General features: G+C 61.5%; 46 protein-coding genes, 2 tRNA genes and 2 pseudogenes (2 of these 50 only partly in view). 10 read left to right on the top strand and 40 right to left on the bottom strand.

Features of this window, described 5'->3' with window-relative positions:
• The 6 genes from prsK to ACTG4K_RS16730 all read right to left on the bottom strand — a co-directional run.
• A protein-coding gene (gene prsK / locus ACTG4K_RS16755; RefSeq protein ID WP_439115352.1) for an XrtA/PEP-CTERM system histidine kinase PrsK crosses the window boundary here: on the bottom strand, positions 1 to 1,824 show its 5' portion. The gene continues 285 nt to the left of window position 1, outside the view; only the first 1,824 of its 2,109 coding nucleotides appear in the window; its start codon is at positions 1,822 to 1,824; its stop codon lies off the left edge, out of view.
• A 33-nt stretch (positions 1,825 to 1,857) separates the two neighbouring features.
• Entirely contained in the window at positions 1,858 to 3,252 is a 1,395-nt protein-coding gene (locus ACTG4K_RS16750; protein ID WP_439115351.1) for a TIGR03013 family XrtA/PEP-CTERM system glycosyltransferase, read from the bottom strand.
• 113 nt (positions 3,253 to 3,365) lie between these two features.
• Positions 3,366 to 3,524: a hypothetical protein gene (locus tag ACTG4K_RS16745; RefSeq protein ID WP_439115350.1), complete on the bottom strand. Its 159-nt coding sequence runs from the start codon at positions 3,522 to 3,524 to the stop codon at positions 3,366 to 3,368.
• A gap of 677 nt (positions 3,525 to 4,201) precedes the next feature.
• Complete coding sequence (locus ACTG4K_RS16740) at positions 4,202 to 4,393, bottom strand: hypothetical protein (RefSeq protein WP_439115349.1); 192 nt, start codon at positions 4,391 to 4,393, stop codon at positions 4,202 to 4,204.
• A 2-nt stretch (positions 4,394 to 4,395) separates the two neighbouring features.
• Complete coding sequence (locus ACTG4K_RS16735; RefSeq protein WP_439115348.1) at positions 4,396 to 5,601, bottom strand: pyridoxal-dependent decarboxylase, exosortase A system-associated; 1,206 nt, start codon at positions 5,599 to 5,601, stop codon at positions 4,396 to 4,398.
• Entirely contained in the window at positions 5,588 to 7,237 is a 1,650-nt protein-coding gene (locus tag ACTG4K_RS16730; protein WP_439115347.1) for an acyl-CoA ligase (AMP-forming), exosortase A system-associated, read from the bottom strand. The genes ACTG4K_RS16735 and ACTG4K_RS16730 overlap by 14 nt, the downstream gene beginning before the upstream one ends.
• 110 nt (positions 7,238 to 7,347) lie before the next feature.
• On the opposite strand from ACTG4K_RS16730, the gene ACTG4K_RS16725 reads away from it, so the two are divergent.
• The 3 genes from ACTG4K_RS16725 to ACTG4K_RS16715 are packed head-to-tail and all read left to right on the top strand — an operon-like array spanning position 7,348 to position 9,421.
• Positions 7,348 to 7,608 carry an acyl carrier protein gene (locus tag ACTG4K_RS16725; protein ID WP_439115346.1) on the top strand — a complete coding sequence of 87 codons (261 nt, stop codon included), beginning with the start codon at positions 7,348 to 7,350 and terminating at the stop codon, positions 7,606 to 7,608.
• A complete protein-coding gene (locus tag ACTG4K_RS16720) occupies positions 7,605 to 8,477 on the top strand; it encodes a hydrolase 2, exosortase A system-associated (protein ID WP_439115345.1) in 873 nt (290 codons plus the stop codon). The genes ACTG4K_RS16725 and ACTG4K_RS16720 overlap by 4 nt, the downstream gene beginning before the upstream one ends.
• Complete coding sequence (locus ACTG4K_RS16715) at positions 8,474 to 9,421, top strand: hydrolase 1, exosortase A system-associated (protein ID WP_439115344.1); 948 nt, start codon at positions 8,474 to 8,476, stop codon at positions 9,419 to 9,421. Before ACTG4K_RS16720 ends, ACTG4K_RS16715 begins: the two co-directional genes overlap by 4 nt.
• Here the strand turns inward: ACTG4K_RS16715 and ACTG4K_RS16710 are convergent, their stop codons facing one another.
• The 3 genes from ACTG4K_RS16710 to ACTG4K_RS16700 form a co-directional block, all read right to left on the bottom strand.
• Positions 9,422 to 10,126, bottom strand: a complete 705-nt coding sequence (locus ACTG4K_RS16710) for a PEP-CTERM sorting domain-containing protein (protein ID WP_439115343.1) — start codon at positions 10,124 to 10,126, stop codon at positions 9,422 to 9,424.
• A gap of 210 nt (positions 10,127 to 10,336) precedes the next feature.
• On the bottom strand, positions 10,337 to 11,371 hold the full coding sequence (locus ACTG4K_RS16705) for a GNAT family N-acetyltransferase (RefSeq protein WP_439115342.1): 1,035 nt from the start codon (positions 11,369 to 11,371) through the stop codon (positions 10,337 to 10,339).
• A 38-nt stretch (positions 11,372 to 11,409) separates the two neighbouring features.
• Entirely contained in the window at positions 11,410 to 12,732 is a 1,323-nt protein-coding gene (locus ACTG4K_RS16700; protein ID WP_439115341.1) for a UDP-glucose dehydrogenase family protein, read from the bottom strand.
• A gap of 259 nt (positions 12,733 to 12,991) precedes the next feature.
• Between ACTG4K_RS16700 and ACTG4K_RS16695 the strand changes: the two genes are divergently transcribed.
• The 4 genes from ACTG4K_RS16695 to ACTG4K_RS16680 are packed head-to-tail and all read left to right on the top strand — an operon-like array spanning position 12,992 to position 17,600.
• On the top strand, positions 12,992 to 13,876 hold the full coding sequence (locus tag ACTG4K_RS16695) for a glycosyltransferase family 2 protein (protein WP_439115340.1): 885 nt from the start codon (positions 12,992 to 12,994) through the stop codon (positions 13,874 to 13,876).
• A gap of 42 nt (positions 13,877 to 13,918) precedes the next feature.
• Complete coding sequence (locus tag ACTG4K_RS16690; RefSeq protein WP_439115339.1) at positions 13,919 to 15,364, top strand: polysaccharide pyruvyl transferase family protein; 1,446 nt, start codon at positions 13,919 to 13,921, stop codon at positions 15,362 to 15,364.
• Positions 15,365 to 15,375: 11 nt separating this feature from the next.
• The gene (locus tag ACTG4K_RS16685) at positions 15,376 to 16,203 is read left to right on the top strand and encodes a hypothetical protein (RefSeq protein ID WP_439115338.1); all 828 of its coding nucleotides are present in this window, start codon (positions 15,376 to 15,378) and stop codon (positions 16,201 to 16,203) included.
• A gap of 50 nt (positions 16,204 to 16,253) precedes the next feature.
• A complete protein-coding gene (locus ACTG4K_RS16680) occupies positions 16,254 to 17,600 on the top strand; it encodes a DUF4910 domain-containing protein (RefSeq protein ID WP_439115337.1) in 1,347 nt (448 codons plus the stop codon).
• Positions 17,601 to 17,602: 2 nt separating this feature from the next.
• Here the strand turns inward: ACTG4K_RS16680 and ACTG4K_RS16675 are convergent, their stop codons facing one another.
• The 4 genes from ACTG4K_RS16675 to ACTG4K_RS16660 form a co-directional block, all read right to left on the bottom strand.
• Complete coding sequence (locus ACTG4K_RS16675; protein WP_439115336.1) at positions 17,603 to 18,253, bottom strand: PIG-L deacetylase family protein; 651 nt, start codon at positions 18,251 to 18,253, stop codon at positions 17,603 to 17,605.
• Positions 18,250 to 19,029: a sugar phosphate nucleotidyltransferase gene (locus ACTG4K_RS16670; protein ID WP_439115335.1), complete on the bottom strand. Its 780-nt coding sequence runs from the start codon at positions 19,027 to 19,029 to the stop codon at positions 18,250 to 18,252. The genes ACTG4K_RS16675 and ACTG4K_RS16670 overlap by 4 nt, the downstream gene beginning before the upstream one ends.
• Before the next feature lie 70 nt (positions 19,030 to 19,099).
• Positions 19,100 to 20,143 (bottom strand): NAD-dependent epimerase/dehydratase family protein, encoded by a 1,044-nt coding sequence (locus tag ACTG4K_RS16665; protein WP_439115334.1) that lies wholly within the window; start codon positions 20,141 to 20,143, stop codon positions 19,100 to 19,102.
• Between the two features lie 74 nt (positions 20,144 to 20,217).
• Positions 20,218 to 21,522 carry a methyltransferase domain-containing protein gene (locus ACTG4K_RS16660; protein WP_439115333.1) on the bottom strand — a complete coding sequence of 435 codons (1,305 nt, stop codon included), beginning with the start codon at positions 21,520 to 21,522 and terminating at the stop codon, positions 20,218 to 20,220.
• A 671-nt stretch (positions 21,523 to 22,193) separates the two neighbouring features.
• On the opposite strand from ACTG4K_RS16660, the gene ACTG4K_RS16655 reads away from it, so the two are divergent.
• Entirely contained in the window at positions 22,194 to 23,288 is a 1,095-nt protein-coding gene (locus ACTG4K_RS16655; RefSeq protein ID WP_439115332.1) for a hypothetical protein, read from the top strand.
• Positions 23,289 to 23,742: 454 nt separating this feature from the next.
• Complete coding sequence (locus tag ACTG4K_RS16650; protein ID WP_439115331.1) at positions 23,743 to 26,163, top strand: hypothetical protein; 2,421 nt, start codon at positions 23,743 to 23,745, stop codon at positions 26,161 to 26,163.
• 191 nt (positions 26,164 to 26,354) lie between these two features.
• Here ACTG4K_RS16650 and ACTG4K_RS16645 read toward each other — a convergent pair whose 3' ends face one another.
• The 22 genes and pseudogenes from ACTG4K_RS16645 to ACTG4K_RS16540 all read right to left on the bottom strand — a co-directional run bounded on the left by ACTG4K_RS16645 (position 26,355) and on the right by ACTG4K_RS16540 (position 52,955).
• Positions 26,355 to 27,923, bottom strand: a complete 1,569-nt coding sequence (locus ACTG4K_RS16645) for a sulfatase-like hydrolase/transferase (RefSeq protein WP_439115330.1) — start codon at positions 27,921 to 27,923, stop codon at positions 26,355 to 26,357.
• 14 nt (positions 27,924 to 27,937) lie between these two features.
• Entirely contained in the window at positions 27,938 to 29,143 is a 1,206-nt protein-coding gene (locus tag ACTG4K_RS16640; RefSeq protein ID WP_439115379.1) for a glycosyltransferase, read from the bottom strand.
• A gap of 279 nt (positions 29,144 to 29,422) precedes the next feature.
• Positions 29,423 to 30,031 (bottom strand): annotated as a pseudogene (locus tag ACTG4K_RS16635) (polysaccharide deacetylase family protein); the annotation flags it as partial.
• Positions 30,032 to 30,172: 141 nt separating this feature from the next.
• Positions 30,173 to 31,483, bottom strand: a complete 1,311-nt coding sequence (locus ACTG4K_RS16630) for a putative O-glycosylation ligase, exosortase A system-associated (protein WP_439115329.1) — start codon at positions 31,481 to 31,483, stop codon at positions 30,173 to 30,175.
• On the bottom strand, positions 31,483 to 31,650 hold the full coding sequence (locus tag ACTG4K_RS16625) for a hypothetical protein (protein ID WP_439115328.1): 168 nt from the start codon (positions 31,648 to 31,650) through the stop codon (positions 31,483 to 31,485). The genes ACTG4K_RS16630 and ACTG4K_RS16625 overlap by 1 nt, the downstream gene beginning before the upstream one ends.
• On the bottom strand, positions 31,647 to 32,816 hold the full coding sequence (locus ACTG4K_RS16620) for a glycosyltransferase family 4 protein (protein ID WP_439115327.1): 1,170 nt from the start codon (positions 32,814 to 32,816) through the stop codon (positions 31,647 to 31,649). The genes ACTG4K_RS16625 and ACTG4K_RS16620 overlap by 4 nt, the downstream gene beginning before the upstream one ends.
• Positions 32,817 to 32,863: 47 nt before the next feature.
• Positions 32,864 to 33,829, bottom strand: coding sequence for a polysaccharide deacetylase family protein (locus ACTG4K_RS16615; RefSeq protein ID WP_439115326.1), 966 nt, complete (start codon positions 33,827 to 33,829; stop codon positions 32,864 to 32,866).
• Between the two features lie 65 nt (positions 33,830 to 33,894).
• The gene (wecC, locus tag ACTG4K_RS16610) at positions 33,895 to 35,115 is read right to left on the bottom strand and encodes a UDP-N-acetyl-D-mannosamine dehydrogenase (RefSeq protein WP_439115325.1); all 1,221 of its coding nucleotides are present in this window, start codon (positions 35,113 to 35,115) and stop codon (positions 33,895 to 33,897) included.
• A complete protein-coding gene (gene wecB, locus ACTG4K_RS16605) occupies positions 35,116 to 36,255 on the bottom strand; it encodes a non-hydrolyzing UDP-N-acetylglucosamine 2-epimerase (protein ID WP_439115324.1) in 1,140 nt (379 codons plus the stop codon). It abuts the gene before it with no gap.
• Entirely contained in the window at positions 36,252 to 37,466 is a 1,215-nt protein-coding gene (locus ACTG4K_RS16600) for a TIGR04063 family PEP-CTERM/XrtA system glycosyltransferase (RefSeq protein WP_439115378.1), read from the bottom strand. Before ACTG4K_RS16600 ends, wecB begins: the two co-directional genes overlap by 4 nt.
• Before the next feature lie 132 nt (positions 37,467 to 37,598).
• Positions 37,599 to 39,059, bottom strand: coding sequence for a lipopolysaccharide biosynthesis protein (locus tag ACTG4K_RS16595; protein WP_439115323.1), 1,461 nt, complete (start codon positions 39,057 to 39,059; stop codon positions 37,599 to 37,601).
• A 31-nt stretch (positions 39,060 to 39,090) separates the two neighbouring features.
• Positions 39,091 to 40,248 carry a TIGR03088 family PEP-CTERM/XrtA system glycosyltransferase gene (locus ACTG4K_RS16590; protein WP_439115322.1) on the bottom strand — a complete coding sequence of 386 codons (1,158 nt, stop codon included), beginning with the start codon at positions 40,246 to 40,248 and terminating at the stop codon, positions 39,091 to 39,093.
• Positions 40,245 to 42,191 carry an XrtA/PEP-CTERM system amidotransferase gene (locus ACTG4K_RS16585; protein ID WP_439115321.1) on the bottom strand — a complete coding sequence of 649 codons (1,947 nt, stop codon included), beginning with the start codon at positions 42,189 to 42,191 and terminating at the stop codon, positions 40,245 to 40,247. Before ACTG4K_RS16585 ends, ACTG4K_RS16590 begins: the two co-directional genes overlap by 4 nt.
• A 2-nt stretch (positions 42,192 to 42,193) precedes the next feature.
• The gene (gene xrtA / locus ACTG4K_RS16580) at positions 42,194 to 43,807 is read right to left on the bottom strand and encodes an exosortase A (protein WP_439115320.1); all 1,614 of its coding nucleotides are present in this window, start codon (positions 43,805 to 43,807) and stop codon (positions 42,194 to 42,196) included.
• Complete coding sequence (locus ACTG4K_RS16575; protein WP_439115319.1) at positions 43,800 to 45,023, bottom strand: TIGR03087 family PEP-CTERM/XrtA system glycosyltransferase; 1,224 nt, start codon at positions 45,021 to 45,023, stop codon at positions 43,800 to 43,802. Before ACTG4K_RS16575 ends, xrtA begins: the two co-directional genes overlap by 8 nt.
• Positions 45,024 to 45,042: 19 nt before the next feature.
• Positions 45,043 to 46,095: a FemAB family XrtA/PEP-CTERM system-associated protein gene (locus ACTG4K_RS16570; protein ID WP_439115318.1), complete on the bottom strand. Its 1,053-nt coding sequence runs from the start codon at positions 46,093 to 46,095 to the stop codon at positions 45,043 to 45,045.
• A complete protein-coding gene (locus ACTG4K_RS16565; protein WP_439115377.1) occupies positions 46,088 to 46,954 on the bottom strand; it encodes an XrtA system polysaccharide deacetylase in 867 nt (288 codons plus the stop codon). The genes ACTG4K_RS16570 and ACTG4K_RS16565 overlap by 8 nt, the downstream gene beginning before the upstream one ends.
• Before the next feature lie 42 nt (positions 46,955 to 46,996).
• The gene (locus ACTG4K_RS16560; RefSeq protein ID WP_439115317.1) at positions 46,997 to 48,148 is read right to left on the bottom strand and encodes an XrtA/PEP-CTERM system-associated ATPase; all 1,152 of its coding nucleotides are present in this window, start codon (positions 48,146 to 48,148) and stop codon (positions 46,997 to 46,999) included.
• A 3-nt stretch (positions 48,149 to 48,151) separates the two neighbouring features.
• Positions 48,152 to 49,705 carry a TIGR03016 family PEP-CTERM system-associated outer membrane protein gene (locus tag ACTG4K_RS16555; RefSeq protein WP_439115316.1) on the bottom strand — a complete coding sequence of 518 codons (1,554 nt, stop codon included), beginning with the start codon at positions 49,703 to 49,705 and terminating at the stop codon, positions 48,152 to 48,154.
• Between the two features lie 23 nt (positions 49,706 to 49,728).
• Entirely contained in the window at positions 49,729 to 50,664 is a 936-nt protein-coding gene (locus ACTG4K_RS16550) for an XrtA-associated tyrosine autokinase (RefSeq protein WP_439115315.1), read from the bottom strand.
• 9 nt (positions 50,665 to 50,673) lie between these two features.
• Complete coding sequence (locus tag ACTG4K_RS16545; RefSeq protein ID WP_439115314.1) at positions 50,674 to 52,206, bottom strand: XrtA system polysaccharide chain length determinant; 1,533 nt, start codon at positions 52,204 to 52,206, stop codon at positions 50,674 to 50,676.
• Between the two features lie 110 nt (positions 52,207 to 52,316).
• Positions 52,317 to 52,955 (bottom strand): XrtA/PEP-CTERM system exopolysaccharide export protein, encoded by a 639-nt coding sequence (locus tag ACTG4K_RS16540; RefSeq protein WP_439115313.1) that lies wholly within the window; start codon positions 52,953 to 52,955, stop codon positions 52,317 to 52,319.
• A 261-nt stretch (positions 52,956 to 53,216) separates the two neighbouring features.
• Here ACTG4K_RS16540 and ACTG4K_RS16535 point away from each other — a divergent pair, with 261 nt between their 5' ends.
• A complete protein-coding gene (locus ACTG4K_RS16535) occupies positions 53,217 to 54,413 on the top strand; it encodes an amino acid aminotransferase (RefSeq protein ID WP_439115312.1) in 1,197 nt (398 codons plus the stop codon).
• 208 nt (positions 54,414 to 54,621) lie between these two features.
• On the opposite strand, the pseudogene ACTG4K_RS16530 reads toward ACTG4K_RS16535, so the two are convergent.
• From ACTG4K_RS16530 to ACTG4K_RS16510, 5 genes and pseudogenes are all read right to left on the bottom strand, one after another.
• A pseudogene (locus tag ACTG4K_RS16530) lies at positions 54,622 to 55,342 on the bottom strand (group II intron maturase-specific domain-containing protein); the annotation flags it as partial.
• Positions 55,343 to 55,720: 378 nt separating this feature from the next.
• A tRNA-Lys gene (locus ACTG4K_RS16525) sits at positions 55,721 to 55,796 on the bottom strand.
• 83 nt (positions 55,797 to 55,879) lie between these two features.
• Positions 55,880 to 55,955, bottom strand: a tRNA-Lys gene (locus ACTG4K_RS16520).
• 92 nt (positions 55,956 to 56,047) lie between these two features.
• On the bottom strand, positions 56,048 to 56,860 hold the full coding sequence (locus ACTG4K_RS16515; protein ID WP_439115311.1) for a tRNA threonylcarbamoyladenosine dehydratase: 813 nt from the start codon (positions 56,858 to 56,860) through the stop codon (positions 56,048 to 56,050).
• On the bottom strand, positions 56,839 to 57,671 hold the 3' portion of the coding sequence (locus ACTG4K_RS16510; protein ID WP_439115310.1) for a YeeE/YedE family protein. 280 nt of this gene lie beyond the right edge of the window; the window shows 833 of its 1,113 coding nt (coding positions 281–1,113); its start codon lies beyond the right edge, outside the window — the gene reads right to left on this strand; the stop codon is at positions 56,839 to 56,841. Before ACTG4K_RS16510 ends, ACTG4K_RS16515 begins: the two co-directional genes overlap by 22 nt.

Below are 57,671 nucleotides of genomic sequence, written 5' to 3'. Positions count from 1 at the left end.
CACGCGCTGCTCACCATCGGTCGCATCCAGAGCGTTGTTCACCAAGTGCCCCACCACACGCTCCAGGCGCTCCTGGTGGCCGCGCGTGGCCACGCGGGGCTCCAGTTCCAGCTCCAGCCTGCGCCCGCGGCGGGTGGCCAACGTGGCGAGCCCCTGGGCCAGGCGGCCCAGATCAACCCCCACCGCCGTACCACCGGGGGCGGCGCCCTCTCGCAGCTGCAGCATCAGCTGGCGCATGCGGTCGAGCGAGTTTTCCACCGTCATCAGCATGTCGGCCTGGAACTCGGGGTTGTGGCCCAGCCGCTTGGCGTTTTTCATCATCAGCGACAGCTGGGTCACGATGTTTTTCAAGTCGTGGACCACAAAGGCCGACATGCGGCTGAAGGCCTCAAACTTCTTGGCCTCCAACAGCGCTTCGGTGGCCTGCATCTGGGCCAGAAAGCTGGCGGCCTGGCGCCCGGCTGTCTTGAGCAGATCGTTCACCTCCCAGTTCACATCCGTGCGCGTGCGCGGGCTGCCCAGCATCACAAAACCCAGCAAGTCTTGTCCTAACCACAGCGGCACCAACAACCAGGCCTGCGGCTGCGCGGCGAGCCAGCCAGGCAAAGCCAGGTTGTCGTAACGCTCGGGTTTGCTGCGGTATTCGGCCAGGTTCACCACCCAGCCGGTGCGGTGCATGAACGCCATCAGGGCCGAGTCCATCGGCTCCGCGTCGTCCACCTGCGGCAGGTTCCAGCGGGCCACATGTCGAAACAGGCTGTCGCCTGGCCGGTGCAACCACAAAGCCCCCGACGGGCTCTCCAGCATGTCCGCCAGGCCCCGAATCACCTGCAGGCCCATGTCTTGCGGACCCGACTGGTTGGACAGCGTCTGTGTGAACTTGAGCCACTCTTCGCGGTAGTCGTAGCGGTAGCGAAAAAAGTGTTTGCCCAGCAACACCCGCACTCGGGCCCGGAACGAGCGCGACAAGCCCAGCGCAAACAGCAGCACCAGCGCCAGGAACACCAACGCCAGCTGCAGCGCCCGGCCCCAGTCGCTGCCAAAGTAGCGCACGTAATAGCCCACGCCCGCAATGAACAGCAAGTAGCCCCCCACCAGCAGCAACGTGGCCGAATGAAACACCACCTGGTGCGACACCCGGATCTTGGCGATCCAGTTGCGGTGGCGCGTGGTGGACATCAGCACCAGCGGCATCAATGCGGCGTGCACCAGCCCGCGGATGTCCAGCGCATCGGGGTCCATGCCATGGAACAGCACCGCCTGCGAAAACAGGTACAGGTCGTAAATGAACGTGCCGGCCAGCCCCAGGCAAATGGGCTTGGCGCTCCACAAAGCGTCTTCAGGCAGGTTGCGAAACAGTTGTTCGACCAGCACCAGCCCAAACACCGCCATCAACGTCATGGACAGAAACACCGCAGACAGGCCCGACTCGGTTGAGCCGGCCCACAGGGCGGTAAACCCCAGAATCAGCAGCCCCAACACGGGCAGCGCCAAGGCCAGCGGTTCGATCCACTGGGCAGAAGCCGCTGTGTGGCCGCGCCCCTGCCCGCTGCGAAGAAGAAACGCCAGAAGGGCAAACCAGGCGGCATAGCGCGCCACATCGAGCACGGCCGACCACCACCCGCCAGCAGCCGTGTCAGCCGCCACCAGACCGACCACAGCCCAAACCGATGTGAGCACCGAAGCCAGCAGCACGGCGAGCCCGGTGCGGTTGACCGGCGCCCGGAAATAACCCCGCGTGGCCAGAAACAGCGAGAGCCCACCATAGGCCAACGCCGCAAGGCCAAAGCCCCACAGGGTCAGGGGAGACACCATATCGTTCATGCGGTCCGTCCTGGCCACTCTGGTGCCCGCGCGTTACTGCGCACCTTTGCCCGTCAACACCACGCCCACCGTCTCAAACAGGATCACCAGATCCAGAAACAGCGAGTGGTTCTTGACGTAGTAAAGGTCGTATTGCAGCTTCTCAATGGTGTCCTCGCGCGAGGCGCCATATTGGTAGTTGACCTGCGCCCAGCCGGTCACCCCGGGCTTGACGCTGTGGCGCACGGCATAAAACGGAATGTCCTGCGTCAGCTGGTCGACAAAATAAGGGCGTTCGGGTCGTGGCCCAACCAGGCTCATGCTGCCCACCAACACCCCAAACAGCTGCGGCAATTCATCGATGCGCACCTTGCGGATCAACCTGCCCACCCGGGTCACGCGGCTGTCCGCCGCAGCGGCCCAGCGCGGCACACCGTCTTTTTCGGCGTCGGTGCGCATGCTGCGAAATTTCACCACGTCAAACGGCTGGCCATTGAGCCCCACGCGCTGCTGCCGGTAGAGCACCGGGCCAGGGCTCTCCAGCTTCACCGCCAGCGCGGCCACGAGCATCAGGGGCAGCGTCAGCACGATCAACACCGATGCCCCCACGATGTCAAACAACCGCTTGACGGTGGTGCGTACAAAACCCTGGTTAAAACCCTCGCCAAAGATCAGCCACCCAGCTGAAATGGAATCCAGGCGGATTTGCCCGAGGTTTTGTTCAAAGTACGTGGCGATGTCTGAAACGCGGACCCCTTGCAACTTGCAGTCCAGCAGTTCACGCATGGGCATGCTGCCCCCGCGGCGCTCGGACAGTGCCACCACAATTTCGTCCACATCCAGCCGCCGCACCATGTCGTTGAGCCGCTCACCCGAGGGCAGCGTGGCCCAGGAAGACACCTTGTGCTCGGTCTCATTGGGGCTGGCAAAGTAGCCAAGCAACTTGACGTTTGAACTGGCCAACGCCAGCGACTGGCCCACCGTCTTGGCCCGGTCACCGGTGCCATACACCAGGACCTTGCGCCGCGCCAGGCCCGAAGGCAGCATTTCGCCCACCAGCACACGGTGCGTGAGCATGAAGCCCGTGGTGCCCAGCACCACCAGCGTGACCCAGCGCATGTCGTAAGAAGCCTCCAGCGGGAGCAGCCACAGCACACCCACCGCAATGCCGCCCGACAACACAAACGACAACACCGCGCGCGCGCGCATCTGGCCGGTGGTTTTGCTGCGGCTGCGCTCATAAAAGCCCAGCGCCGAGTTCACTGCCAGCATGCCCAGGGCCATCAAGATGCCGCGACTGAGTCCCTCGGTCACCACCGGCTGGTTGATCACCGAAGGGGGCGCCTGCACCCACAGCGCCGCGAGGAGCCCCACCACCACCAGCCCCATGTCCAGCAACACCTGGAGCACAGTTCGACGGTGAAAGTAGTGGTTGAAAATTTTGATCAAACGAACGTCCCTGTCAAATTTTTCGACAAATACCGCTCTTCAAACTTGGCTCTTACCAGAATAACCGCCAAAAAAACTTATTACCACCCGTTAAGAACACTCAAGTGGTCAAATTACCCACGTTTCAGATTATTTTTAAACACAAAAAGCAACAGTATCAGCGCCACAAGCGGCACGTCTATGACACTGACGACCGCGCCCAGTGCCAGCATGCCCAGCAGCGAACCCGCCAGCACCCAGGCCAAGGCGTCACCGGCTTTCAAGCCCTTCATAGGCTTCGCAGCGCCCCAACCAGCAGCAGCGCCATGGCCAGCAAGCCCAACACGCCGCGCTCGACCAGCACCTCCAGGTAAACGTTGTCCATATGCCAGGGCAAAAAATGCCCTTGCGCAGCGGGCAGCCCGTGCTGCCAGCGCTCAGAAAAATCGGTGTTGCGCAGCACCTGCCTGCCCCTGGGGTCCACCATCTCCACCGCATACAACCGCGCCTGCTGGCCCGCCCGCGTAGCCGAAACGGCCAACCCGCCGCTGGACCGGCGCCAACCGGTGCGCAGGTTTGCAAACGCCTGATCGCTCAGCCGGCCTTCCACCCAAAAACCTCGACTCGCGCTGCCATGCCATGTCAACACCCGATGCTGGCAAGCGCCGCTGTAAAGCAAGTGCCTTTCACAAATACGCACCGCCAGCCGTCCAGCCCCTGGCGCCTGCAACAACACCCTGACACGGTAGCGCCCCCCACCCTCCAGTGCCGTGCGTTGCGTCAATGCAAAGTGACGTGCCAGCGCTTCCCGGCCCAACGGGCCTGACAACACCACACGGCCCTGCCCTGCGCGTTTTTGGCCCAGACCGCCTGACCTGGGTAAGCACCGTCTGGCGCTGCGCGGCTGTAGTGCGAGGGCAACCGCCCCAAGCCGAGCCCCACTGCCCAGTCGGCTGGCGTTTTCAGCAGGTCAAGACCAGCACTGCCGGTGCGTGAGACGGCCCACCAAGTCGGTGTTGGCGCGGGCCACGCGCTCGGCCATGAAGGTGCCACCAACCAAAACCAGTGCAGTTTGCACGCCCAGCGCCGTCAGCGGATGCTGCGAGGCCAGCAGCCACAGACCGGTGCGCGCCACGACGCGGTTCACCGCGGCGGTGCACACGGTCACACCAGCACTTCAGCGCAAGGCGGGTGGCCCAAAAAGCCCTGCGGGCTGGCGCTGGGTCCGTAAGCGCCCGACTGAAACACCACCACCAGATCGCCCGGCTCGGCGCGGGCCAGCGCTGTGCGTTCGCCCAACACATCCAACGGCGTACACAGCGGCCCCACCACCGAAGCGGATTCGGTGTCGGCAGCGCCCATGCGGTTGCCAATCGCCAGCGGGTAGTTGCGCCGTATCACCTGGCCAAAATTGCCCGAAGCGGCCAGGTGGTGGTGCATGCCGCCGTCCGTCACCAGAAACACCTGGCCGCGCGACAGCTTGCGGTCGAGCACGCGGGCCACATACACACCCGCCTCGCCCACCAGGTAGCGCCCCAGTTCCAGCACGGCGCGCGCCTGCGGCATCGCGCGGCCCATGCGGGCCTGGATGTCGGCCAGCGCGTCGGTCACCGGGGCCAGGTCCAGCGGCTGCTCGCCCGGGAAATACGGAATGCCCCAGCCACCGCCCAGGTTGATCTGCTGCACCGGTGCGGGCGCGTCGGCGCCCAGGCGCAGCAGCAGCTCGTAGCTTTGCCGCAGACCCTGCGCCATCAGCTCGCCTTTGAGATTTTGTGAACCCGGATACAGGTGAAAGCCCTCAAATTGCAGCCCAGCTGCGCCAATGGCTTTCAGCAGCGCGGGCACCTGCTCGGCGTCCACGCCAAAGGGTTTGGCGCCGCCGCCCATGCGCATGCCGGCGCCGCGCAGTTCAAAGTCGGGGTTCACGCGCACGGCCACGCGGGCCGGCACACCCAACGCGCCAGAAGCATCGGCCAGCAGCGCCACCTCGCGTGGCGATTCCAGGTTGAGCAACACCCCCGCAGCCACCGCCTGGCGCAGCTCGGCGTCGCGCTTGCCCGGGCCGGCAAAGCTGATGTGCTGCGGATCGGCGCCAGCGTCCAGCGCCACCGCCATTTCGCCTGCTGAGGCCACATCCAGCCCGTCCACCAGCGGGCGCATGAAACCCACCAGCGCCGGCATGGGGTTGGCCTTCATCGCGTAGTGCAAGCCCATGCCCTGCGGCAATGCGGCACGCACCGCCGCCACCCGCGCCGCGAGCAAGGCCCGGTCGTAAGCGTAAAAAGGGGTCTGCCCCACGCGCTCGGCCAGCCGACGCAAGGGCACGCCGCCCACCAGCAGCTCGCCGGCTGCGGTTTCAAAGAAGGTCATGTTCTGCTTTCCAGCGTTGTCGGTCGAGTTTGCCGTTGGGGTTGCGCGGCAGCGGCTGGGTGGCCCAGTGCACCGCAGCCGGCACCATGTAGCCCGGCAGGTGGGTGCGGCAATGGGCCAGCAAGGCGGCGGTGTCGGCTGCGTCGTCGCCACACGCCAGGGCAGACCGCACCGCCGCCACATGCACAGCCTGGCCCAGCGCCTCGTGGGCCACGCCCACCGCCAGCACCTCTTGCACCAGCCCGCTGCCGTACACGCCTTCTTCCACCTCGGTTGGGCTCACCCGGTAGCCCGAGGTCTTGATCATTTCGTCGCGCCGGCCCACGAAATACAAGAAGCCATCGGCGTCGCGCTTCACCGTATCACCGGAAAACACCGCCAGCTCGGCGCGGGCCAAGCCCTCGCGTCCGACCACCAGGTGACCCGGCAGCGGTCGAAAGCGTTGTGCGGTGTCTTCGGGCCGGTTCCAGTAACCCAGCGCCACCAGCGGGCCGCGGTGCACCAGCTCCCCGGGTTCGTCTGCGTCGCACTCGGTGCCGTCTTCGCGCAACACCAGCAGCTCCACATTGGGAATGGCCCGCCCCATGGAGTCGGGCCGCCGCTCAAGCTCGTCGGGTGGCAAATAGCTGGAACGAAACGCCTCGGTCAGGCCGTACATCAGAAAAGGCAGCGCCCCCGGCGCCCGCTCACGCAACCTGTCCAGCGTGGCGCGCGGCATCCGCCCGCCGGTGTTGGCCCAGTAGCGCAGGTGCTGGGTGGCCTCGGGCGGCCAGTCCAGCGCGGCCAGCTGCATGTACAGCGGTGGCACGGCGGTGAGCCCCGTCACCCGCTCGCGCGCCATGGCCTGCAACACGTCGCGCGGCAGCAAGTAGTTCAACAGCACCACCCGCGCGCCGACCAGAAACGCCGTGGTCAGCTGGCTAAAACCCGCGTCAAACGACAACGGTAGCGCCGCCAACAAGGTGTCGTTGGCGGTGTTGTTCAAATACCCCGCCACGCTGGTGGCGCCCGCCACCAGGTTGCGGTGCGACAGCACCACGCCTTTGGGCCGCCCCGTGCTCCCCGACGTGTAAAAAATGGCCGCCACATCGGTTTCAAGCGCCGCAGGCAAGGCCACGGGCAGCGCAGCGTTCCAGGCCTGCCAGGTGTGCAAGCGCAGCCCGGCTGGCGACGGGTGCTCGTTCAGTGTGGCTTCGTCGCCATCGCACAGCACCACATGGCGCAGCGCCGGGCAATCGGCCAACGCTGGCCGCAACGCGGCCAACCGGGCCGCAGACGTCACGAGCACTTCGGCGCCCGCGTCTTGCAGTATGTGCACCACCTGTGCTGCCTTTAGCAGCGGGTTCAGCGGCACCAGCACGCCGCCCGCCGCCGGCGCGGCAAAGCTGGCCACCACGGTTTCCACCCGTTTTTCAAGAAACACCGCCACCCGCGCGCCACGCGGCAGCCGCGCCGCCAGCAAGCCCCCAGCACAACGCACCACCTGGGCCTGCAAGTCGGCATACACCACCGCCTGTGAGCCTGCGGTGAGCGCCACACGGGCAGGCCAGCAGGCCGCCGAGCGCGCCGGCAGCTCGTGCAACAAAACGGGCGGTATGGCTTCCCTGAAATGGGGTGCGTGGCGCATGCGGATCATGTTAAGCCATCGGCGTTGCGCACACCGTGCGCACATCCCCCGCAACCCCCACTGCAAAAGCAACAGATTCTCTAGAATCAGCCCATTTACCGCGAGGTCCACGGCAGCCCATGAACGTCACCGAACAAGTGCTCCGCGTGCTTGATGAAGCCCTCAGCCTGCAGGGCCGCGCACAAGCCTTTCGCCGCGAAACACCCTTGCTTGGCGCACTGCCCGAGCTCGACTCCATGGCTGTGCTGGCCCTCATCACCGGTCTTGAAAATCACTTTGGCGTCGCCTTCAGCGACGACGACATGAATGGCACCGTGTTTGCCACCGTGGGCAGCGTGAGTGACCTGGTGCAGCAAGCCTTGAACGACCAAGGCGCATGACCCCACCCGAGCGCCCCGCACTGCCCCAGGCGTTTTTTATGCCAGACGGCGCGGGCGGTCAGCGCTTTTGCCTGTTTCACCCGCCGCAGGGCGCTGCCTGCCGCGGCCGCGTGCTGTATCTGCACCCCTTTGCCGAAGAGCTCAACACCACCCGCCGCGTGGTGGCGCAGCAGGCGCGCACCATGGCCCAAGCCGGCTATGCCGTGCTGCAAGTTGATCTGCTGGGCTGCGGCGACAGCTCGGGCGACTTTGCCAACGCCACCTGGCAAGCCTGGCAAGCCGACGCGCTGCGCGCGCACAACTGGCTGCAGCACCACGCCAGCGGCCCGCTGTGGATGTGGGGCCTGCGCGCGGGCGCCTTGCTGGCGGTGCATCTGGTGACCCAACTGAACACCCCAAACCAAGGCCCGGCCGCAGGGCCAGCCCACCTGCTGCTGTGGCAGCCCGTGCACAGCGGCCAGCTGATGCTGCAGCAGTTTTTGCGGCTGCATGCCGCAGCGCAATGGCTGGGCAACAGCAGTGCCCACGCGCCGTCGCCCGCCAAGGCACTCGCCCAAGGGCAACCGGTGGACATGGCCGGCTACACGCTCACCCCCGCACTGGCCCAAGGCATGGGCCGGGCGAGCCTGCAACCGCCGCCCGGCGCGCAGCCTGGCCAGATGGTGTGGCTGGACGTGTCTCCCCTCGCGGCACCGACCACCAGCCCGGCCTCGGAAAACGCCCTGCATGCCTGGCGCAGCGCCGGCTGGCAGGTGCAGGCCCACACCGTGGCCGGTCCAGCGTTTTGGCAAACCGTGGGCACCTACGACGCGCCCGCGCTGATACAAGCCACGCTGGCGGCCCTGCGCATGCCCCAGCCCACCCCATGAACACCGAAGAGCGTGCGGTTTGCATACCAGGCCCAGCGGGTGACATGCTGGGCATCGTCAGCCTGCCGACCCCGGGCACACCCGTGCAACGCACCGCCGTGGTGGTGGTGGTGGGCGGCGCGCAGTACCGCGTGGGCAGCCACCGGCAGTTTGTGTTGCTCGCGCGCTTTCTGGCGGCGGCCGGTTACCCGGTGCTGCGGTTCGACCTTCCCGGCATGGGCGACAGCCCCGGCGCTTTCACCGGATTTGAAGAAACCACACCCCACCTAGGCGCCGCCATAGACGCCCTTCAAACCGCGTGCCCCAACGCCGATAACGTGGTGCTGTGGGGCCTGTGCGACGGTGCTTCGGCCAGCCTGCTGTATGTGCAGGCCACCGCAGACCCCCGCGTGGCGGGCCTTGCCTTGCTCAACCCCTGGGTGCGCTCAGAAGCCGGCCTGGCCAAGGCGCACGTCAAGCACTACTACCGCCAGCGGCTGCAGGAGGTGGCGTTTTGGCACAAACTGCTGCGAGGTGGCGTGGGCTGGTCAGCGCTGCGCAGCTTGTTTGCACACCTGGCGCGCATGCGCGGCTCGCAGGGTACGCCGCAAGCCTTTCAGCACCGCATGGCCGAAGGCTGGCACCGCTTTGCCGGCCCGGTGTTGCTGCTGCTGAGCGAACGCGACCTGACCGCGCAAGAGTTCAGCGAGTACGCCGATGCGGAATCGGCCTGGACCGGGTGGCGCCAAAAGGCCGCGCTCACGCCGCAATGCCTGGCGGGTGCAGACCACACCTGCTCGACGGCCAGCGCCCGGGAGGCCGTGGAGCAAAGCACCTTGCAGTGGCTTCACCAAGCAGACGTGCACCGACCGACCGGGACTGCAACCTCGGGGTGGCAGGCACATGGAGCGCCCAACAAGAAAGGCGACTCGCGTCGCCTTTCTGAACCAACCGGGCGCGCTTGATCAGGACCTGCGGCGGCGCACAGCGCCCAGGCCCAGCAAGGCCACACCCAGCAACGCAACGGTGCCTGGCTCGGGAACGGCTTGGACCAAGCTGATCGAGGCATCGCGCCCTTTGAACACGCCGTTGTTCATTTGCAGTTCGATGGCGCCAACGTCCGAAAAATCAACGCCAATGAACTCGGAGAAATTGAAGGTGTATTCAAACACCGCGTCAACAGCGGTTTTGGTCACAGCAAACAGGTTGCCTGCGGTACCAGACCAGACGCGCATGATCAGGTCAATGGGCGCACCGTTGGCGTCTGCAAACACCATGAAACCAGAGCCCATGGACATCAGGTCCATGCCACCCAGGCCGTAGACATCGACACTGCCACCCGTGGCAACGCCGTCCCACCGAACCAAGCCATAACCGGCCACACCGGCATCGGCGTTGTACGACAGCTCACCACCGCTTACCTGAATGTTCACATCCTTGGAGCCAGTGGCACCGCCGAGGGCGTCAACGAAAATATCGCGATAGCCGCCCAGGATGCTGGTTTCAGCCATGGAGCCAGCCTGAGCCGCCCAAACGCCACCGACCGCATTGTTTTGGTCCACAACCTGGGTCTGAGCGACACTGAAATTGTCGATCACGGTGGTGGCCATGGCGCTGGCAGCGGCCAAGGACAATGCTGCTGCAACGGCCAACGTCGAAAACTTGTTCATTTCAAATCCCTTGTTAGTGCAAGACAGCACATCTTGGAAGCCAAACTGTGTCTGCGTGCAGCAACTAAGCACTTAGTGTGCCAACGAAATATTTGACTGTCTTTTCAAACACTTACAAGCTTTTTTGCAAACAGCCCAGCAAACCGTGCGGCGCTGTGTCAAGTTTTTCGACAGTTTTTTCAATGCCCGCCAGCAGCCCAGCCCACGCGTTCAATGCCGAACCAAAGCACCAGTGGCTCGGCGCACCCACCGCCCTGCGGTATGACGCAAGGCACCGAACCAACCTGCGAGCGCTCGCTGGTCAAACCCCACCACCCCCACCCGCTCCCTGCGCAGGGCCATCCAGTCGGCTTTGTAGGCGTCGTCGCCGCTCAGGTAGTCCACCTCTTGCACGCGGTCCACGTCCATGGTGTGTTGCATGAGCGCCGCAGTGAGCACCGAGCCGGCCGACAGCTTTTCATGGCCTTTCACGTAGGCCAGCTTGTAAATGTTGGCCTTGCCGCCGTGAACCAGCCACACCTGAGCGGCCACGGGCTGGTCGTTGAGCCACAACACACCCAGGCGCAGCCAACCCTGGCTGGCTGCGGTGTGCATGAGCCCGGGCATGAACGCTGGGCAGCGCTCGGCGCCTTTCCAGCTTTGGTTGTAAACCGCTTCATAAGCGGCCATGGCTTCTTGAAGACTTGTTTGCGACAACGGCGACTGGGCCGCAACGCCGGTGACGATGTCAACGCGCCAGCGGCCCGCCTGGGCCAAGCGCCGGCGGCCGCGCTCGACGCTGTGGCGCAAGGCTGAGGGCCGTTCGGCCCAGTAAGCTGCAAAGCCGCCCGGCGGCACCGGCTGGTACCAGTTGCCGAAACAGAAATAGCGCTGGGTCCAATAGCCGGCCTGGCGCAGGCTGCTTTCCAGCGCGGGCAGCCAGGCGCTGGCGCTGTCCAGCGGCTGCAAGCGCAGCTGTGCACCGCCGGGCAAAGCCCGCATGGCCCGCCCGGCTGCCTGCCACTGTGCTGGCGCCACCTGCTCTGCGCCACCGGGCACCGCAGGCACCGGCCCATACAAACAACTGTAGTAATTGGACAAAGAAGCCAAAGGCGCGCCCGGCTTGGACTGCATCAGGTGCAAGTGGGCCAGCGCCTGGCCGTTGGCCGAGAACAGCACCAGCTTGAAGGCCTGCGGCGGCTGTTCAAAGCCGTGCGCCAGCAGGTTGCCAAACCAGGCATCTGACTCAAACAGATCAGCAGGCATGCAACACCCCAACCGCCACCATGCAGCCGCTGAGCCGCTCAACGCCCAATGGCCAGGTACTCAAAGCCCTGGCCTCGCACCCAGGCTGGGTCGTACAAATTGCGGCCATCCACAATCAGCGGCTGTTTCAGGCGGGCCTTGATCAGGTCAAAGTCGGGGCTGCGAAACTCTTTCCACTCGGTGACGATCACCAGCGCGTCGGCGCCGGCCAAGGCCTCGTTGGGCGTTTTGGCGTAGCTTATGCGCGGGTCGTCGCCCAGCACGCGCTGGGCTTCGTGCATGGCCACTGGGTCGTAGGCGGTTACCGTGGCTCCCGTAGCCAGCAAGTCGTTGATCAGTTCAATGCTGGACGCTTCGCGCATGTCGTCGGTGTTGGGCTTGAAGGCCAGGCCCCACACCGCAAAGTGCCGCTCGCTCAGGTCGTCGCCCAAGCGCTGCTTCACCTTGCGCCCGAGCACATGTTTTTGTGCATCGTTGGCTGCTTCCACCGCGGTCAGCACCTTCAGGTCTAGCCCGGCTTCACCCGCTGCGGTTTTGATCAGCGCCTTCACGTCTTTGGGGAAACACGAGCCACCGTAGCCGCAACCGGGGTACAAAAAGTGGTGGCCAATGCGCGGGTCAGCACCCATGCCCTGGCGCACCATTTCAATGTCGGCACCCAGCGCTTCAGCCAGGTTGGCCAGTTCGTTCATGAAGCTGATGCGGGTGGCCAGCATGGCGTTGGCGGCGTATTTGGTCAGCTCGGCGCTGCGCACGTCGGTCACGATCAGGCGTTCGCGGTTGCGCTGAAACGGCGAATACAGCGCGCGCATGAGGTGCACCGCCTGCTCGTCGTTGGCCCCCACGATGATGCGGTCAGGCCGCATAAAGTCTTCAACCGCTGCGCCCTCTTTCAAAAACTCGGGGTTGGACACCACCGCGTACGGCGTGGTCACACCGCGCTTTTGCAGCTCTTCGGCAATGGCGGCCTGCACCCGATCGGCCGTGCCCACTGGCACCGTGCTCTTGTCCACCACCACCTTGTAGTCGGTCATCAGCCGGCCCATGTTGCGGGCAGCGGCCAACACATATTGCATGTCGGCCGAGCCGTCTTCTTCGGGCGGGGTGCCCACCGCAATGAACTGAATGGTGCCGTGGTGCACCGCCCGCTCAATGTCGGTGGTGAACCGAAGCCGCCCCGCTGCCACGTTGCGCTGCACCATGTCTTGCAGGCCCGGCTCAAAAATGGGAATGCCGCCCGACGCCAACATGCGGATCTTTTCCGGGTCAAGGTCAAGGCACAACACGTCGTTGCCCACCTCGGCCAGGCAAGCGCCACTGACCAAGCCCACGTAACCCGTACCAACCACTGAGATTTTCATAGCGTCTCGTTGAATGGCGAACACCGCTTGGTGCATTCACCCGTTGGATCATACGTTGCACACCCCAAGTGTGAAGCACCAAGACATGCACCCCGGCATTGAAGATACGGGCCCAAATGTTCAGCGTGCCTCGCCCCCTTGCTTGGGACATTGAGCGGCGTCAATTTGCGGGCTCGGGCGCTTCGTAACATAGGTTGCAGCGTGTAGCCGACAGCCCACACGCTGCCGTAAAACCAAGGGCAGTGCGCTGCATCCCAAAGTGACCCAACCCCATCCATGCCCATTGCCCCGTGTCAGCGTGGGCATACCGGTTTTCAATGGTGCCGAGCATTTGAGTGCCACGCTGGATTCCTTGCTCGGCCAAACGCTGACAGACTTTGAGTTGATCATTTCTGACAATGCCTCAACAGACGCCACCCCGGCGATATGCCAGGCATACGCCCTGCGCGATCCGCGCATACGGGTTTTGCGAAACCCCAGCAACGTGGGTGCTTCTGAAAACTTCAACACCGTGCTGCGCCATGCGCGAGCGCCCTTGTTCAAGTGGGCCTCGGCAAACGACCTCTGCATGCCCAGCTTTTTACAGCGGTGCGTCAGTGCACTCGACGCCGACCCGGGTGCGGTGCTCTGTTGTCCGCGCACACGGCTTTTCACCGAGCAGCCCGCAGACGGCCAAGACTACGTAGACGACATGAACCTTGACCAGCCCGACGCTGTCGCCCGCTACGAGGCGTGCAGCCAGCGCCTGAAGCTCAACAACATCATGAACGGCGTAGTGCGCACCCATGCCCTGCGCCAGACACCGCTGATTCGCCCGTTTTTCTCTTCAGACAGCATCCTCATGACCGAGCTGTCTTTGCACGGCCGGTTTATTGAGATCCAAGATTTCTTGTTTTACCGGCGAATGGACCCGCGAACAGCGACCGCGCTGATGGGTGACACCCAACGCATGGCGCACTACAACCCCAGCGGAAAGCGCATGCGCTTTCAGTACTGGCGCATGGCGTGGGCCAACCTGGAGCTTCTGGCGCGCGTACCCCTCGGTCTTGGTCAGCGCATGCGGCTGGCCCTGGCTGTTGGGCGCTACCTGCGGTGGTCGCGCCACAGGCTGTTTCAAGACCTTCGTTCTTCGTTGCTGAACTGACCCCCACGCCGAGCAACGGCCCCAGGCACGCCAACACACAACATGACCGACACCACGCACCCGCCCCAGACAACGCACACCGCTCGCGCGTGCGACAGCTTGCGCATCGGTGTGCTGGGTCACTATGGAAACAACAATCTGGGCGACGAGGCCATCGTCCAGGCCGTCCTTGAAAACCTGCGTCTGCGTGTTCCTGGCGCTGAACTGGTGTGCTTTTCAAGCAACCCCGCCAACACCCATTGGCGCCATGGTGTCGCGGCTCACCCCGTGTCGCGCAAGGCATCAAGCCTGGGCGTCAACCATCCACCACCGCCAGCCCAGCCAACACACCCCCCCGCACACTCGGCCGACGAACAAAGCCCAGGCCTGAAAGAGCGGCTCAAGGCTATCCCTGGTTTGCGCAGCAGCTACCGTTTCGCACGCAAAGCCGCAGGATTGCCCTCAACCTTGCTCAAAGAGCTGCTTTTCATCCGGCAAAGCCGCCAGCAACTTCTGGGGATTGACCTGCTTCTGGTAGCCGGTTCCAACCCATTTCTGGACAACTTTGGGGGCGTATGGGCATTCCCATATGCCATGCTCAAATGGGCTTGGCTGGCCCGCCTGGCTGGCTGCAAAGTGGCTTTTGTGAGCGTTGGCGCAGGCCCAATTGCATCCGCCTGGAGCTTCTTTTTCATCCGGTGTGCACTGCGCGCCGCCCACCTGGCGTCCTTCCGCGACGAAGCGTCCCGACAGCTCGTCGCATGCCGCTGGGCTGGACACGGCGCCGCCGTCATGCCCGACCTGGCCTTCAGCCTCCTCATCAGCCCCAACCACCGGCCCACCACCCGGCGCCACCCGGTGATTGGCCTCAACCCGATGCCCGTGCACGACCCGCGCTACTGGCACGAACCCAATCCGCACGCCTACCGCGTCTATGTGCAACAACTCGCCGCCTTCTGCGCACTGATGGACGCCGCAGGCTGCGACTGGTTCATGTATGCCACCCAGCCCAAAGACGGCAACGTCATGGTTGATGTGATGCAACACCTCAAGCGCTTTGGCCACACCCCATCCAGCAACCTTGAACAAAAGTTGTTCATGCCCCCGACGGTCAACGAACTCGTCCAGCGCCTTGGCGAAACCGACGTATTGGTGGCCACCCGCTTTCATGGCGTGGTGCTTTCGCTGTTGGCCGGTCGCCCCGCACTGGGTTTGCGCTACCACCGCAAGACCGGCGATGTGCTCGATCTCTGTGGTCTCGCCGACTTCCATATCCACATGGACGCGATCGACGCCGAGACCCTCATGGACATGCTGCACACCATGATCGCGCAACAAGACGCGTTGCAAATCAAGGTGCAGCAAACCGCCCGCCATAACAGGCAGCAACTCGCCCAGCAATACGAAGCGCTGCTCGACCTGGTGCCCGACGCACGAACACGCGGCAGCAGCAAAGCGCAGCCTTGCACCGGCAGCGCGCTTGAAACCACCACGGCCACGGCCAACTGAACACAGCCACCATGCTCCGCCGCAGCTTTCTCAGCACCGTGTCAGGCTGTGCCGCCGCAGCCGCAGCCGGGTGCTCGCCTGGCGCCGACCCAGCGGCCCGCACACCGACACAGGCCCTGAACTTTCCAGGCTCGGCCGGCGTTCGCCGCACCATGCGATTTCGCTTCCTCGCCCCGCTAAAGCCCTACCCCGCCACCTACATCTGGCGCGTCTTTCCCAGGCAGCAAAGTGGCTACTACACCGCGTTCTTTTGGGGAAATGACGACGGTCTCGACAACCTGAAGACCTTTCTTTGGACCCCCGACGGCGACGCCGACACCTACTACGGCGCTCACCCCTACCCACAGCCGCCGCCTGCGGGCAGCCGCCACCGGTGGGAAGTTTCCGTTGTGCGCCGCGACCTGCTGGGCAGCGAGGTGGTTTACGACCGCTGGTACACGCAAGCCCTGCGCGTCTGGGCCAGCCCGCTGGGCAAACACCATGCGTTTTACTGGGATCTGCCCCGCACCGACCGCCACCACCGCGTCACCTTTGTTGCACCGCCCACCTGGGGCAACCGCCGGCCACCCGTGCCCGCGCTCAACTGGGGCGATGCCCCCTGGGCGCCGGGCAAAGAAGTGTGGTGCGGCTTGCTCGGGGGCATCCAGATTTTTGAAGCGTGCCTACCGATTTCCGACGTGCTGGCAGAAGCCGCCCACCCCAGGTCAACACCGCTGGGAAACAAAACGCTCTGGTACGAAAACCTAAAACCCGACCCCACCCAAATGCTGGACACCTCGGGCCGCGGCCACCATCCGAGCTGGGTCGGGCCCGAGCGCCCCACCCTTTGGTACGCCTGATGCACACAAGCGCCCATGCCACGCACACCGCAACACAACCCAAACACACCATGACAACACTTGGAGACTGGGTCACCCAGCTGAACACCGACCGGGCCGGTGAACGCATGCACCACCTCATCGAGCGGCTGTACCCCATTTGCCGCAGCATCACCGGCGATGGTGTGCGCCAAACGCTGGACATCGTTTGCGAGCACATGCCGCTCAAACGCACCGAGGTGCCCACAGGCACGCGCATCTTTGACTGGACCATTCCCAACGAGTGGAACATTTGCAGCGCCTGGATACGAGGACCCGACGGTGCGGAGGTGGTCAACTTTGTCAACAGCAACCTCCATGTGGTCAGCTACAGCACGCCTGTGCACACCCGCATGACGCTTGACGCGCTACAGCCCCACCTCCACAGCGACCCGGAACACCCCGACTGGATTCCGTACCGCACCAGTTACTACCAAGCAACCTGGGGTTTTTGCCTCAGCCACCGCCAGCGCGAAACCCTGGCCCCAGGCACCTACGAAGTCTTTATTGACGCCACGCTGCAAAGCGGCTCTCTGACCTACGCCGAATGCGTTTTTCCGGGCGCTCGCAAAGAAGAAGTGCTGCTGTTTGCCCACACTTGCCACCCTTCACTGTGCAACGACAACCTCTCGGGCATTGCCCTGCTGAGCGAGCTTTCCCGCTACCTGGCCAAGACTTCGTTGGAATTCACTTACCGCATCATTCTGGCGCCCGCCACCATCGGTTCGCTGGCCTGGCTGTGCCGCAACGAACACCGTTGGCCCTTGGTGCACAGCGGGCTCATCGTTTCCGTGGCCGGCGACGCGGGTGCCGTGACCTACAAACGCTCACGGCGCCACGACGCTGCCGTCGACAAAGCCAGCGCGTATGTGCTTGCCTCGCAAAACAACAGCGCCCGGGTACTGGACTTTTCGCCCTGGGGTTACGACGAAAGGCAGTTTTGCTCGCCCGGCATCAACCTGCCCATGGGCCGCCTCACCCGATCGCCCAACGGCACCTATGCGCAGTACCACACCTCTGCCGACAACCTGGACCTCGTGCGGCCCGAACACCTTCAAGACTCGCTGGCCACCCTGCTCGCCATCTTGAACGTGGTCGATGCCGACCGCACCTACCTGAACCTGTTTGCCAAAGGCGAACCCCAGCTGGGGCGCCGTGGTTTGTACCAAATGATGGGTGGCACCACCCAAATTGCCGAATGCCAGCACGCCCTGCTCTGGGTCCTCAACTACTCCGACGGGCTGCACTCCTTGCTTGACATTGCACAGCGCTCCAAGCTTGACTTCAGCTTGCTACAAAAAGCCGCCGCACTCGCCGTATCGGCCGGGCTGCTCACCCCAACAAGGCGCGCCTTCAACGGCCTCTCACACCACGGTTGACGTCAAAAGCCCAGGCTCGCCTTGCGCAGGTAAAAACCTTCAGCGTGGCCGCTCGGGGCATTGCATTCCACACCCCTCAAGCGTGCCAGCGCCTCAAAAGTGCTTTCGGTGAACCAAGGCTTGTTGGTTTGCGACGGAAAAGACGCCATCAACGCCGCGACCTTGCGGCGCAACTGCCCTTCCGTCAGCGGCACATAGCAGTTCGTTCGCCCCAGGTCTCCGTCAAACTTCGCAATTTCATACTCCAAAATCAACTGATTCCGGAAGTGGTTCCAGGTCAACTCGGCCACCGTTCTGTGGTCCTGGTGGCTGTCGTCTTTGGTGTGGGTAAACACAAGGTCAGGCGCAAGGGCCAAGCTACAGGCCTGCATCTGAGCCTTCACAAAAGCCCAATCGGCGGGGAAATACCCGTCCCGACCGCCCAGCGCCACCAGGGAAAACCGCTCGCAGCCCCACAGCCGCTCCAGACAACACCGCGTTTCAGCCACCCGCGGCTCACTGCCGCTGAACACCCAGCAATGCAGTTGCGCCTGCGGGCAAGCCTCGGCAATCGCCAGCAAAGTGCCACCGCAACCAATTTCAATGTCGTCGCAGTGCGCACCCAGGCAAAGAACCACCGGGTTTGCCTTGCCCTGGAGCGCCAAACGCATCATGTCTTGTTCCAGTATTCCCAGGGCCGCCGACCTCGGTCGTAGTCTTCATCAAAAGAAAGCTTGTCCTTGTAGGTATCCATCGCCTTCCAGAATCCCTCATACCGGTACGAATAGAGTTGCTGCTGCTGGATCAACCGTTGAAATGGCGCTTCGACCAACTCGTCGCCAGGCTCCATGTAATCAAAAATAGCCTGGCGCAGCAGCATGTAGCCACCGTTGATCCAGAGCTTGTTGTCGGCCCAAGGCCCCACATAATTCACCGTGCCATTGGCCTCTGCATTGACGCTGTGAAAACTGCCGGGGGGCCGCACCGAAACAAAACTGGCCACCTTGCCAATTTCTTGCGCCTTGGCCACATACTGGTGAATATCAAGATCACTCAGCTGGTCAGAATAATTGGCCAAAAACACCGGCTCATCTTTCAACAAATGCCTCACCGCAACCAGGCGCCCACCAATATTGGTATGCAGACCCGTGTCAACAAAGTCAATATTCCAGTCACACACATCGGTACCGTCTGCGTGCAGGCGTGCCACACCCTTTTCCAAACGGCAATCGCCACTCAACATCGGGTTGTATTTCAAGAAATACTCTCGAATCATTTCACCTTTGTAACCCAGGCACAAAATAAAATCCGTGTAGCCAAAATGGGCGAAATTTCGCATTAAATGCCAAATGATGGGGCGCTGCCCCACATGCACCAACGACTTGGGGATTGTCTGCGAATACTCCCGCATGCGTGTTCCCATGCCACCGCAAAAGAGAACCACTTTCATAACCCACCTCCCAATCTGCTTACAGCCAACCTGGCAACCACAAACATCCCCGAGCCATCCGTTTGGTGGTTCAGCAGGTGGGCCACGGTCGCCAGAAAAATCGGTCGTCCACCTGCCCGGTATTGACCAGATGCGTCAATGACTTCAAACGTGTGAAAGCCGGGTGCTGGAATTCAGTCTTGGCCATGTCTATTCGCTGGAACACGCCCAGCAACTCCTCGGCGCCACGTTGCACATCCCATTCGCACCGAAAATCAGCAAGCTCGCGGTGAATCTTGTCAAAGTTCACCTGGTAACTGCGGTTGTCTGCGCTGGAAGCGCCCAAGGTGAGCGCACAGCCAGAAAACGTCTCAGCCACGGTGTGCGCAATATCGCGCACCTGGTAATTGGAGCGTGTGGCGCCCACGTTGTAGATCTGATTGCTCACCACCTCTACCGGCGTCTTCAACGTGCATTCCACCGCCCGGCAAATGTCGCGCACATGCACCAGCGGGCGCCAAGGCGTGCCATCGCTGGTCATGGCAATCGTCCGCTCGGTCCATGCAAGGCCGGCCAGATTGTTCAGCACGATGTCAAAACGCATGCTGGGTGAAGCGCCATAGGCGGTAGCGTTGCGCAAAAAGGTGGGTGAGAAACCACCCGTGGCCAAGGCGCCCACGTCGTGCTCCACCAGCACCTTGCACTGCGCATAGGCCGTCTGCGGGTTGGTGTCCGAGCACTCGTCAACCACCCCGCTGGCCACCCCATACACGCTGCAAGACGACGTGTACACAAACCGCCTCACACCCGCTTCGCGGGCTGCCCGGGCCAGCCGCACCGAGCCCTGGTGGTTGATGTCAAACGTCACACCCGGGCTGTGTTCACCCAGTGGGTCGTTTGAAAGTTCGGCCAGGTGAACCACGGCATCAAAACCCTGCAAGTCTGCTACCTCCACCTGGCGCACATCCTTCCTCAGCGTGGCCGGGCAGTAGCGCGCGTGCGGGTCGTGAAACAACCGCGCCGAGTTGTAAAAACCCGTGTCCAGACCCACCACCGTGTGACCCGCTTGCACCAACAGTGGCCCCAGCACCGACCCAATGTAGCCATCCGTCCCCGTCACCAAGATGCGCATCATGCTTCCCCTGTGTTGGCAAATACTTTGCAGCTGTTCGCTTCGCGGTGCACACCGCTGGGCACCAAGGCTGCTGGCTAGCCTTGCGACCCAGGCTCGCGCGGCGCACAAGCATCACCGGCCGCTGGCCAGACCTGCGGCCAGGGAATAGGCGTCACCCACTGGCCACCCCATTCGCGTATGTAGCCGGTCTGGGCCATGATTTCGTCCTTCAGATTCCAGGGCAAGATGAACAAATAGTCCGGCTTGGCCTGCCGTATGTGATCGGGTGGAAAAATGGGAATACGGCTGCCCGGTGTGAACGTCCATTGCTTGGCCGGATTGGCGTCCACCGTGAAATCCAGCATGTCGGTGCCCACACCGCAATAATTGAGCAACGTATTGCCCTTGCCTGGCGCCCCGTAGCCCGCCACACGCTTGCCGTTGCGCCTTGCATCGATCAGAAAACTCAAGATATCGCGCTTCGTCGCCCGGGCCTGTTCGGCAAAAGCGGTATAGGTCGAAACCGCCAACAAGCCAGCGGCCACCTCATCGGCCAGGAGCGCCGCCACCCGCTCGCTCACGGGGTGGTGCCCATCCTCCAACTGTCCAAACACCCGCAGCGAACCCCCATGGGTTGGCAGCACCTCCACGTCATAAACCGCCAAGCCGGCCGTGGCAAACACGCCAAGCACCGCGTGCAGCGACAAATACGAAAAATGCTCGTGGTAAATCGTGTCGAACTGGTTGTGCCGCATCAAGTTCAACAGGTGCGGAAACTCAAACGTCACTGTGCCCCCAGCCCGCAGTGCCCACGCCACACCAGCCAAAAAATCGTTGATATCCGGCACATGCGCCAACACATTGTTGCCCGTGATCAAGTCCGCCGCACCGTAACGCTCGCGCAGACCCCGCGCGGTCTCCAGGCCAAAAAATACCATTTCGGTGGGTATGCCCCGCGCCACGGCCGCCCTGGCCACGCTGCGCGACGGCTCAACACCCAATACCGGCACCCCATAAGGTGAAAAATGCTGCAACAGATAACCATCGTTGCAGGCCAGCTCCATCACCAGGCTGTCTGCGGACAAACCCAACCGCTCCACCATGCTGTCCACATAGCGCTTCGCGTGTTGCACCCAGCTGCTGGAGAAGGACGAAAAGTAGGGGTAGTCGTCGGTGAACACGTCGCTAGACGAAACACAGTCACGCAACTGAACCAGCCAACAACGCCCACAAACATAGGCCTGCAAGGGGAAAAACGACTCGGGCTCGTTGAACCTGTGCGGCGCGATCTGGGTTTGGCACAACGGCGTCAGCCCCAAGTCTGCAAAAAGATGCACCACCTGCGCGCCACAGTGCCTGCAAGAAAAAGGGGGTGCTTCAAACGCCTGATTCTGGGTCATGACAGCCTCATGTATCAACATCTGGACACAAGTATCCGAATGTCACCCCTGGCTGAAAATACCGCCGAGCAAGTATCCGCACTACCGAAAAGCAGGTAAATCGCGCAGGCATTGCGCGAACGCAAGCCTTCACAATAGGCACCGGCGCCCACAATACCGAACACATTGCACCCTCGCCCAACCACAGCGCACCCTGGGGAGCCTGCCTGAATGGCCCAGACCAATGCGTCATGCACCCAATGAAGCCCACCAAAGACCCCATCTTTCATTGGCTGCCATGCTGTTCGGCCGGGTTTTGATTTCAAATTATCTGGCCTATCTTCACGTACCAATACATTCCTTTGGCCACAAATTCAATAGCACAGCGCCCGCGCCCTGGCGGGTTCCGCCTGATTGCGCTGCTGATCGTCGCTACAGCAGGCACATTTTTTTGCGTTGGGCTATTTTTCGGCGCAAATATCAACCGCCTTTGGACAGAAGCGCACAGCCGAAGTCCACAAGAAATCATCCGGTATTTGAAGCGGCGACTGCAGGGGCACAACACACTGGAAGCCGCATTGCTGCCGCCCCTTCATGCCCTTCAGCGCCGGTATGAGCGCACACCGCCCCAAAACCTACCCAGCCTGGGAAAAGGTCAACAAGCTCAAGCATTCCATACACCCATTGAAGGTATGGCCAACGAATGGGTTGTGGCCTCTGTGCCGGCACTTCGCGAAGCCATGCTCAAAGCCCTGCCGGGCACGCGCATCGTGGTGTCCCCTGGGCTCTATCCTGTGGGGCAAACCTTGAAGGTGGGTCAGGGCGGGCGGGTTGGCGCCCCTATCGTGCTCAGCGCGCGCCAGCCTGGCACCGTCTGGCTGGCGTTTTCCCAGGTCGAAGGCATTCTGGTGGACCAACCACACTGGGTCTTTGAAAACCTGCACATCCGTGGCGAGTGCGGCAAACACGACGACTGTGAACACGCCTTTCATGTGGTGGGGCACGGTGCGCTCACCACCATTCGCAACAACCACATCACCAACTTCAATGCCCACATCAAGGTCAACGGACTGCGCGGCCACTGGCCCGACCACGGGCTCGTGGCGTTCAACACCCTCACCAACACCAGCGCACGCCAGACCGCAAAACCCGTGGTCATGCTTGACCTGGTGGGTGCCAGCCACTGGCGGGCAGAAGACAACCTCGTCACCCATTTCACCAAAGCGCAGGGCAACCAGATCTCGTATGGCCTCTTTATGAAGGGTGCGAGCGAGGGCGGCCGCATGGAGCGCAACCTGGTGGTGTGCTCGCCTGAAAACATCTCTGGCCCCGGTGTTCGGGTGGGAATTTCATTCGGTGGCGGCACCACGCACCCAACGGCCTGCCGCGACGGCAGCTGCGCAAACGATGAGCACCGACACGGCCTCGCCGCCAACAACATCGTGGCGCACTGCAACGACACCGGGCTGGACGTGAACCGCTCAAGCCAGATCCTGCTCGCGCACAACACACTCATCAACACCAGCGGCATCGGCCTGCGGGGCACGCCAGCGCAGGCCCGTGCGTATGGAAATTTGTATGAAGGTGTTGCACAAACACGTAACGGTGGCTGGCTTCAAGCTGAAATGAACGAAATTTTGGTGCCAAGCCAAATGTTCATGAATGCTGATGGATTCAATTTTCACGGGCTTCGACTGCCACCACCGGTGCCTCACCATCCGGCCGTTACAAATGACTTCTATCTTGCCACCCGCACACCGCTCAGTTTGCCCGGCGCATTGAACTAGGAATTTAATCTTAGTTACAACACGCTACGTGTTGTTGCATATGGAATTTACGCTTTAGTTTCGCATGTAAACAGCGTTCAAACGGTTACGAGCACCGACCCCGAACTGGGCCCCGCGCCATCCATAATTCACCTCAGCGCAGAGATGCGCCAACACACCCGGCGCAGGCCATCGGTCTGTTGTGCCACCCACCACACTGTTTTGATCAGCCGGCGAATTAAAAAACGCCTTGGCGAGCGCAATTGTGTGCCTATGTAACAAAGAAGCCGTTTATCCGATGAAATGGACCGCCTAAACCTGCGCCTTCCCGCACATCGCCTGTGTTTGAACGCTGGTCGGCAAACCACTGTCCAAGCCGGCACCGCACCCTAAAGTTCACGCTCATATCGTCGAAAAAAACAGTGTTCTATTCCACCCGTGAATAAAACATTTGGCGAATCGAAATTGGCCAAAAATGAATGAAAAGTTTCATCCATCGACTATTCATCAAGCCACCATTCGACGTATTGAATACATTGAAATTACCATGCAAAATCAACCCGTACACACACCCTCATTCAGTGGCTACAAAAAAATGCTCCCCAGCATCGTTGTCCTGGCGGCCTTGGCTGCATGCGGTGGTGGCAGCACTGGCGAGCTGACGACCGCCACCGACCTCCCGACCGAGTCCACCGCCAAGACAAACAACCCCAAAGCCGCTGGTCCAGCCCAAAACACCAGCGTTGTGACGGAACCAACAAGCCCGACAGCCCCCAGTACCACCCCAGAGCCGTCCACGCCCACGTCGACGTCGCCCCCCACAGACAGCACAACGGCGCCAACGACCGACACCAGCACCGGCACGTCGCCACCGCCAACCGAACCGTCCGCGCCCACAGCGCCCACCGCCCCTGTCGCCGTGGCCAAAGAGGCCTTCAGCTGCGCCACGGGTGCCATCACTTGTGTCGAGGTCGCCGCCACCAGCAGCCAAACCCAAAGCTCGGTGCCGGTGACGTTTGGTCAACCCTTCAAAGCCAAAGACTGGTACCCCAGCTCGCAGGGCCTCACCGCCAAGGTAGATGGTGTTGAAATTCCGCTGCAAGCAGACGAAATTGCGTCCCACCAAGACAGCTCAGCGCGTTTCGCCGTGCTCAGCGCCCAGCTCAACAACATGCAGTCTGGGCAAACGCGCATCATCAATCTGTATGCCGCAGCCAAAAACAGCAGCAACCCAACCGTTCCAGCCAACCCAGACTGGAACATTGAGCTCGAAGCGAGGGTTTACGACGCGAGCGGCAATGTGACCGGGACACTCGTGGCCTTGCCACAAGCGCAATTGAAAGACGAGATTGCCAAAAACACCTCCCGCCGACTCCACGGTTCGGTCGCATCGGAATACACGGTGGTCACCGGCTTCAAAAACAAGACCACCGGAGAGGTGCACCCCCACCTGACGGCCCGACTCCACACCCGTCTGCACGACGGCGGCAACCGCATCCGCACCGATGTCGTTTTGGAAAATACCCGCACCTGGACGCCCAACCCAGCCAACATCACATACGACCTGACCATCAAGCGCAACGGCACGGTGTTGCACAGCCAACCCAAGTTCACGCACTACCACCACGCCCGCTGGCACAAAGTGGTGTGGACCGGCGGCGCCGAGCCTGCGCAGCGTGTGCGCCACCACATGCCCTACTTTTTGTCGACACGGGCAACCTGGAACTACGACTTGAACTTGAAGGTTCCTGAAACCGTGCTGGCCAACGAAGCCAGCCGGCTGATCAGTGTGCGCGCCTCGCAGGCGAGCCTCGGACCCATGGGAAATGTCTTTCTGGCGCCCTATTTTCCCGGTACGGGAGGTAGACCAGAAATTGGACCCATTCCACGCTGGACGGCACAGTATCTGATCTCCCAAGATGACCGCATTCGTGAGGTCATGCTTGCCAATGCCGATGCTGCTGCGGCCGTGCCAACCCACTACCGCGATGAAGTCACCGGGCAACCCGTGGATGTCGTCACCCATCCCAACATCACGGTTCGTTTTGGAACATCAAGCCCTGCCGTCCCTAAATCGAGTGACACGACCATTTGGAGTGCTGACACTGCGCACCAAGGATCTTTCGCCTACATTCCCTACCTGATCACGGGTGACGCTTTTTACCTGGACGAAACAATATTCTGGGCTGCATGGAATATTGCTGCGGTGAATCCATCGTATCGCGAAGGCAGCAAAGGCCTCATAAAATCAAATGAAGTCCGCGCCCAAGCTTGGGCCCTTCGATCCATTGGAGAAGCAGCCCGAGCCCTGCCAGACTCACACAAATTAAAAAGTTATTTTCAAGCCCGCCTTGTCAACAACTTAAATTGGTATGCTGAAAAATACATCAACAGCCCAACAGAGTCTTCACTTGGCGCCATTCAACACCCGGACGACCCAAATGAAACCAGCCCTTGGCAAAATGACTTCATGTCCATCGTCTTCAGCCAACAAGCGGAAAATCTGGAGCCAAAAGCATCAGAAACACTCGCATGGTTTAGCAAATTTACAGTGGGTAGATTCATGAATGACGACAATGGATTCTGTGCGGCACGGGCCCCAGGCTACTATTGGTTCTACCGCGATAGCGCTGGAAAGCTCATCACCACCTGGAAGGATTTGTTCGCAAGAAATTACCCGACCGACGTTGGTACTGCATGCAGCAAACTCACCATTGATGGAGGCTATCCCACACTATCGATCGGCTACGCAGCTTATGCTCGCGGCATGCTGGGTGCAACCGCAAACGCAGGTGTGCCAAATGCCAAGGAAGGCTATGACAAATGGAAGGCCATGACACCACTCATGGATGCATCTTTGGCATCAGACCCCACTTGGGCCATCAGTCCCAGATAAGACAGGACATGACCCTGGCACCCACAAAGGTTAACCAATGGATTAATTGGTAGCAAGACGCACCACTCACCCCAAAAACGCCCCTTGAGACCTCACGCCTCAAGGGGCGTTTTTGTTGGGGCGATTCACTACACCATCGGGAGAAAAGATCACCTCAACAACATCCATCAATCTATGAACCCATGAACCCATCAATCAACAAACAACTGAATTCGATCACCCTCCGACCTTGGGTACATCTTCTTGCCAAACCGCAGCAATCGCTTGGACCCGAGGGGCAACAAAGCGTCATAGACCAGCTCGGCGTAGCGCTCCCCGTAGCCCATGAGCACCAAAGATGTCGGAAATATTTGACTGTGCGAGTGGACCACACCCACGTCAGCCGCGGTCTTTTGAAAATGGCTCAGAAAGCCGGGAGCAAACACCATCAGAGGGACCGAAAGCTCTTCCCGTACCGGCGTGTCGTTGCAATGCGGAACGCCATTACCATGGATATACTGCCCGTGGTCTGATGTATAAAAGACCACCGTATTTGATCTATCAACCCCCGAAAAAACCGACTCCATAAAACTCTTCTTTGAATAGGTCACAGCCTTTTCATACTGAACATCTTTGGGCAGATGCCTGTCCAGCTCACCATTTGGGTAGTTGTCATGGTATTGGTAATGAGCGCCACGGAGAACGACAAATACATAGTCACGCCCAGGACGCCGGAGAATAGAATTTATATCCAATGCGATCTGGTAATCCGTATCAATCCCCTTATCAGCCGCGCTGAACGCGTCAATCAAAGCCAACTCCGAAGTCCAGAGATAGTTTTGCGGCGCCCCCAAGGTCTGGCCGTCTATCAGTGTCGTTCGATATCCAGCGCTCTTGGCATAGGCCCAAATCGTGCTGTTTTTCCGGAGATCGGTTGTTGCATCTGTATCTTGAACGTTGACGCCCCACCTAAGCGCCGCATTGCTTTGAGCGCTGCAATTAGAAAGCGCTCTCGCCTCACCGAGATCAATGCCAGAAAACGTGGATATCCATCCGGGCTTCAATATTTTGTCGTAAATTTTCCAGCCAATACTCTCATCGACCAACAGGACAATTTTGTCTACCAAGGGTGCTGTGGCGGGTACCACAACAGGTGGCGCTCGCTCGGGCAAGACCTCCACCGCCTGCCTGACGAGTGCACCATAAATATTCATCTCTCCAGCACGCGAGCGTCCCGCGTTGGTCATCAAAACGTCTGCCATAAAAAACAGCAACAAAAATACAATATACAATGGGACACGGAGCGAATTGATTTTGAAAAAAATTCCCTCCCCCACCCTCCATCGAATGAAAGAATATCTGGAAAATACCATTAAAGAGATGGCGAAAATGGTCTTCAAAAATCCAATTAAAAACAAATTAGAAAACTCACCAAAGGCCGTATCAAGCTGCCGCAATTCTTCTAGCATCCACTGGACGGATGCAGCATCCAGCAAATTCCCCAACACTTGTTGGTAAATAATATTTACAACCCCAGACAAAAAGACCAGGAACACTAGGATGACAAAAGGCAACCTGGGCAAACAAACAAATGCCAACCACAACAAGCCACCTTGCACAACAAATAAGAGCAGATTGAAAATGGCATTTTTGTAGTCACTGGCGGCCCAACGGTACAACACGCCCACCACAATTGGTCGGTGGTTCAGCACCAAGTATCCGGCGACAAAAACCAGAAGAAAAAATATCGCCTGAAGATAAATTTTTGTTTTTTCAGACAACCTATTTCTCCCAATTACTTGAACGCTCCGAACTGCGGTTTGTGGTCCACGCCAGAAAGACAATCTGCAAGCAAGCTTGACTGAGAAATCCGTGAGTACCGGCCTACCTCTGCAAGGCGAGCCAAACGCTCTTGATCACACGGTTCTGATGGCGACCGGCCCAAATAGCGCTCCATTTCTCTGCAAATGAAATGTGGATTAGCGATATCGGCTATGTAAGTACCGCTGAACTGCTTCAACTTTGAGGCGGTATCACCGGCAGGATCCAAGACAGCCAGCAATGGGCGGTGCGCGCGCAAGTACTCATAAATTTTTGCAGGTATCTGCGCATTGAAATGACTGCCCTGGAAAACCAGCAGCAGGTCCGCTGCGAGCATTTCAGCGATGGCTTCCTGGTAGGGCAAGGGCGGGGCAATTTCAACGCAGGCGTCAACGCCCTGTGCTCGTGCGCATGCCATCACTTCTTCACCGTGCTGTGGTGCTCTGAAGCGAATGCACAGTGCGCCCTGATCAAGCCGCCCCTCGTCCAGCAAAGCCCTCACAGCGGCAAAAAAGGTGGAAGGATCGCGGTCTTGCGGGTAGATCAGTCCGCTGTGCAGCATCAAGCGTGTCGTTTCTGGCGCGCCTCGGCGGTTTGGCGTTGCATGGGTGAACGCCTCTTCGTCGTAACCGTTTTCAATGACCTTGCATTTGTGGGCGCATGCGGGGTAACGCTGCGCATATTCTATCGCCGCTCGCTCGGTGGTGAAGACGCATGCAACGGCTTGGCGCAGCACGCGCGCTTCCAGCCAGCGCCACAGACCGCGTTGCCATCTGTCCGCTGGGTAGTCGGCACTCACCATGGGGTCCCTGAAGTCTGCTACCCAGGGCAGGCCGCTCAAGCGCGCCAGCGTGGCCCCTATCAGGTGGGCGGTGGAAATGGGGTAGGTGCTCCAAATCAGGCCTGGGCGCTCGCGCCGTATCTCGCGCATACCACCCACCACCGCAGGCAGCCACCAGGAAGACCACCGGTCTGGCAAGGCAAAAATGCGAGGGTACTTTCCAAAAATGGACAGGTGCCGGGCAGCATCCAAGGCCATGGCCCTTGTCATGCGGGTCTGCTGCGGAATGGAGGCGACCAGGTCGTTGCGCTGTTCTACATAGGCCTTGGGCTTTGCGGTCAGCACCGATGGCTGCCAACCAAATTGCGGCAGGTATTTGACAAAATTGAGCGTGCGCAAGATGCCGCTGCTGCCCGCCTGGGGGGGAAAGTGGAAGGCCACCATCAGGACGCGCTTGCCTGGGGCCTCGGCTTCAGCCAGCAAGGTGGGTTTTTGCAGAAAATTGCGGGCAAATTGCAGGTCGATCTTGGCGGCCGATGGCCCCCACGGCGTGAAGCGCGGTATTTGAAACCGGGAGGTTTCTGCCGTGGCTGCGCCCCGGTGGGTGGTCACGGCGCTGGTGTAGCCCGCGCGTTTCACCATGTCAATGTGTTCTGGCCCAAAGTCTTGATGGGGTATGCCGTTGGGGTAGGCAAATGCAAGCACCTTGCCTCGCACGAGGGCTTCCAGCGCTTCGCGGGCGCCCGCTATTTCCTGGTAAGCCTGCTCAGGCGTGCACCGGCTCAAAATGGGGTGTGTCACGGCGTGCCCACCAATACCAAAACCTTTGGCGTGCAGGGCTCGCAGGTCTGCGCCGCACATCACGGGAACCCGAGCCGCGTTGTGACCGGTGTGCCGCTCCAGCCCCAGCAGCAGGCGCTCTTTGTCTTGCGGCGCCTGGTATTTCAGGGCGCGGTCAAGCTGCCGAATGGTGTTGTGCCGCTCGGTATCACTGGCAAAGCCCAAAGGCGGTACGCCCGGTATGCCGAGTTGAAGCTCGGGCAGTGCGCCCGGGGCGGCAGCGACCGCATGCAATATGCGTTCGTTCCACATGGGGAGCCCACTGAACTGCCCGCTGGTGATGAAAAACGTGGCATGTGCATTGTGCTTTTGCAGCACTGGCACAACGCCTTTGAGCCAGTCAGGGTAGCCGTCGTCAAAGGTGATGCAGGCCGCCCGTGGTGGCAAGTTGCCCGCGCGCAAAGCGGTCAGGGCGTCCTCAAGTGGCAGTATGTTGAAGAGCCGCATGGTTGTTTGAAGCACGCGTTCAAAACCGGCAAGGTCGAGCTCGGTGCTTGCCAACGGGTGGCGTTGGCGGGGCACCTTGTGAAACAACAACACGGTGAGCTTGCCGTGTGCAACAACGTTGAACAGCTGCTGGAACATGGTTTAGGTGGCCCCTGTCAAAGAGGGTTGAGCACGTTGTTCGCGCTGCAACTGCAGTTTCACGACTTCCATCAGCATCATCACCACGTAGGGAAGTTCAAAGTAAGCGGCGCTGAGCAAGGAGCCTGACACCGCATACGCCAGCAAAACGGCCAGCAACAGGTCGGCCAGGTCTGCGGCCCACTGGTGTTGGGGCGGGTTGAGGCGCGCCATTTTCAAGATCTCACGGCGGCTCACCACGGCATTCAGCAACAGGCCCACAAACAACAGCAAACCCACAAAACCCAGGTCCCCCAGCACTTCGAACCAGATGCTGTGGGCCGCGCGGGCGCTCTTGGTCTGTGGTGGCGTATCCACGAACCCCAGCAGGCTGGGCGCATCTTTAAAGCGCTCCCAGACGGGGACCGATTGCACCGCGCGAAACCCGCCGCCAAAGACCGGGTGGCCCACTGCAATGGCCGAGCTCACTTTCCAGGCGTCTACCCGCCCCATAAAAGACGCATCGTCGCCCGCCTGCTGAATGGTGTCCATGCGCTCGCTCCAGTCTTGCGGAGCCAGCTGCACCACCAGAACACCGGCCAGCGCGATGGCCACCATGCCCGCCAATTTGTGGCGGCCCTTGAAAACCAGCCACAGGGCAATTGCAAACAAACCGACCAGCCCGCCCCTTGAATGGGTGGCCACCACAGCCAACACAGTCAAGAGGGCAGCCGCGGCAAACGCCCCGCGCACCCACCATTTTTCCGAATAATGAAAGAGGTACACCAGCAGCGGAATCACCATCAGCAACACCAATGCAAAGTGGTTGTTGTCGCCAAACTTGCTTAACCCCTGGGCGTTGTGGCCGCCGGCACTGGCGATGAACTTCAGTCCCTCCAGCGCGCCATGAAAGCTGACCGCCAGGGCCAACATGACCACCACAGCATGGATGCGCAGACGGCTCGTCACCAACATAGGCATGACCACACAAAACAGCACGGTTTTGGCCAGATTGCCAAACAATTCCCAATTGCGAACCAGGCCTGGGTAAGCCAACAGCGCGCACAACAAGCCGTGGGCAACAAAAGCCAGCATCCACAGCGTGGTGCGGTTCATGGCAAAGGGCGCGGCCTGCGGGTCACGCCGTACCAGCAGCGCAAACAGGGTCGCCAACGCAAAAACCATGGCGTAGGGCAAACCGCCCATAAAGCCGTACATGTATTCGCCGAGCGAAATAAGCCCCGCCCAACCCCACAGCAGATAGCCGGCAAACGCATGGCCCACACCAAGCGGTACATAAAAGAGCATGAAACCCAGCAAGACCAGGTCACGCATCAAACACCGCCTTTCTTCGGGGCATCCGCCCGATTTTGCGGTGTGTTGGGCGCTTCGCGGTAAGCCAAAAAGCCAAGATTCGAGCGGTCGGCACCGGGCTTGCTGGCGCCACGGAGCAGACCAAGAAAAACCAGCAGTGCAGCCAGCAACAAGGCACCTTCAATCAAAACAGGCTCCTGAAAAGGTCCAGCTGTCCTTGGGTCGTTGCATCCCATGAAAACGTTTCAGCATGCCGGCGCGTTGCAGCGCGGCACGGCAGGTCTGCATGCAATTGGCGCCACGCCCACGCCAGCGATGGCGCATCGCGATGTTCCATCAGCAGCCCGGCTGCCGGCGTGCTCACCACGTCAGGCGTGCCCCAAATGTTGGTGGCCATGACTGGCGTGCCGCAAGCCATGGCCTCAAGCAACACATTGGCCCAGCCTTCTCGGCTGCTGCACAGCGCCAGCGCATCGGCGGCGCTGTACCACCACTTCAGCTCGGTTTGCGGCACCACGCCGGCCCAGTGCACGCGGTTCGCCACACCCAGGCGGGTCGCCAGGGCTTTCAACGCGGCGGCTTCCGGGCCAGCGCCGGCGATGAGCAGATTCACCGCAGGTAGCTGGGCCAGTGCCTCGATGGCGATGTGGTGGCCTTTGCGCTCCACCAGGTGACCCACCGACAACACATATTGGCCTTGCGGGTTCAACCCCAGGCGGGTGCGGGCGGCTTCGCGCGGTTCTGGGGTAAATTGGTCCAGGTCGACCCCATTGCGCAGCGTGTGCAGCTTGGCCGGGTCAGCGCCCAGCTGCGCCAGCGAGTCCATCAGCGCTTTGCACACGCCGATCGACGCGCTGGCTTGTGCTGCGGTTTGCAAGATCAGCTTGCGGGGAAACGGGTACTGGGGAATCAGGTTCAGGTCGGTACCGCGGGCGGTCACCACCAATGGTTTGTCCAGCCACTTGGCCAGCAGGCCGGCGGCCACACCGTCGGGGTAGTAGTAGTGGGCGTCGATCAGGTCAAAGTCAAAGCCTTCGCGTTGCAAGCGGCGCAGCGTGGGCAAGGCGGCCAGGGCCATCGTGTAAGGTGCCATGTTCATACCCACCTTGGGCAGGAGCACATAACGCGGGTGGTCCACGTCCAGGCCATGGCGGTGTTCAAAACGGGGGGTGGCGGCAAACTGGGCGTATTCGCCAAACCGGGGCGCGCTCAAGGGAAACCACGGCACCGGCGCCACCACCTTGGCTTGCACCTGCCCGGTCTTGACGAGCTCGCGCAAGCGCGTTTCGACAAAAATGCCGTGTATGGGTCGCACCGCGCTGGGGTACAAAGACGAAAAAAGAAGCAGCTTCATCAAATGTTTGACCTATTGGTGAAAAAGCATGGCTACATGGCAAACAGTTACCTGGCGCCGTAAAAATAATTGGAAGCCGCCTGCTCGATATTTCTGGCAACCGTTCGAACATAACTGTGCCCCAACAATTCAAAACTGGGAACGTTTGACACCACTGGTGGATTCAAATGGTAGGTAGCAGTATTTAAATATTGGCGCGCGCCCAAAGCGGCACACACCTTCTCGAATCTATGACGCACAATATGGTTTGCCTTGGTGCGGTCACGGCTCATCAACTCAAAGCTGTGCGAAACCAACGTGAAGCCCTCCGCACCCATCTGATGGGCATGGTCCAACGCAGCCATTATTTCCCAAGCAGACAACGCGGTAAGCTGAGCATGGCGCCGCCGCCCATTTGCGCCGGAAATAGCACCTATTGGAACCTCAATTAACCCACAATGCTCCACCGGCTGATTGACTTCTCGCGGCAATTCAATTTGACAAGCCGACTGGTCTATTCCAGGACAAAAACTTGTATCGTACTGGATACCATTCAAACCGAGTGCACGCAGTGTATCGTCATTAGCGCCATAGTTACCAGCCCGAAAAGCAACTGGGGCTGGAGCGCCCGCCTCCACCAAGGCACCGCTTGCATATTTAATCAAGGTGGATTGGTCTTCCAGGGTGAAGTCTTTGATGTTGCTGCCCAACCGACCTTCAACCGGCGAACAATCTGCATACTGCAACCATTCCGTGTGCAAATGCAATTGAACATCATGACCGCGCTCAACGACCGGCTTGACCATTTCTCGAATGACAGGCACACCCAACACCAAAGATGGCATGGGATCAACAAAGAACACCCCTTTGAGCCCATAACGCTCCAGGACATCCATCTGGTACCCCAGACCAACATCACCCTTGTTGGTCCGGCCACGTATGGAGCGATCAAAAATCTCTTTTTCGCCGCCTGGCCCAAGCAACCGGTACAAACCTGAGGCCAGCTCGGTATCAACAGTCAGGTAGACATTCATAGAAGTGCGCCCTGCATCACGATTCAACCCTCATCGAAACTGCGCAAAAAAATCGAAAGACCCCATCAACGCAACACACCCTTGGTGTCAATCACCACTTTGTCCTTGATCACTTGCGGATCAATATCGGTGAATTCGTGGTGGTCAACCAGCAGCAACAAAATGTCGGCCTGCTTTAGCACGTCCTTCAGTTCGTACAAAGGAAACGGAGCCTTGTCTTTGGCCACGTTGGGGTCACAAGCCATCAACGTGCCCAGCTTTGACTGCAGCAACATGTTGACAATCTCCATGGAAGGCGACTCCCGCAGATCGTCAATGTTGGCCTTGAAGGTGAGGCCCAGGCAGCCAATGATCGGGTCTTTGAACCGCTCGGCCTTGGCACGCACTTTTTCAATGACCCAATGGGGTTTGGAATCGTTCACCTCGCGCGCGGTGCGAATCAGGCGCGCTTCGGCGGGCGCACTGGACACGATGAACCAAGGGTCTACCGCGATGCAGTGACCCCCCACGCCCGGACCTGGCTGCAAGATGTTGACGCGGGGATGGCGGTTGGCCAGCGAAATGGTTTCCCACACATTGATGCCCAGCTTGTCGCAAATGACGGACAACTCGTTGGCAAACGCAATGTTGACATCGCGAAACGCGTTTTCGACCAGTTTGGACAGCTCGGCGGTGCGGCTGTCTGTTTCCAGAATGGCGCCGTTGCAGAAGGTCTTGTACAGCGTGCGTGCTTTGGCAACAGCGGCTTTGGTGGTGCCGCCAATGATGCGGTCGTTGTCCACCAGTTCGCGCAATATTTGCCCCGGCAACACCCGCTCGGGGCAATGGGCTGTGTGGACCTTACCCACCAATTCGGGCCGTTCCGTGGCAATGATTCGTTCCACCACTTCGGTGGTGCCCACGGGCGATGTGGACTCCAGGATCACCAGGTTGTCTTCGCGCAAATAAGGCACGATGGCGCGTGTGGCGGCTTCCACATAGCTCAGGTCTGGCGCTTTGGCGTTACCGTCTTCGTCCTTGAATGGCGTGGGCACGGCCAAAATGAACGTATCGCCCTCTTCCGGCGTGAGCGAGGCGCGCAGGTTGCCGCTGTTCACCGCCGAGCGCACCAAGATGTCGAGGTCGGGCTCAATGATGTGGATGCGGCCGGAGTTGATGGTATTGACCGCCGATGCGTCCACGTCCACACCCAGCACCGTGTGCCCCTTGGTGGCCAGCATGGATGCGGTAGGCAGGCCGATATAGCCCAGACCCATGACGATGATTTTTTGCAGTTCGCGTGCCATTTAGGGTTTCCCTTTCAAATTCATGATGGATTGGATGATTCGTTGGACGGCCTCGCCATCGCCATACGGGTTGTGCGATCGGGACATTCGGGTGTATTGGGCTTCGTCGGTCAGCAACCGCCGGGCCTCCTGCACGATCTTTTCGCGCGACGTACCCACCAGCCGCACGGTGCCCGCGTCCACCGCTTCAGGCCGTTCGGTGGTGTCTCGCATCACCAGCACCGGCTTGCCCAGCGCAGGCGCTTCTTCCTGTATGCCACCAGAGTCGCTCAGGATGATGTGTGCCCGCTCCATGAGGTAGACGAACGGCAAATAGTCCACCGGCTCAATGAGATACACGTTATGTAGCCCGCGAGCAGCCAGGATGCTGTTGACCGGCTGTCGCACATGGGGGTTCAGGTGCACCGGGTAAAGGATGTCGACATCGGCGTGCTCGGCGGCGATGTCTGCCAGGGCTTCGCAGATGTTTTGAAAGCCTTCACCAAAATTTTCGCGGCGGTGCCCGGTCACCAGAACAAGCCGGCGCTGCGGGTTCAGAAAGTCAAAGCGTTGCGCCAGCTCGGCTTTCAGCGTTTCGCCGTCGCGCAGCTTTTCAACCACCGCCAGCAAGGCATCGATCACGGTGTTGCCTGTCACGCAAATGGCTTCAGCGGCAACGCCTTCGCGCAACAGGTTGTCGCGCGAAGCCCCCGTGGGCGCGAAGTGGATGTCGGCAATGGCGCCTGTGAGCTTGCGGTTGATTTCCTCCGGAAAAGGGGAGTGCTTGTTGCCTGTGCGCAAGCCGGCTTCAACGTGGCCCACCGGCACGCGGGCGTAATAGCCCGCCAGGCTGGCAGCGAGCGTGGTGGTGGTGTCGCCGTGCACCAGCATCAGGTCGGGCTGTTCTTGCTGCAGCACGCCCTTGAGGCCCAGCAAGATGTTGCTGGTGGTGTCAAACAGGTCTTGGCCGGGCTTCATGATGTTGAGGTCGTGCTCGGGCACGATGTCAAACAACTTGAGCACCTGGTCGAGCATCTGGCGGTGTTGGGCGGTGACGCACACCACCGTTTCAATGTCGCCAGCCCTGGCCTGGAGGGCTTTGACGAGCGGCGCCATTTTGATGGCCTCTGGGCGGGTGCCGAATACGACCAGGACTTTCATGGAATTCCCTTGCCTAGCAGAGCCCTGTAGGGCGCTTCGTAATGGGCGACGCTGTGGCGCCAATTGCGCTCAGCTTCGACAAAATGGCGGCCATTGGCACGCAGCTCTGGCCAGCGGGCGCGGTGCTGGAGCATGTCCAGAATGGCATCGGCAAGGGCCTGGGCGTCGTCAGCCTTGAAAAGCCAGCCGGTTTCGCCGTGGCGGATGAGTTCTTTGTGGCCCCCCACATCAGAGGCCACAAACAGGTGCCCCTGGGCCATGGCCTCCAGTGGTTTGAGTGGGGTCACCAGCTCGGTCAGCCGCATGGAATGGCGCGGGTAGGCGAGCACGTCGATCAGGTCGTAGTAGCGGTTCACCTCGGCGTGCGGCACGCGCCCGGTAAACGCCACATGCTGGCCCAGCCCAAGCGCTGCCACCTGCGCTTTCAGGGCGGCTTCTTGCGGCCCGCCCCCCACCAGCATCAAAAACATGTCGGGCCGCGATAGCAGCAACTGCGGCATGGCCGCCACCAGCAAGTCCAGCCCCTCGTACGCGTAAAACGAGCCTATGAAACCGACCACCGTGCGGCCCTGGGTGCCCCAGCGCTCTTGCAGCGCCGGCTCGGGTGCCTGGGCCAGCTGGAAACCTTCAACGTCCACCGCATTGGGTATGACCGTGACCTTGGCCGAGGGCACCCCCCGTGCCACGATGTCGCGGCGCAAGCCCTCGCAAATGGTGAACACGTGGGCGGCCTGGCGTATGGCCCTGGTTTCCAGAGCCCGCGTGGCGCGGTAGCGCAAGCTGCCCTCTTGCGTGGTGCCGTGGTCTACCGCCGCGTCTTCCCAGAAAGCTCGAATCTCATACACCACCGGAATACCCCATTGGCGCCCCACCTGAATGGCAGGAAACACATTAAGCACGGGGGAATGGACGTGAATGATGTCGGGTTTGACCGATGAGACCACCACCTCCATTCGGGTGGCCAGCTGCTGCATCAATTGCATTTCACCCACGATGGGCCAGTGTGCAACGGCGCCGATTGCGGGTGGCGTGCGGTAAAAGTGGAGCCCGTCGACATCCTCTTCAAGTTGCTCGGTCATGCCTTGTTTGGGGGACGTGAGGTGAAACGTTTCCCAACCCAACGCCCGTTGCTCGCGCAGCAACGCCGCCGAGCGAAAGGTGTACCCGCTGTGCAAGGGAATGGAATGGTCAAAGGTATGTAATATCCGCATCATGCACAACCCATTGCAATGTTCAACGCTGAATTCTCGCTACAGATTAAACACATTTAAAAATGAAACACAAAAACCAAAACCATCATCTGCTGAAAAACTGTGCACCAAAAATACCGATCGACACCGCGCCTACGCCCGCTTCAATTTCACATATTCCAAAACCGTAGACTCAAGACCCTCAGGCTTTCGAAAGGCCATCCAGCCAATCAACAACAAAAATATGTAGGACGCCACCCCGCAAAAAACACCCACCAGCAGCTTCAGCCAAACAGCTTCAAAATACGCAATGGCGCCCAACACGAAAAACCCCATTGCAGCGGCAGACACAATGGAACGGAAAAGCGCGCGAAAAATAGCGGTAAAACTCAAGCCACAACAACGAACCGAAACGACACAGATAAACAAACAATTGGCCAGCCCAGCGAACAGCCGAGCCCCAACCAGACCGATCAAATGCAGCTTGGGAACAAGAACAAAAGCCGCCATCAAAAACACCAAAAACTCCACCCACACAGCGGTATTCTGATTTCGAGTATGCCCCCGCATAATCAACAAAGAATTAAGAGGATTCATGGCAAACTGAATGCTTCCAACCAAGGCAAACAGGGCGACAAACGGCGCAGCAGCCACCCACCGCGCGCCTAGCACAAATTCGACCAAAGGCAGCGAAAGCGCCGCCACCCCAAAACCCATTGGCAAGGTAATCGCGTTTGCGGCAGACAAGGTTTTCAATACAGCTTCATTGGTCCGCTGCATGTCCGACTGCATGGAAGTCAACACCGGAAGAAAAGCGCGCATCATGGCTGGCCCCAACTCGCCCACTGGCAGCCGCCCCAAATCCGATCCGACGTTGTAAATTCCATATTCATTTGTAGAACCTATGCGTGCGGCCACAAATTCATCGGTATTTCTGAGTAAAAAAGTCCCCACGCCAGACAACATAAGCCACTTCGTAACAGCCCATATTTCTCCGATTTTTTTTGTGTTCCAGCGCGGTCTGTAAGGGTGCATGAAATAGCTCAATACCAGCCCAGCAATATACCCAACACCAAGACCAACAACCAGCGCTCGGTAATCGCGTAAAAAGTAACCAGCCACCACGGTGGCAACCACACTGAACAATTTTGAAACAACGTTGTACCTGAACTCAAGGTGGAACTTGTATTCTTTCAACGCCAGAACCATGCCGATGTTGCCGGCCCCACTGAGTGCTACGCAAACCGCCAACAGCCACAAAACATTCAGCACCCTGGGTTCGTTGAAATAATGAACAGCCAGCGGCGCTATGGCGATCAAGACCCCTGCGACTGCGATGCTTTGAAGGAGACGAAGCGTCCAAGCCGAGTCAATTTCATCTTTTGAAACCTCCGCTTTGCGCAACAGCGCGGTACCTGCACCAAAATCCAGCAATGCTTGAATAAGGGTTACAACCAGCATCGCCATAGCCACAATGCCGTAGTCTGCTGGCATCAGCAAACGGGCCATGATCACCGTATTTAAAAATCCAATGCCTTTGATGGCCCAGCGCGCACCAACGGACCAAAGCGCCCCGACGATCAGGGTTTTTTTGGGGCTAGGCAGTTCAGCCATGGGTTCCTGAATATGTCGTGTTTATTTATATTCAATGGCCTCGTGCAGCCACGCCAGAAAACACATGCTCATAGGCCTCAACCATTCCACCAAGGCCAAAGTTCGCGGCAGCTTTCACGCGCGCCGACTGCCCAAGTTGCTGCGCGTACGCGGGCTTGTGAAAACACAGCCAGATGGCATTGGCCAATGCAGGCTCTTCAGCCGCGGGAACCAAAAGGCCTGTGACGCCGTGTTGCACCATTTCGGGCGTTCCCCCCACCGCCGTGGCCACCACCGGCAAGCCGCAAGCCATGGCTTCTTGCAGGGTGCAAGAGGTGCCTTCGGCTTGTGAGGGCAACACGAAGCAGCTGAGCATGGGCAAGATGGCGGCCACGTCGTCGCGGGCGCCAGCCAGCCAGGCCAGGTGTTGCACGCCGGCTTGGGCCAGGGTGGCTTGTATGTCCGCGCGCAGCGGCCCTTCACCCACCACCACCAGACGCACGCGCTCGGCGGCTTCGGGGTGCTGCTGCAGCAGCTGCACAAACGCCCGCGCCAGCAGGGGCTGGTTTTTAACGGTTTGCAGGCGGCCCACGGTGCCCACCAGCCAGTGTGGGCCGGGCACAAACGGGCAGCCGGGCACGGCGGGGGCCACGCCATGGACCGGGGGTGCAAAGGTCTGGGTGTCTACGCCATTGGCAATGACTGAGCGGCGGCGGGTGGGCACGCCCACGGCTTGGGCCAGGTAGTCGTCGATGTCTTGGGACACCGCCACGCAATGGCTGACAAAGGGTTGGTAGAGCTTGCGCAGGCGTTGGTAGCGCGGGTTTTTGCCTTGGGGGTCGTGCGCGTCCCAGCCGTGTTCGGCGTGTATGCGCAGGGGCACGCGCGCCAGCCAGGCCAGGGGTGTCACCTCCAGCGCGGCCAGGTTGCAGGTGTGCACCACGTCGGGTTTGAGCTCGCGCAGCAGCTTGTAAATGCGCGGGTACAGCGGCACGGCGTGGCCGGGGGGTTTGTGCAGCTCAATAAACTGCACACCGGGCTGGGTGATGCGGTTTTTAAAGTCGCTGATGGTGGTGAGCGACAGCAACACATGTTCAAACCGGTCGGCGGGCAAGCGGTTGATCAGCTGCACGATGACGTTTTCAAGCCCGCCCACGCTGAAGCTGTAGACCACATGAACAATGCGCCGGCGCCGGAGTGCGGTGTTCATGCGGGCATGGCCACGGCGGGTGTGGCGGCTTGGGGCACGGCTTGTGCGGGGGCCTGGGCCTGGCGCAAAAACGCGTCAAACATGATCAGCATCCACAGCGCGGTGGCGTGGTCGTGGTGGCCGCCCAGGTGCTGCTCCACCAAGGTTTGCAGGCCGCGGGCGTTGAAATAGCCCGAAGCCAGCATGCGGGGGCTGAGCACCGAATCGCGCATGCGCTGTGCCAGTGGGCCGCGCAACCAGCTGGCCAGGGGCACCGAAAAACCCATTTTGGGCCGGTACAACACGCCGTGCGGCAGCAGCGGTTCAAACGCTTTTTTGAAGATGTATTTGCCCTCGCCGCCTTTGATCTTGAGGCCGCTGGGCAGGGTGGCCAGCCATTCGATGAGCGGGTGGTCCATGAGCGGCTCGCGCACTTCGAGCGAGTGCGCCATGCTGGCACGGTCCACCTTGGTGTTGATGTCGCCCACCAGCCAGGTTTTGTAGTCCAGGTACTGAATGAGGGCCAGGGGGTCGTCGGTCTGGGCGCGGGCGGCGTGCTGGCGAAACACGTCGAGCGACTGGTAGCCGCCCAGGCTGCGCTCAAACGCGGGTGCAAACAGCCGCTGGCGCTGTTCGGTGCGCAGGTGCGACATGCTGTGGTGGTAGGCCTGCACCGTGTCCATGGCCATGGCCTGAAAGGTGGTTTTGGCGCGCAAGGCGCGGGGCGCCCAGTCGGCCTTGGGGTACAGGCGCCCGAGCAGCCCAAACACCGGGCTGCGCACGCCGGGGGGCAGGCGGCTGCGCACGCCCTCTTCGCCCAGGTGCATGCGGTAGCGCCGGTAGCCGCCCAGGCTTTCGTCGCCACCGTCGCCACTCAGCGCCACGGTGACGTGTTTGCGCGCCATCTGGCACACCCGGTAGGTGGGCAGGGCCGAGCTGTCGGCGAAGGGCTCGTCGTACAAGTGGGCCAGGGTGTCGATCAGGTCGAAGTCGTCGCTCTTGACGATTTCCAGCCGGTGGTCGGTCCGGTAGCGGCTGGCCACTTGCTGGGCAAACGCGGACTCGTTGAAGCGCGGGTCGTCAAAGCCAATGGCGCAGGTGTGAACCGGGGTGCTGGACAAGCCGGCCATGGTGGCCACCACGGCGCTGGAGTCGACCCCACCCGACAAAAACGCACCCAGGGGCACGTCGGCCACCATGCGCAGCTTGACGGCCTCGCGCACGCGCTCGCGCAGCTCGGCCTCTGCATCGGCCAGGTCAATGGGGTTGTCGTTGATGAACTGCACGTCCCAGTAGGGCTGGGGCTGGGCCTGGGCGGCGTCGCCCCGGCGCAGGGTGAGCGTGTGAGCGGGGGGCAGTTTGTGGGCGTTGCGGTAGATGCAGCGGGGGTCGGGCACGTAGCCGAAAGCAAAGTAGTCTTCCACGGCCAGCGGGTCAATGCTGCGCACAAAGGCCGGGTGGGCGGTGAGCACCTTGAGCTCGGAGCCAAACACAAACGAGCCGTCGGGCAGCCAGGCGTAGTGCAGGGGTTTGACGCCCATGCGGTCGCGCGCCAGAAACAGGGTTTGCTGTTGGCGGTCCCACAAGGCAAAGGCAAACATGCCGCGCAGGCGCTGCACGCAGGCCGGGCCCCAGGCTTCCCAGGCGTGCACGATGGCTTCGGTGTCGCTGCGGGTTTTGAAGCGGTGGCCCAGCGCCTGCAACTCGGGCACCAGCGCCTGAAAGTTGTAGATCTCGCCGTTGAAGACAACGCCCACGCTGTCGTCTTCGTTGAACAGCGGTTGCTGGCCGGTGGTGAGGTCAATGACGGACAGGCGCCGGTGGCCCAGCGCCAGCCCGGGTTCCAAGTGCAGGCCGTCTTCGTCGGGCCCGCGGTGGGCTTGTATGTTGTTGATGCGCGAGGCGAGCGCGCGGTCAAACGGGCGCTGGCCGTGGGTGTCAAAGAGGCCAGAAATGCCGCACATGATCAGCGCGCCCCGCGGGTTTGCTGCAGGGCGGCTTCAAGCGCCTGCCCTTGGGTTTGTAAAAATTGTTGCAGCACGGTGGTGGCTTCTGCGCGGGCTTCGGGCTCGGGTTGCTGGGGGTTGAGCGGTGTGTACAACACCACAATAGCCCCGTCATCGCCCTGCCCCATGACGCGGCTCAAGGCGCCGTGCAATTTGGCGTTCACGTCGCTGGCGGTGAAGCGGCCGTTGACCCAGTAAAACCGCCAGGCTTGCAGGCGCACTGCGTGGCTGGAGAAGCCTTGGCCCCCCTGGCGCAAGGTGGCGGCGGCCACGGTGAGCGGCTGGCCGGCCAGGCTGGCCGTGGCGCTGGCGCCCGACACGCGGGCCCACTGCGGGTCGTTGCTGTTAACCCATACGTTTTCAGAGCTGACGAGCTTGCTTTCGTAGTCTTGCTGGCGGTAGTAGCTCAGGTGCACGCCCACCGCCTGGCCTTGCGGGCCGGTGAAACCGGTGTGGGCAGTGGCCACGGCGTGCTTGAAAGCCGGCGCCCACTGGGCCGGAGGCTGGGCCACGGCCTGCCAAGGCGCCCGCGCAGCGGGCACGGCCAGCTGCACCGGGTCGGTGCGGGTTCCCAGCGCCAGCACCTGTTTAACACCATGTGGCAACGCGACCACCACCAAAGCCACCAGCGCCGCCATGCCACTGCCCATGCCTCGGGCTGGCATGGGCCGTTGGCCCGCGCTGTGCGCCAAGCCGGCAGCGGGTGCCACGGGCGCGGTGGGGGGCTGGGGCGCGTCGGCCCAGCGGGCACCTATGAGCAACATGATCATGATGACGACACCGAAGAACACCCAGCCATACACCAGGTGGTCCACGCCGGTGGCGAGTTCGTTGCCCGAGAGGTGGCCGATCATGACGATCATGTAAGCGCGCAGCCAGTTGGCCAGGAGGGGCACCAAAATGGCCACGCCCACAAACAGCCAGCGCTTAGTGAGGCTGCGGTAGCTGAGGTAGGCAAACAGGCAGCCCACCGTGAGCGAGGCGATGAGGTAACGAATGCCGCTGCAGGCTTCCACCACCGACCACGACCCCGACGGTATGACGAACTGCAGGCCTTCGCGGTAGACGGGTATGCCGCTCCAGCGCAGGGCGACCACGGTGAAGTCGGCCGTCCATTCCATCAGCTGGGGCAGCATGAAGTCGCCCATGGGCACGGCAAAAAACAAAAAGCCCAAGGGAAACGCCATGGCCTTGGCCACAGGCCAGCCCAGCACGGCGGGCACAGCCAGCACCAGCAGCAGCACCAGCGCAAACTGCGTGACCACGTTCACCGCCACCAGGTCGCCGGCCAGCCACAGGCCGGCCGCACCCAACATAAGAACCCAGGCCAGGCTGGACGGCCTTGGCACCAGCGCGGCCAGGTTGTCGCGGATGCGCCAGATGAGCCACAGCGAAATGACCGGCACCACAAAGCCGTGGGCGTAGGTGTCTGAGCGCGTCCAGATGGACGCCATACCCAGCGCCGTGTGGCCATACAGCACCACCATGGCCAACCACAGCGCTGCCAGAGCGAGCAGCGGTGTACGCCAGTGGACTGCAACCACCGGGCGGGCAGCGGTGATGGCATCAGACATGGGTAGCCTGCGGGGCGTGTGGCGGGGCCAGGCAGTCGTCCATACCGCTCAGGTGGGCCTGCCAGCTAAACCGCTGCACCACAAACTGGCGGGCGGCCCGGCCCAGGGCTGCGGCGTGCTCGGGTGCGTCCAGCAAGGGCCGCAGAGCTTGCAAAAATTGCTCCGGCGTGTCGGCCCGCAGCTGGCCTTGGTCGGCGCTGGCGCCGATGGCTTCAGCACACGAATGCACCGTGACCACCGCTTGCTGCATGGCCATGGCTTCGAGAATTTTGTTTTGAATGCCGCGCGCCACGCGCAGGGGCGCCACCACAGCGGCGGCGTGTTGCAGATAGGGGCGCACGTCGGGCACGGTACCGGTGACGACCACCTGCTCAGACGCCAGCGCCTGCACCTGGGGCGACGGGCTGCGCCCCACGATGTAGAAGCGCACGCGCGGCCAGCGGGCCAGCAACTGGGGCAGCATGTCGGCCACGAACCAGCTCACGCCGTCGATGTTGGGCCAGTAGTCCATGGCGCCGGTAAACACGATGGCTTGCTCGTTGGGCGCAAAGGGGCTGGGGCGCTGGGGGTCGGGGGCGAAAAAATCGGAATCCACCCCGTTGCTGAGCGACTGCACCCGCCCTGCACTTTCGGGTGCTTGCGACACAAACAGCGCGGCTTCGTTGGGTGTGACGAAAAACGAGCGCTGGGCCTGCGCCGCCACCGCACGCTCGTAGGCCAGCAGGCGCTGGCCTTCGCGGCGGTACAGCCACGACAGCGGCCAGCGGTGTTCGGGCGCGTATTGCGTCCACTTGGCCGAGTCCACGTCCACAAAGTCGACCAGCATGGGCACCTGCGGTGCCAGCGCCTGGGCGTAGGGCGCCATCGACGATGAAAACACCACGCTGGCTTGCATGGGGTGGGCGGCCGCGGTGGCTTGCACCCAGCGCTGCATGCCGGCGCTGCGGTAATAGGCCAGCGTGAGCGCTTCGCCACGCAGCAAGCCGCTCAGGCTTTTGAGCTTGGCGGTGCGCGGGTGCAGGCGCTCCACATGCAGGTCGGGGCACAGGGCTTTCAGCGTGGGAAGGTGCTGCTCGTCGTCGGGGTCGTCAATGAAGGTGCCCAGAAACACGCGGTGGTTTTGCAGCAGATGGCGCAACAGGTGGTAAGAGCGCACCTTGTCGCCCTTGTTGGGCGGAAAGGGCAAGCGGTGCACCAGGTAAAGAATGTTGGCCATGGCGTGCTGTGGGGGCGGCTCAGCCAAGCTGGCGAACGATGTGGGGACCGAGCCAGGTGGCCAGGCCCAGGGGCATGCGGCGCCAGGTGGCGATCAGCAGCTTGTATTTGGCGTTGTTGGGGTTGTTTTGCGGAATGCTGTCGCGCTTGTAGAGGCAAAACTCGTAGTGCAAGGGCGTGGGCTCGAAGCCCCAGTTTTTTTTGAAGGCGTAAGGGCCGGTGCCGGCTTTGCTGCGGCCGAAGTCAAACACCGTGAGGCCACGGGCGCAGGCCCGGCGCATGAGCTCCCAATATTTGAAGTCGTTGGCGGCGAGGTCGCGGGCGGCTTCGTCGTCGCCCGCGTAATACGGCAGCACCTCGTCGCGAAAGTAAAAGCTCAGCACGCTGCTGAGCGGCATGCCCTGGGCAGAGCTCACGGTGAGCACTTCGCAGTCGGCGCCAAAGGTATCCATGAGCGCCTGGAAATAGCGCTTGGGCATGGCGGGCGTGCCGTGGCGGTGCACGTTGTCGGCGTAGAGAGCAAAGAATCGGTCCACGTTGGGGTCAACGGCCGAGATGAGCCCGTTTTTGATGCCCTTGCGCACCATGGCGCGCTGTTTGCGCGGAATGGCGAGCATGTTGTCTTCTTCCTTGGGCCAAATTTCTTTGCGAAAGGTGACGTACAAGTCTTGCAGGGGCCAGTCGGTGTGGCGGCGCTGCACGTTGCGCAGCTCCAGGTGGTCGGTGCCCAGGCTTTGGGCCAGGCGCTGGGCTTCTTGCTCCAGCGCGGTGGCAGCGTCTTCGGTCAAGGCGGCCACGCCGCCGTACACCGCAAACGGCAGGCTGGTGAGCGCGTTGCCAAACAGGCGGCTGTTGACATGGCCCAGCGGCAGCACACCTTGAATGTGGCCCTGCGCTTGGGCGTACAAAAAGTAGGTGTCGTGGCGAAACACCTCACGGATGATGGTTTGCCAGCCGGCACGGTGAAAAAAGGTGGCCTGCGGGCAGGCCGCCACAAACGCCTCCCAGCGGGCAACCTGTTCGGGGTTGCTGCCGTCGAGGCGGTGAACTTGCAGGGCGGCTGGGTCAGACAACGGGCACCTCTTGCGCTCGGTTTTTCAAAAAAATCTGGTCCATACGGCCCCAGCGGAAGTCTTGGATCAGGCGTTCGAGGCGCTTTTCGGTGCGGCCAATGTTCACGTAATGCCGAAAGCGGGTTTTGGCGCTGATGCCTTTCACGCGGGGCTGGTCGGTGTCAATTTCCCAGGGGTGGCAGTAAAAAATGGCGGGCTGGGCGTCGCGCTGGTTCACTTGCTGCAGCATCCAGCGCGAGAGCGCATAGGGAAACAACCGGAAGTAACCACCGCCGCTGGAGGGCAGGTTGCGGCTGAGCAGGCGCAAGGTGGTGGGCGGAATTTCCATCAGGCCAGTGCGGATCTGGTGGGCAAATCGCGGTGCGTCGGGCATGCCGTAGTGGTCGTGTTGCACCGGGTAGATGCTGGAGCTGTAGCGGTAGCCGGCACGCTCCAGGGTGTCGAGCGCCCAAAGGTTGCTGGCGACTATGGAAAAACTGGGCGCGCGGTAACCCACCACAGGCACGCCACCAATGTCTTCCAGTATGGCTTTGGCCGACTGGATGTCGTTGAAAAAAGCGGCTTCGGACAGGTCGGTGACGCGCTCATGGCCGTAGCCGTGGCTGGCGAGCTCGTGTCCGTCGGCCACGATGCGGCGCACCAGCGCGGGGTAGCGCTCGGCCAGCCAGCCTAGCGTGAAAAAGGTGGCTTTTGTGTCGTGGCGTGCCAGCATGTCGAGCATGCGGTGCATGTTGGGCTCGACCCGGCATTCGGTGGTGTCCCAGTGGGCACGGTCGATGTGGGGCGCAAACGCCGAGACCTGAAAGTAGTCCTCTACGTCGATCGTCAAGGCGTTGGTGATGGGTGAGCGTTGGGCCATGGTGGTTCGATCAGGGTCGGGAAGAACGGTGCGGCCCATGGCTCAGGTGGGTGCGTCGCCGGCCCGTTCTTTTCGGGCGGCGTTGGCAATTTTTTTCAACGCATCCAATATTTCAAGGCTGATGCGCTCTTGGCGCAGCACGCTGCGCTCAATGCGCATCAGCCGGGTGCTGAGTTGCTCGGCCGACACGCGGGTGAGCTGCTCGGTCATGCCGGCCACGAGCTTCGCGTCCAGCTCCAGGTCGGCGGGGTCGATGGCGTCCAGGCCCCAGGCGCAGGTGTCGGTCATGGCCCCACCGGCGCCGCTGCTGGCGGCTGCCACAAAGGCCCATGGGTCGTCCGTGGGCCGAGCGCTGTGGCCAGCCGCCTGGCTGGTAGGGGTGTTGTTTTCCACCTGAATTTCAGCCACCACGTCTTGCAGCGAAGCTGCCGTGAAATGGGGGTTTTCGCTCAGGTAACCCTGCAGCATGAGGCGGTCACACAGCGCGTTGATGCGCCGCGGAATGCCGCCCGAGTGGTGGAAGATGTCGCGAAACACGACCGGGTCAAAGGTGGGTTTTTCGGCGGCGCCGGCACACCTCAAGCGGTGTTCAATGTAGGCGCGGGTGTCCTCTTCGTCCAGCGGGCCGAGGTGGCAGCGTGCCGTGACGCGCTGGCGCAGCTGCAGCATGCCGGGGCCTTGCAGCATGTCGCGAAACTCGGGTTGGCCTACCAGGAAGGTTTGCAGCAGCGCCTGGTCGCCAAACTGGAAGTTGGACAGCATGCGCAGCTCTTCCACCGCCTGGTGCTGCAGGTTTTGCGCTTCATCCACGATCAGCAGGCAGCGCTTGCCTTGGGTGGTCTGGGTGATGAAGAAGGCTTCAAGGGCCATCAGCATGTCGGCCTTGCTGTGGCTGCGCACCGGCACGCCAAAGGCACCGCACACCATGTGCAACGCGTCTTCGGCCCCCAGCTGGGTGCTGACGAGGTGGGCCGCGACCACCGAGCCGTCGGTCAAGCTTTCCAGCAGGTCGCGCACGATGGTGGTTTTGCCAGCCCCCACTTCGCCGGTGATGACGATGAAGCCTTCGCCCCGCATGACGCCATACACCAGGTACGAGCGGGCGCGGCGGTGGGGCTTGCTGCTGTAGTAGAACTTGGGGTCGGGGTTGAGCTGAAAAGCCTTGCTGGTCAGCCCGTAAAACGCTTCGTACATGGGTCAGAACCGGTGGGTGATGAGCACCGCCATGGCGGTTTCGCCGTAGGGGGTGGTGGCGCCTTCGGACACGGTGCGGCGCAACTGCACGCTGCCACTGGTGCGCAAGCCCAGGCGGGTGGTCACGCCCAGCGCCAGCGACTTGCTACGGGTTTGCGAGCCGGTGGTGGTACCTGCGCTTTGCTGGGCTGAAAACGATGTGCTGAACGAGGTGACAGGGGTGAGGCGGTGCGCGTAGACCACGCTCCACGACTGCTGGCGCACGGAGGCCTCGGTGTCGAAGTCGTCACCAAGGTTGATGGCGGCGTCGAGCCGGCGCGTGTTGCCTCGCGACACGGCCAGGGTGAGCACGTCACGCACCCCCACCAGCGCCACCGACAGCTGCTGCGCGCGCTGCACCGTGGCCGATGAGGTGAGAAAGCTGCGGTACACCTCGGTGTTGGCCGGCAGGCCGAGCTTGAGCAGTTCGGCTTCGACCAACTGGGCACGCTTGACGGCGTCGGTTTCCTGCGAAAGGTACAGGCTGTCGATGAGGTCGTAGAGCGAGCCCAATGACGCAGAAACCGATTCGAGTGCGCTGTCGCTGACACCCCGCGTGTCGGTGTAACGCCACACGGTGCGCTGGCGGCGGTGCTCCAGCAACAGGTTGTGCCCATGGCCAAAATAACGGTCGTCCAGACCGGCGGCAACGCGTGTGCGGGGCGACGGGCGCCAGTCGAGGTTGATACCGGTGGTGCTGTAAGACTTGCGCGACGGGGTGATCACGTCGTTGGACTCAACGCCTGCGAACACGGACAGGGTGAGCTGGCTGGTGGCGTCATAAATGAGCCCGGCGCGCACAGTGTCGGACTGCGTGCGGCGGCCCAGCACGTAGTCGGTCTCTTGCAGCGCTGCGTTGAAAGACCAGCCAACAGGCTGCCCATCGCGCTGGCTGGCGAGGTTGACCGTGAGGTCCTGGGATGTGAAATCTGAGCGGTCGCTGGCGTCGGTAGAAGTGGATTGCAGGCTGTAGCGCGCCTCGTAGTCGGCCACGCCAGCGAGGTTGCCGCGAAAGAACGGCGAAAAACGGAAGCTGACGGTTTCAGACCGGTTGGCGTCGGCCAGGCTGGACGATGCACCCAGGGCAGAAATGGACTGGTCGCTGACCACGCTGGAAAGGTCGACGAAGGCCCGGTTGTCCCAGGCGTCGATGCGGGCGTTGGCGTTGAGCGCGTGGCGCAGGTTGTCGCCCGAGGTCTTTTGCGCGTAGTACAGGCCGCTCAGCGAATAGTCCAGAAAGCCTTTGACCCGGGGTTGGTTGACCACCACGCGCACACCGGGAGACATTTCAAAAATTTGCTCACTTTGTGGGTTGTTGGCAGACAGCGCGCCGTTGCTCGACAAGGTAACGCCCGCCGACACGCGGGGCTCGACCCAGAGGGTGGGCCCGCCGCCGCCGTTGTCGCCCGTGTCTTGCGCATGGACGGGCACCGCCATGGAAAGCGACAGCGCGGCACCACTGGCCCAGGCCATGGCATGCAGCACCTGCGGGGACAAATGGTTGCTCGGGTGTTTCATCACAGCGTCCTCCTGGAGTGTGCTCATGGCGGGCTGGACACCGGCACATTGGATGCCGCAGCCTGGCTGGCCGATTGGCCGTAACCAAACCCGTAGCCGTAACCGTAGCTGTAGGCGTCCTGGTCGCCACCGCGGGCCTGGTTGAGCAACACCATCTTGACCGGGCAGGCTTCGATGGTGCTCAGGGCGTGCTGCACCTGGGACTGCAGCGTTTTTTCAGCCTGCACCACGACCACGATTTGCCCCATGTGGGTGGCGAGCACGCGCGCTTCGGTGGTGAGCAGCAGCGGCGGCGAGTCAAACACAATGACACGATCGGCGTAACGGCGGCCCATTTCTTCCACCAGGGCGGTCATGGCGTCGCTGGCCAGCAGCTCGGTGGCGCGCGGGTGGGGTGTGCCGCTGGGCAACAGGGTGAGCTTGTCCACGTTGGTGCGCAGCAGCGCCTGCGCCATGTCGATTGACTCGTCAATCAGCAGGTCCAGCAGGCCAGGGCCTGCAGGCAAACCCAACGTTTTGGTGAGCGATGGGCGGGCCACATCGGCGTCAACCAGCAGCACGGTGGAGTCCAGCTCCATGGCCATGCTCAGGGCGAGGTTGATGGCGGTAAAGCTCTTGCCCTCGCCCGGCATGGCACTGGTGACCATGATCAGGTTGCCGTTGAGCACCACCGAGGCGCCTTTGCCCATGGCGTTGTCCAGCAGCGGGCGCTTGATGACGCGGAACTGGTCGGCAATGGCGGCGCGGGGCGCGTTGGGCGTGACGAAACCGCAAGCCGCCAAGGCCGACAGATCCAGTTGAACCCACTTGGACACCGGCACAGGCCTGGCTGGCACGGCAGGCGACGCAGGCTGCGCTGCACGCACAGACGCCAAAGGCTCGGCAGCGGGGCCGAGATCGACCCCGGCCTGCCGCAATTGCTCCAGACGCTGGGCGGCCTTTTCGATCAAACTGGACATGTGTTTCCCTTAACGTCCCAAGCCAGAACGGTCGTACAGCACCGCCATACCGATGACAAACAGCAGCACCAATGCCAGCACGGCGGCGAGGAAACGCTTGAGGCTGCGGGATTCCTTTCGCCGGATCACATCGTTTTTAACCAGCGTCACCACGCCAAGGAGCGGCAGCTGTGTGGCGCTGCGCAGGGTGTTGGCATCGAAGAACACGGGACGAATCTGGCTCATGAGGAAGGCCACGCCCAAACCAGCGGCCAACGAGCCCAGCAACGCCAAAGGCAGCAGCAGCACGCGGTTCGGAGCCACGGGCCTGGGGTTGGCACGGGGTGGGTCAATGACCCGGAAGTCGGCCATGCTGGACGCGCTTTCGAGCTCACCGCTCATGGTGATGGATTCGCGCCGCGACACCAGGTCTTCGTAATTTTTGCGGTGTATCTCATAGTCGCGGTTGAGCTGCGCCAGTTCGGCTTCCATTTGCGGCGCGATCTTGAGTTGTTCGCGCGACCGGCTGGCCCGCGACTCGTATTCAGCCACCCGGGCGCGCAGCGAAGCCACCTGCACTTCAGCCGCCGCGAGCACGCGGGAAATCTCGAACAACGCCGGGTTGGACCCGTAGGACACCTGTCCCGGGTCGGCTTGTGCGGCCCGCTGCAGCTCGGCGATTTCCCGCCGTTTTTGCTCTTCAAGCTCCCGCACCAGGCGCCTGCCGTTCACCACGTCGGGGTGCTGTTCGGTGTAGCGCTGCAGCAGCGCGTCCAGATTGCGCTTGAGCGCGTCAATGCGCGAATCCAGCTCGGGGGTGGCAAAGCCAACACCCGAAGCGGCTGGCGCCTGGCGTTGCGCGGCACCGGCCTGATCCAGCTGGCGGCGGGCGGCTTCGCGGGCGCTTTCGGCTTCGCGCAGCTCCAGCCGGGCCTGGTTCAGCGTGCTGGAGATTTCGGCCATGCGGCCCGCCATGTCCAGCCCACCCTGTGACTGCATGTCAAGGTTGCGCAACCGGAATGCCTTCAAGCGGGTTTCGGCCTCGGTCAGCTTGTTCTCGTAGTTTTTGATCTGCTCTTCAATGAAGCGGCGGGCACTGTCAGAGTCGGATTTGGAGTCCCCCAGGCTCGACTCGACAAAAATGGTCATGAGCGACTGCACTACCCGCAAGGCCTTGTCCGGGCTTTCGCCGCGATACGACAGCGTGTAGAGGTTGTCGCGCCCGGTGGATCGGATCGCCACCGACCCGGTCACCTGCTCAATCAGTGCGTCTTGCTCAGACTTGGACTTGGCGCCCAGATCGAGGTCGGCCATGCGGATCAGCTTTTCGACCGTTGGCCGGCTCACCAAGGTGCGGCTTAGCATGGTCACTTGTTGCTCAATGTTGGGCTGGATCGCCAGACCCGACATGAGGGGACGCAAGATGGATTGCGTGTCCACGTACACCCGGGCCGATGCCTCGTAGCGGTCGGGCATGAGCACCACGGCCACCGAACCCACCGCTGCGACCAGCCAGGCAACGAGCACGCCGAGACGGCGGTACTTCCACATTCCCCGGAGCATGGTGAAAACCTGATGAATGAGTTCGTGCATGCAAACAACCGTCTGTAACAGCGAAGAACCACGACGCGTACGGGCCTGCTATACCGCAGGAGGTAGCCCGCGCATGCAGATCAGAACCAGCCCTGGGGAATGATCAAAATGTCGCCCGGCAGCATTTCGACATTGGCCGAAATGTCGCCATGTTTGACCAGGTCTTGCAGGCGCACGCTGTAGCGCTTGTTGCCCTCGGTGGCGCGAACGATGGTGGCCTTGTTGCCGTCGGCAAAATCGGTCAACCCGCCCACGGCGATCATCACGTCCATGACCGTCATCTTCTGCTTGTAGGGCAAAAACTGCGGCTTGGCAGCCTCGCCCACCACACGAATTTGCTCGCTGTACGGGCCGACAAAGTTGGTCACGATCACGGTCACCACCGGATCGCGCACAAACTTGGACAGTGCCTTCTCGACATCGCGCGCAATCTCACTGGGCGTTTTGCCCTGGGCCACCAACGCATCGACCAGCGGTGTGGAGACCTTCCCGTCTGGACGCACCGGCACGCTCGCCGAGAGTTCGGGGTTGCGCCACACATTGATGTTCAGCGAATCGCCCGGGCCAACGATGTAGTTGTAGTCAGCGCTGGCGGCGATGACAGGCGCCGGCGGGAGGGTGGCGCTGGTTGAGGCACAGGCCGTCAAACCAAGTGCTACAGCTGCTGCACCAGATAGCTTGGCAACAGCGAAAATGAGCCTATAAGTGCTTTTTTTCATAGTACATTTCCCCCAAATTTCGTGACTTGTTAATAAACGTTAACGAAAGAATTCAATATACAGCACGATCCTGTAGTTTGTATACGTCAATACGACGCGACTCCTCGTCTCGAAAGATAGGTGTCCTATGTGTAATTTTTTGTTCGTTCTCGCGCTCAGGGCAAGCCCAAGGCGTCCAAAAATCCACCGTTGCATTGAGTCACCGCAACGCGGCCGGTAAAATCGCCGCTGCCCTAGACACCAACCCCCAGGAAACCCAGCATGTCTCTTTTTTCAGCCGTTGAAATGGCTCCGCGCGACCCGATTCTGGGTCTGAATGAACAGTTCGCCGCCGACACCAACCCCAGCAAAGTCAACTTGGGTGTGGGCGTGTATTTCGATGACAACGGCAAGCTGCCCCTGCTGCAGTGCGTGCAGGCCGCCGAAAAAGCCATGATGGCCACGCCCAGTGCGCGCGGCTACCTGCCCATTGACGGCATTGCTGCCTACGACGCAGCGGTGAAGAGCCTGGTGTTTGGCGCCGACAGCGAGCCGGTTCAGTCGGGCCGGGTGGCCACGGTGCAAGCCATTGGTGGCACCGGCGGCCTGAAGATTGGCGCTGATTTTTTGAAGCGCCTGAGCCCCAACGCCAAGGTGCTGATCAGCGACCCGAGCTGGGAAAACCACCGCGCGCTGTTCATCAACGCCGGCTTTGTGGTGGACACCTATGCGTATTACGACGCCGAAAAACGCGGCGTGAACGTTGAAGGCATGCTGGCCAGCCTGAACGCTGCCGAAGCCGGCACCGTGGTGGTACTGCACGCCTGCTGCCACAACCCGACCGGCTACGACATCACCCCGGAGCAGTGGGACCAGGTGATTGCGGCTGTGAAGGCGCGCGGCCTCACACCCTTCCTGGACATGGCTTACCAGGGCTTTGGCCACGGCATCGCCGAAGACGGCTCGGTGATCGGCAAGTTCGTGGCGGCCGGCCTCACGTTCTTTGTGTCAACCTCGTTTTCCAAGAGCTTCAGCCTTTACGGTGAGCGCGTGGGTGCGCTGTCGGTGCTGTGCGAGAGCAAAGAAGAAGCCTCGCGCGTGCTGTCGCAACTCAAGATCGTGATTCGCACCAACTATTCCAACCCGCCCATTCACGGCGGCGCGGTGGTGGCTGCGGTGCTGAACAACCCCGAGCTGCGCGCCCTGTGGGAAAAGGAACTGGGTGAAATGCGCGTGCGCATCAAGGCCATGCGCCAGAAGCTCGTGGACGGCCTGAAGGCCGCCGGCGTGAAGCAAGACATGGGATTCATCACCAGCCAAATCGGCATGTTCAGCTACTCAGGCCTGAGCAAAGACCAGATGGTGCGACTGCGCAGCGAGTTTGGCGTGTACGGCACCGACACCGGCCGCATGTGCGTGGCCGCACTCAACAGCAAGAACATCGACTACGTTTGCCAGGCCATTGCCAAAGTGGTCTGATCGTTGAACGGGGCTTGGCCCCGCTCAGGCCCCCATCAGCTGGGGGCTTTTTTTTGCCCCCTCAGGACGGGGGCTTTTCCTCGTCTGCACTGGCCATGTACACATGCAAAGCGCACCACAATCGGCATAGGGAGCCTCCCCCATAGGAGGCACCCCTGCCACACCACCCGGCATGCGGGTCCGCACCGGGCGGTTCGAGCGTTTGATGTCAGGACAGCCTGGGTACTCCCAGCCGGTCAAAGCACGCAATGGTCAACACGCGCTTGATGACACCGTCGCTGTTGCGCCACCATCGATGGCAGTTGCCCGCCACTTGGTTCGCCCCAGCCTCCGACGCCCCCAGCGCCTTGAGTTCCCGGTAGATCGTCTCGGGCCTTTTCCAATGCTTGAGCTGGATCGCCCTCAGTCGATGGCGCAGCCATTCGTCCTGCTCGCGCCAGACGCCCGGCGTTAACGTACGCCTTCCAACCCAGCACATAGGGCCTGAGCTTTTCTACCGTTTGCGCCATGCTGCGCCCACCCGAGCGGCGCGTGCGCTGCCGGATGCGGGCCCTGAAGTTGTCCACGGCCTTGCGGGCCACGGCGCATTTGACTGCTCGACCCTTGGCCACCCACCGCGCGTAGCCCAGGAACTTGCGCACGAAGGCGCCGCCCACCGCGCTCTTGGCTTTGTTGATCTGAAGCTTCAAGCCAGCGTACAGCATCCGTAGGTAGGCCATGACCCAATCACCTGCCTTCATGCTGCCCACGTAGACGTTGCAGTCGTCGGCACAGCGCACAAAGCTGTAGCCACGCGCCTGCAGTGCCTTGTCCACTTCGTCGAGCAGCACGTTGGCCGGCAGCGGGCTCAGCGGCCCGCCTTGGGGGGTGCCCAGGTGTCGATCAACCACCACCCCACCATCCATGATCCCGGCGTTCATTCTGAACCTCTGCTGACTTCTCGCTCCGGCAAAACCGTGGGGCTTTCACCCACAAAGCGAGATCTCTCCAGGTAAAAACGCACACCTTCATCGCACATCCGCCGCATTTACGCCGCCTTGCCTTGGTCACAAGAGCTTCGTGGTTCATTGCCCACTCGCCCTGCTTGGCAGCGCCTTCTATGCTGTTTTTGTTCATCGGCTCGCGATTTACGCTCCACGCTGGATTCCCACGCTCGGTCACCCTCAGGCAGTTGCGCTTCACTTTGCTCACTGTGACCAGTTCGCAGCGGGACTTGCACCCGCAGGTGTACGCCCATGCTGGGCGCACAACAAAAAAGCCCGCTACGGTGCGCAGCGGGCTTTTCTTGGCCGAGAGGCCTGTGTATGTGGTGGGACGTGCGGGGGTCGAACCCACGACAAACGGATTAAAAGTCCGCTGCTCTACCAACTGAGCTAACGTCCCATCAATTTCAGCGGCAACTCAGAGAGCCAACACCAAAACCGGGGCAGGAGAACCAGCAGAGCTTGGTCACAACCTAAAAAAACTGGTGGGACGTGCGGGGGTCGAACCCACGACAAACGGATTAAAAGTCCGCTGCTCTACCAACTGAGCTAACGTCCCACTTCGCTTCACACAACAGTTTGCACCGTTCTGCGAAGCCTCAAATTATAGCGTCACTTTTACCCCTCTTTTGAGAGGCAGAGGCGCTTTTTTCATTTTTCGGCCAGGGTGTTCAAAACCCAGCCCGCTGCGCACAAGCCGAAGGTCGCAGTGACGCTCACCACGGAACCGTAACCGTGGCAGTTGAGCGAGCTGTCCAGGTTTTCGATGGCGCAGGACGCGTCGGGCGGTGCCACCGCTTCGCGGCTGAAAACGCAGGCCACCTCCATGCGACCTGCGCGCGCGCCGCCGTGGTGTTTGCGCAGGCGGTAGCGCAGCTGCGCCAGCAAAGGGTCGTGCGTGACATCGGCCAGGTCATCCACCTCCACCGCTTGCGCTCGGCGCTTGCCACCGGCTGCGCCCACCGTGACAAAGTGCACACCACTTGCACCCGCCCAAGCGGCAAGCGTGGTCTTGGCGCGCACCTGATCGCAGGCGTCGATCAAGGCTGACGGCACAGGCACGTCGGGGCCCAGCGCGGCACCGAGCAAGGCAGGCCAGTTGTCGGGGTTGACGAAATCGTCGATCACATCCACCGTGCAGCCGGGGTGAAACAGCGCGATGCGCTCGCGCATGGCCTCGGCCTTGGATTGGCCGAGGGTGGGCTCCAAGGCGTGAATCTGCCGGTTGATGTTGGATTCGGACACGTGGTCCAGGTCGATCAGGGTGAGCCTGCCCACCCCGCTGCGCGCCAACGCTTCGACAGACCAAGACCCCACACCACCAATGCCGACCACCACAACGTGCGCGTCAAAAATGCGCTGCGCACCGTCAACGCCATAGAGGCGGCGCAAGCCGCCAAAGCGGCGCTCGAAGGTTTCGGTCGTGTCTATTCGATTGGCGCTCACTCGCGCTCCAGGAGCCACATCTGGAAGCGGAAGCCACCGATGGAACCCACAAAGATGCCCGCGACCGCAATCATGCTGGTGAGGCTGAGCGTGGACAGACCCGACAGCCCCTGCCCGACCGTGCAGCCCATGGCGGTGACGCCTCCCACGCCCATGCACACGGCACCGACCAGGTGCAGCGCGGTGTCTTCGGTGCTGCGGAAGCCTTCCCAGCGAAAGCTGCGGCTCAACTGGGCCTGCACAAAGGCACCCACCACCACGCCAACCACCGTCACCACACCCAGCGTCAATACTTTGGACGTGTCGCTGAAAAAGATCACCCAGTCCAGCGTGTAGGCCATGGGCGCTGTGAAGGTCAGCGATTCCATGCGGCCGGTGTTGGTGGCCAGGTACACCGACTCCAGGGTTTCGGGGTGCTCAGGCACGAAACCCAGGTGACCGCTGACCCACCACATGGCCGCAATGACCAGCCCTAGGCCGCCGCCGGCCAACAGGTTGTTGGCGTTGCGAAAGTCGGGGCCGAGCAAAGCCCACACGATCAGTGCACCGCCCACCAGCAAGGCCACCAGCAAGCCGGTGACAGCCGGGTCAAACCCCAAGCCGGAGGCCACCCATGCGGGCATGGCACTGCCTGCCGGGATGTCGAAAGCCACCCGGTCAACCGTGTTGACGCGCAGCACGGCCAGCACGCCACGCAAGGTGGCGAAGGCGGCAAAACCCATCACGAAGAAAACCACCAGCGATTTCAGGCTGCCAGCACCGATGCGCGCCAGGGTTTTGCTGCCGCAGCCCGACGCCAGCACCATGCCAAAACCAAACAGCCCGCCAC

Source organism: Hydrogenophaga sp., assembly GCF_965657535.1.
Lineage (GTDB): Bacteria > Pseudomonadota > Gammaproteobacteria > Burkholderiales > Burkholderiaceae_C > Hydrogenophaga.
Note: the sequence above shows the minus strand (reverse complement) of the source record. Positions and strands in the feature narration are given on the sequence as shown.

What these genes read in the sequence shown, in the direction of transcription:
- ACTG4K_RS16745 (WP_439115350.1), bottom strand. Translation starts at nt 3,524, where the DNA reads ATGAAGGGCTTGAAAGCCGGTGACGCCTTGGCCTGGGTGCTGGCGGGT.
- ACTG4K_RS16735 (WP_439115348.1), bottom strand. Translation starts at nt 5,601, where the DNA reads ATGACCTTCTTTGAAACCGCAGCCGGCGAGCTGCTGGTGGGCGGCGTG.
- ACTG4K_RS16730 (WP_439115347.1), bottom strand. Translation starts at nt 7,237, where the DNA reads ATGATCCGCATGCGCCACGCACCCCATTTCAGGGAAGCCATACCGCCC.
- ACTG4K_RS16725 (WP_439115346.1), top strand. Translation starts at nt 7,348, where the DNA reads ATGAACGTCACCGAACAAGTGCTCCGCGTGCTTGATGAAGCCCTCAGC.
- ACTG4K_RS16720 (WP_439115345.1), top strand. Translation starts at nt 7,605, where the DNA reads ATGACCCCACCCGAGCGCCCCGCACTGCCCCAGGCGTTTTTTATGCCA.
- ACTG4K_RS16715 (WP_439115344.1), top strand. Translation starts at nt 8,474, where the DNA reads ATGAACACCGAAGAGCGTGCGGTTTGCATACCAGGCCCAGCGGGTGAC.
- ACTG4K_RS16710 (WP_439115343.1), bottom strand. Translation starts at nt 10,126, where the DNA reads ATGAACAAGTTTTCGACGTTGGCCGTTGCAGCAGCATTGTCCTTGGCC.
- ACTG4K_RS16705 (WP_439115342.1), bottom strand. Translation starts at nt 11,371, where the DNA reads ATGCCTGCTGATCTGTTTGAGTCAGATGCCTGGTTTGGCAACCTGCTG.
- ACTG4K_RS16700 (WP_439115341.1), bottom strand. Translation starts at nt 12,732, where the DNA reads ATGAAAATCTCAGTGGTTGGTACGGGTTACGTGGGCTTGGTCAGTGGC.
- ACTG4K_RS16690 (WP_439115339.1), top strand. Translation starts at nt 13,919, where the DNA reads ATGACCGACACCACGCACCCGCCCCAGACAACGCACACCGCTCGCGCG.
- ACTG4K_RS16685 (WP_439115338.1), top strand. Translation starts at nt 15,376, where the DNA reads ATGCTCCGCCGCAGCTTTCTCAGCACCGTGTCAGGCTGTGCCGCCGCA.
- ACTG4K_RS16680 (WP_439115337.1), top strand. Translation starts at nt 16,254, where the DNA reads ATGACAACACTTGGAGACTGGGTCACCCAGCTGAACACCGACCGGGCC.
- ACTG4K_RS16675 (WP_439115336.1), bottom strand. Translation starts at nt 18,253, where the DNA reads ATGATGCGTTTGGCGCTCCAGGGCAAGGCAAACCCGGTGGTTCTTTGC.
- ACTG4K_RS16670 (WP_439115335.1), bottom strand. Translation starts at nt 19,029, where the DNA reads ATGAAAGTGGTTCTCTTTTGCGGTGGCATGGGAACACGCATGCGGGAG.
- ACTG4K_RS16665 (WP_439115334.1), bottom strand. Translation starts at nt 20,143, where the DNA reads ATGATGCGCATCTTGGTGACGGGGACGGATGGCTACATTGGGTCGGTG.
- ACTG4K_RS16660 (WP_439115333.1), bottom strand. Translation starts at nt 21,522, where the DNA reads ATGACCCAGAATCAGGCGTTTGAAGCACCCCCTTTTTCTTGCAGGCAC.
- ACTG4K_RS16655 (WP_439115332.1), top strand. Translation starts at nt 22,194, where the DNA reads ATGGCCAACGAATGGGTTGTGGCCTCTGTGCCGGCACTTCGCGAAGCC.
- ACTG4K_RS16650 (WP_439115331.1), top strand. Translation starts at nt 23,743, where the DNA reads ATGAATGAAAAGTTTCATCCATCGACTATTCATCAAGCCACCATTCGA.
- ACTG4K_RS16630 (WP_439115329.1), bottom strand. Translation starts at nt 31,483, where the DNA reads ATGCGTGACCTGGTCTTGCTGGGTTTCATGCTCTTTTATGTACCGCTT.
- ACTG4K_RS16620 (WP_439115327.1), bottom strand. Translation starts at nt 32,816, where the DNA reads ATGAAGCTGCTTCTTTTTTCGTCTTTGTACCCCAGCGCGGTGCGACCC.
- ACTG4K_RS16615 (WP_439115326.1), bottom strand. Translation starts at nt 33,829, where the DNA reads ATGAATGTCTACCTGACTGTTGATACCGAGCTGGCCTCAGGTTTGTAC.
- wecC (WP_439115325.1), bottom strand. Translation starts at nt 35,115, where the DNA reads ATGGCACGCGAACTGCAAAAAATCATCGTCATGGGTCTGGGCTATATC.
- wecB (WP_439115324.1), bottom strand. Translation starts at nt 36,255, where the DNA reads ATGAAAGTCCTGGTCGTATTCGGCACCCGCCCAGAGGCCATCAAAATG.
- ACTG4K_RS16600 (WP_439115378.1), bottom strand. Translation starts at nt 37,466, where the DNA reads ATGCGGATATTACATACCTTTGACCATTCCATTCCCTTGCACAGCGGG.
- ACTG4K_RS16595 (WP_439115323.1), bottom strand. Translation starts at nt 39,059, where the DNA reads ATGGCTGAACTGCCTAGCCCCAAAAAAACCCTGATCGTCGGGGCGCTT.
- ACTG4K_RS16590 (WP_439115322.1), bottom strand. Translation starts at nt 40,248, where the DNA reads ATGAACACCGCACTCCGGCGCCGGCGCATTGTTCATGTGGTCTACAGC.
- ACTG4K_RS16585 (WP_439115321.1), bottom strand. Translation starts at nt 42,191, where the DNA reads ATGTGCGGCATTTCTGGCCTCTTTGACACCCACGGCCAGCGCCCGTTT.
- xrtA (WP_439115320.1), bottom strand. Translation starts at nt 43,807, where the DNA reads ATGTCTGATGCCATCACCGCTGCCCGCCCGGTGGTTGCAGTCCACTGG.
- ACTG4K_RS16575 (WP_439115319.1), bottom strand. Translation starts at nt 45,023, where the DNA reads ATGGCCAACATTCTTTACCTGGTGCACCGCTTGCCCTTTCCGCCCAAC.
- ACTG4K_RS16565 (WP_439115377.1), bottom strand. Translation starts at nt 46,954, where the DNA reads ATGGCCCAACGCTCACCCATCACCAACGCCTTGACGATCGACGTAGAG.
- ACTG4K_RS16560 (WP_439115317.1), bottom strand. Translation starts at nt 48,148, where the DNA reads ATGTACGAAGCGTTTTACGGGCTGACCAGCAAGGCTTTTCAGCTCAAC.
- ACTG4K_RS16555 (WP_439115316.1), bottom strand. Translation starts at nt 49,705, where the DNA reads ATGAAACACCCGAGCAACCATTTGTCCCCGCAGGTGCTGCATGCCATG.
- ACTG4K_RS16550 (WP_439115315.1), bottom strand. Translation starts at nt 50,664, where the DNA reads ATGTCCAGTTTGATCGAAAAGGCCGCCCAGCGTCTGGAGCAATTGCGG.
- ACTG4K_RS16545 (WP_439115314.1), bottom strand. Translation starts at nt 52,206, where the DNA reads ATGCTCCGGGGAATGTGGAAGTACCGCCGTCTCGGCGTGCTCGTTGCC.
- ACTG4K_RS16540 (WP_439115313.1), bottom strand. Translation starts at nt 52,955, where the DNA reads ATGAAAAAAAGCACTTATAGGCTCATTTTCGCTGTTGCCAAGCTATCT.
- ACTG4K_RS16535 (WP_439115312.1), top strand. Translation starts at nt 53,217, where the DNA reads ATGTCTCTTTTTTCAGCCGTTGAAATGGCTCCGCGCGACCCGATTCTG.